Raw genomic sequence first — 48262 nt, 5'->3', positions numbered from 1 at the left:
TGTTTAGCTACGACATCAACGACCCGGATAACCCGGAGGGGCGCAACCAGGAGGATTCCGCCCCGCACGCGATGCGCTCGGTCGTGATCAACCCCTACTTCGACTGGCACCACGACCGTCGTCCGAACATTGAGATGCACAAGACCGTCATCTACGAGACCCACGTTAAGGGTCTGACGATGACTCACCCGGACGTCCCGGAGCACCTGCGCGGCACCTACGCCGGACTGGGCCACCACTCCATCGTGGAGTACTTCAAGGACCTGGGCGTCACGGCCGTGGAGCTGATGCCGGTGCACCAGTTCGTCCACGACGACCGCCTGCGCGAGATGGGTCTGCGCAACTACTGGGGCTACAACACCCTGGGCTTCTTCGCTCCGCACCGGGACTACGCCGCATCCCCCAGCGCCGAGGGTGCGATCGCGGAGTTCAAACAGATGGTCCGCAGCTACCACGAAGCGGGCATCGAGGTGATCTTGGACGTGGTCTACAACCACACCAGCGAGGGCAACCACATGGGCCCCACCCAGAACTTCCGCGGCATCGACAATGCCGCCTACTACCGCCTGGTCGACGGCGACGAGGCGCACTACATGGACTACACGGGCACGGGTAACTCCCTGAACGTCCGCCACCCACACACCCTGCAGCTGATCATGGATTCCCTGCGCTACTGGGTGACGGAAATGCACATCGACGGCTTCCGCTTCGACCTGGCCTCCACCCTGGCTCGCGAGTTCCACGACGTGGACCGCCTCTCCGCATTCTTCGACCTGGTGCAGCAGGATCCGGTGGTCAGCCAGGTAAAGCTCATCGCCGAGCCGTGGGATGTCGGCGAGGGCGGCTACCAGGTGGGTAACTTCCCGGCCCTGTGGAACGAGTGGAACGGTAAGTACCGCGACACTGTGCGCGACTTCTGGCGTGGCGAGCCCTCCACTCTGGGCGAGTTCGCCTCCCGCCTCACCGGCTCCTCGGACCTGTACACCGGCCGACGCCCGACTGCCTCCATCAACTTCATCACCGCCCACGACGGCTTCACCCTCAACGACCTGGTCAGCTACAACGAGAAGCAAAACGAGGCCAACGGCGAAGACAACCGCGACGGCGAGAGCCACAACCGCTCCTGGAACTGTGGCGTGGAAGGCCCGACGGATGACGAAGAGGTTTTGCAGCTGCGCGATAAGCAGCGCCGCAACTTCCTGACCACCCTCATGCTCTCCCAGGGCACGCCGATGCTCTCCCACGGCGACGAGATCGGCCGCACCCAGGGCGGAAACAACAACGTCTACTGCCAGGACAACGAGATCGCCTGGATGGACTGGGAAAACATGGATAAGGATCTGCACGCCTTCACGCGCTACCTCATCCACCTGCGCCAGGCGCACCCGGTGTTCCGCCGCCGCCGTTTCCTGGCGGGCGGCCCGCTGGGCCAGGACGTGGCCAAGCGCGACATCGCGTGGCTCACCCCGGACGGCGACCTGATGTCCGATTCCGATTGGAACGCGGACTTCGGTAAGTCCCTGATGGTCCACCTCAACGGCATGGCCATCGAGGAGCCGGATCCGCAAGGCCGCCCGGTGGAGGACGATTCCTTCATCTTCTGCTTCAACGCCCACCACGAGCCAATCACGTTCACGCTGCCGCGCCGCCACAAGGTGATGCACGTAGAGCCGAGCGAAGAGGAAAGCTGGACCGTCGTCGTGGATACCGCAGAGCCGACGGGCGTACCGGAAGAAACCCGCCGCTTCGCCGGTGGCGACACACTGGAAATCGACGCGCGCAGCACTGTGGTTCTGCAGCGCCCGATCACCACGGAGGTCAAGCTCTAGGCATGGCTGCCACTGCGTCCCCCTCCCCCGCCACCTTTCCCGCCCGTGGCGCGGAAGTCACCCTCTCTACCGAAGAGATCCGGGTGACCCGCTCGCCGCTGGCTTCCTCGCTGTACCCGGATGTCGCTCGCCCAGCCGACGAGCTCATCGGCTGGTACAAACAGGCGCCGGAAGGCTATTCGCCGGGGTACATCCAATTGCTTTTTGACGCCGAACGTCCCCGCGTGAATTTTTCTCCCTCACAGACCGAGGAGTTCGCCGCGCTGGATCTTCAGCTCACCAACCTGCAGGCGGGCTACCCCCTGGAAGCCGGGGCTGGATCTGCTGGGGCGGACACTGCAGGCGCTGTTGGCTCTGCGGGCACTGAGAACACAGAGATCTCCACCGCGGATTGGGTCAGCTCCGCTGAGTCAGCTGGCGACGGAGACGAAGGGGCGTCACCAAAGAAGACATCAAAGAAGACATCAAAGAAGACACAGCAGCGCGCACCGGCGCCGTGGGCGAAGGTAGCCACCCCTGACGAAGTCCCCGAGACCAACGATGAGGCGGACATCGACGGGCCCATCTACGGGCAGACGGTGTGCGTGACCGGCGACGTGGAGCCCTACGACAAGGGCGAAGTGTGGGACATGATCGCCTCCCGTGGCGGTGTGGTGGCCAAGAACGTGACGAAGAAGACGACGATGCTTATCGTCGGTGAATGGCACTCCATGACCTCGAAGGAAAAGCGCGCCCGCGAGCTACAGGATAAGGGGCAGGATCTGCAGATCATTGGGTTCCAGGAGTTCCTGCAGCTAATCAAGTAGGCAAGTAGCCTAGAAGGCATGTCAGCGACCTATCGCCTTCAGCTCCGCGGACCTGGATCCGACCCCACCCAAGCCTTCACTTTCGCAGATGCGGAAGAGCACCTGCCATACTTTTCCCGCCTCGGCATTTCGCACCTCTACCTCTCCCCGGTGATGCAAGCGCCGAAGGAATCCACCCACGGCTACGACGTCACCGACCCGTCCGTCATTAACCCCGAGCTCGGGGGCATCGACGGGCTACGATCCCTGGCCGAAAAGGCCCACGACGCAGGCATCAAGTTGCTGCTGGACATCGTGCCGAACCACGTTGGCGTGGACGATCCGCAGCTAAACCCCTGGTGGTGGGACCTGCTGAAGAACGGCAAGGAGTCCGAGTACGCGGAGTACTTCGACGTGGACTGGTCCGAGGACAACGGCGCGGGCGGACGGCTGGGCCTGCCGGTGCTGGGCAGCGAGGACGATGTCGCAGAACTGCGGATCGAAGAGGGCCCTTCTGGCTCAGAGGGCGCAGAGACAGAGACAGAACCGGTGTTGTGCTACTACGACAACCGCTTCCCCATCGCCGAGGGCACGCTCGGCGGCACACCGCAGGAGGTGCACGACCGCCAGCACTACCGCCTGATGTACTGGCGCGACGGGGTGATTAATTACCGCCGCTTCTTCAGCATCAACGGGCTGGCGGGCCTGCGGCAGGAAGACCCGGTGGTGTTCGAGCACTCCCACCGCATCCTGAACCAACTGATCGCGGCGAACATCATCGACGGCGTGCGCGTGGATCATCCGGATGGCCTGGCGGATCCCTTCAACTACCTAAAGCAGCTGCGCAAGCTGATCGGCGACGAGCGCTGGCTGCTGGTGGAGAAAATCCTAGGGGTCACCGAGCCGCTGGATCCCCGCCTGACGGTCGACGGCACCACTGGCTACGACGCGCTACGCGAGCTGGACGGCGTGTTCGTTCACCGCCCGGCCGTGGGCACCATGGCCAACTTGGCGCTGGACATGACCGGCTCGGAGTGGGACGCAGAGGCCTTCGAGAAGGCCGAATACGAGTTGAAGTCCGAGGTCGCCGGGCAGGAGCTCGCGGCCGAGGTACGCCGTCTGGCCCGCGCCGTGCGCAGCGACAACTGGTCCACCTCCGGCGAGGCCGTGTCCGACGAGGAGCTGCGCGAAACCCTGATCGAGCTGATCGCCTCCATGCCGGTCTACCGCGCGGACTACGAGTCCCTATCCCGCGTAACCAGCACCGCGATCGCCCAAATGATCATCCGCTACCCGGAGCGCGCCGACGCGCTGGATCTGATCGCCACCGCCTTGATCTCCCGCGGCGAGGCGAACGTGCGCTTCGCGCAGGTCTGCGGCGCGGTGATGGCCAAGGGCGTGGAGGATACTGCCTTCTACCGCGGTTCCCGCCTGGTGAGCCTGCAGGAGGTCGGCGGCGCACCCGGCCGCTTCGGCGTTTCCCCCGCCGAGTTCCACCTGCTGCAGGCCGAGCGCGCCCGCCTGTGGCCGAAGGCGATGACCGCGCTCACGACCCACGACACGAAGCGCGGGGAGGACGTGCGCAGCCGCATCAGCTGCATCACGGAATCCGCCGAGCGCTTCGCGGAGCTCTGCGACGGCATCGAGTACGTCGACGGCGGCACCTGCCACTTCCTGCTGCAGAACATGATCGGCGTGTGGCCGGTGGACGGCCAAGTCACCGACGAACTGCGGGAGCGCCTGCACGCCTACGCGGAAAAGGCCATGCGCGAGGCGGGCGTGCACACCACCTGGTTCGACGTGAACGAGGAATTCGAAGCCTCCATCCACCAGTGGGTCGATTCCACCATCGACGATCAGGGTGAGGAAATCACCGCGTTCGTCGCGGAGATCGCCCCGGCGGCGGAGGTAGTCTCCATCTCCAAGAAACTGCTGCAGATCATGGGGCCGGGCATTCCGGACATCTACCAGGGCACGGAGTTCTTCACCGACTCCCTGGTGGACCCGGATAACCGCCGGAAGGTGGACTTCGCCGAGCGCATGGAGGCCCTGGATCGCGTCTCCCGCGGCGACGTGCGCAGCATCGACGACGAGCGCCTGTATGTCATCGCCACCGCCCTGCAGATCCGCAACCAGTTCGAGCTGGACGAAGCCAGCTACCTGCCTGTCATGGCCACCGGCACCATGGAACGCCACGTGCTGGGCACGCTGCGCGGCGAGGACGTAATCACGCTCGTCACCCGCCGCCCGCTGGACATCCTGCGCGACGGCTGGGCCGACACGACAGTCGCCCTGCCCGAGGGCGTGTGGGAGGATCGCCTCTCCGGCAGCATGTGGGAGGGCAAGGTCCCGCTGGACAGCCTGTTTAGCGAGCGCGGCCAGGCGATCCTCACGCGCATGGGGGCCTAAGCCTTGGCCAAGAAAGCCCGTCGGGCGCTGCAGGACTACGACGCCTGGATCCACGCACACCCCACCGTCGCCGCCGACCTGGAGGCGCACATTATTGATGTTCTTGATGACGCCGGCCTGACGTTTGACCGCGTGAGCGTCCGCATCAAGGACCGGACGAGCTTCGCCCGCAAACTCTCCAACGAGGATTACCCGGACTACGACTCGTTTACGGACGCCCACGATGTGATCGGCGTGCGCGTGATCACCTTCCACTCCTCGGAGATCCCGCAGCTCAAGGACGCGCTATCCGGCCTGTTCACGGTAGTGCGAGTGATCGACAAGGCCGCCGAAACCGCCCGCGAGGGGCGCTTCGGGTACGCCAGCCAACACCTGATTGTCTCCGCTAAGGATGAGCCGTGGGTGGCTGAGGACGGGGCGTCACCAAAGTACATAGAGATACAACTGCGCACCGTGTTGCAGCACGCATGGGCCGAGTTCGAACACGACGTGCGCTACAAGAACCAGCAGCATCCAGAGACCAGCTCCCCCGAGGTGCAGCGCGCATTTACCCTGGCCGCGGGGCTGATCGAGCTGGCGGATGAGCAGTTCGACAAGATCGCGGGCATCATCGGCACCTCCGGCGAGGAGGTCGAGGGGGCGCTCGACGAGGAGTCGTTGCCGCGTGTGCTGAGCCGCATAGTGGGTTCGGAGTACCCAACTTCGCGCGTGGACTACTACCACTACGCCATCGAGATGCTGGCCGCCCACGACATCACGACGGTCGCGCAGCTCCGCGAGCTGCTGGCTCCGAAGCGGCTGAAGGCGCTGCGCAAGGCGATGAACTACCCGTACTACCCCGGCCAGGTGCGTCTGGTGGACGACATGCTGCTATTCGCCTACGGGCGCGAGCACATCCGCAAGACGGTGCACATCGGCGACAATGCGCAATCCCGCCCCGGCAGGCTGGGCAACAGGTGGCAGCAGCTGGGGCAGAAAACCGGCTAGAGCTCGCCGCGCTTGAAGCGCTCCAGCTGGCGGCGCTCCCGCTTCGTCGGGCGGCCCGCTCCCCGATCCCGGCGCGGCATAGCGGGGATCACCGGCGGGGGTGGCGAATGGTCAATATAGGCCTTGCGGGCCAGCTCCGCGCCCACCCGCTTGGAGAGCAGCTGCGTGACCTCCACGATGTGCTCGCGGTGGTGGATCCACACGCGCACCGTATCGCCCACCACGACCGGCTGGGCGGGCTTCACCGAAACGTCGTTGATCTTCACGTGCCCGGCGCGGCAGGCCTCCGCGGCTTGGGCGCGGGTTTTGCACAGGCGAACGGCCCACACCCAGGCATCGATGCGGACCTTGCTGGAAGCGCTGGAAGGGCTGGAAGGGCTAGAAGTTGCAGGCTTGGCCAACGGGGTGCGTCACCACTGATCTTTATGCTCGACGATGCCCTTGATCTGAAAACCGCTGTAGGCGATGAACGCCACCGCCAGGATCGGCACGATGATGGCGAAGAAGGTGGTGGGCAGGATCGTCACGCCACCGATCAGGCTGACCACGCCGATGCCACCGGCGATCTGGATGTTCCGGGTGTGCTTGCGAACCTCCGCCTTGCGCTGGGCGATGGGATCGTTGCCCGGGCGGTTGGCGGGCAGGTTGCCATAGTTGCTCATGCTTAGCCAGTGTAGTTAATCGTCCAGCGGGTGCTCGATAACCTACAGCAAACTACAGCGCGTCCTCGATCCAGCGCTGCCCCTCCAGGTGAGCCTCCACTGCCCCGCTGGTGATGCTTGCCAGGAAATCCGGTAGCGGCGCGCCGGGTTCGCAGGCGATCGCCAGCTCCGCCGCGGCCTTGTATTCCACTCCCACCACGGTGTATCCGGCGGCACGGACCTCGGCTTCCACGCGCCCGGCGTCTGCGTGCGGCACCTCGCAGGTGTACAGGTCCAGCTGGCGGCGTAGCGCCAGCGGCACCTGCTGCAGTGCCTCGCGGGTGGCCTCCTGGTAGGCGCGCACCAGCCCGCCGGTGCCCAGCTTCACCCCACCGAAGTAGCGCACGACCACGACCGCCACGTCCTGCAGCGGCTCCGGCTCGTGCCAGCCCTTCAGCACCTCCAGCATGGGCTGGCCCGCGGTGCCGGCGGGTTCGCCGTCGTCGCTGGAGCGTTCGATGGGCTGCGCGGCATCCACCTGCACCACGAACGCGCTGCAGTGGTGGCGCGCGTCCGGGTATTCGCGGCGGATGGCGCCTATGAAGTGGCGCGCCTCGTCCTCGGTGGCGCAGCGTGCGGCTAGGGCGATAAAGCGGGAGCGTTTGATCTCCACCTCCGCGGTATACCTGCCCGGCTGCGGGCGGACGTACGAGGGTTCGGGGTGGGAGGCGCTCTGCGGCGCTGTATCGTCAGGCATTCTCCCATTATCGCAGCTAGGGTTGAACACATGTATTCCGTGTGGGCTCCCCTGGCCGAAAACGTAGAACTAGTCCTGCAACCTGCGCAAACAAGCACAGGTACCGACTCCGGCGCCGCCACAGGCACCGAACAGCGCATCCCCATGACCCGCGAGGCGGATAACTGGTTCCTCGCCGACGTACCCGCCAACCCCGGCGACCGCTACGGCTTCTCCGTCGACGGCTCCCCCGTCTTCCCCGATCCGCGCTCCAAGCGCCAGCCCGACGGGATCCACGGCCTGTCCGAGGTGTGGCAAATCGACAAGCCCCGCAAGCAGCTGGGCCGCCCGCTACGCGGCGAGGTTCTCTACGAGCTGCACATCGGCACATTCACCCCGGAAGGCACCTTCGACGCCGCAATTGAGAAGCTCGACGAGCTCAAAGCTGTGGGCGTCACCGCCATCGAGCTCATGCCCGTGCAACCCTTCGGCGGCGAGCGTAACTGGGGCTACGACGGCGTGATGTGGCACGCGGTCACGGACGTTTACGGTGGCCCGGACGGACTGTTGAGGCTTATTGACGCCGCCCACGACCGCGACCTGGCCGTGGTGTTGGACGTGGTGTACAACCACTTCGGCCCCGACGGCAATTACACCGGGGTGTTCGGCCCCTACACCGCCGGTGGCTCCACCGGCTGGGGTGACGTGGTGAACCTGCAGGGCCGGGATTCCGACGAGGTACGCACTTACATCCTGGAGGCAGTGCACCAGTGGACCCAAGAGTTCGGCGTGGACGGCCTACGCCTGGACGCGGTGCACGCGCTGGACGATACGGGCGCGGTGAGCCTGATCGAGCAGATCCGCGACGCGGCCGAGCCCGCCTGGATCATGGCCGAATCGGATCAGAACGATCCTGTGTACACCGAGGGCTACAAGGTCGCGCAGTGGAACGACGACATCCACCACGCGATCCATACCGTGGTCTCCGGCGAAGACCACGCCTACTACTCCGACTTCGGCACGGTGGAGGTGCTGGCCACCACGTTCCAGCGGGTGTTCTGGCACGACGGGCGCTATAGCTCCTTCCGCGGGCGCACACACGGCAGGCCGGTGACGGATCCGGAGCTGTGGCGCTTCGTGACGTACACGACCACCCACGACCAGACCGGCAACCGCGCGGCGGGCGACCGGCCGAGCATGAACCTGTCGGTGGACCAGCAACTGGCGAAAGCCACGCTGGTGCTGACCAGCCCGTTCACCCCGATGCTGTTCATGGGCGAGGAGTGGGGAGCCTCTACCCCGTTTGCCTTCTTCGTCAACCACGAGAACGAGGAGCTCAACCAGGCCACCCGCGAGGGTCGTATGCGCGAGTTCGCGCGCGCCGGGTGGGACCCGAAGGAAGTGCCGAACCCGGCGGCGGAGGAAACCTTCCGAAACAGCGTGCTGCAGTGGGCGGAACGCACGGAAGCCCCGCACGCGGAGGTACTGCGCGGGTACACGGAGCTGCTGGAGTTTCGCCGCACCCACCGCCTGGCCGAGGCGGAGCTGCTGGACGTCCGCTGGTGGGCCGACGGCGAGAAGCCGGTCAGCGAGGCCCTGGCGGGAGTGAACCCGACGGTGCCGCCGATCGACTCAGCCGACGAGCTGGCGCACGGCCGCTGGATCGAGCTGACCTACCAGGCTCCGGAATCGCTGGTGACAGTCACCGTGAACTTGGCCGACGCACCCCACGACCGCCTGGGGCTCGGCCCGTGGGAGGCGCGCTACAGCGTCCAGTAGCCGGTAGCAGTTGGCCACGCAGCTGGCCGGTTATTGCCAGCTGCGCACGTGGTGCAGCAGCATGCGGTTCTTGCGCTGCGAGCGGTCCATCTTCACGCCGATCTCCCGCAGGATCGCGATGGCCTCCGGAATGTGTGGCCCCTTGTTCAGCATGATGCATTCGGCGCGTAGTGCCCACGCCACGTCGGTGATCTCCGCGCGGGTCGGCAGCCCTGACTTAGCCATCGATTCCAGCACCTGCGTGCCGATGATCAACGGCACGTGCGCGGCCTCCACCATCGCCATCACCTGTCCGGGCACCTCCGCCATGCGGGCGAAGCCCATCTCCACGGCTAGGTCGCCGCGAGCCAGCATCACGCCAAACTTCGCGTGCCGCATGCCCTCCAGCAGGATGGTGGTCAGGTTTTCGAACGCCGGAATCGTCTCAATCTTCAGCACCAGGCCGAGGTCGTCAGCACCCAGCTCGCGGAACTTCTCCAAGACGTAGGCCACGTCCTCGCGGGTACGGATGAAGCTCACCGCGGCCATGTCCGCGTGCTCGGCTACGAACGCCAACGCGGCCTCGTCTTCCTCTGTCAGGCTCGGCAGCGGCAGCTCCGTGTCAGGGAGGTTGATGCCCTTGTATTCCGCGAGCTTCGCCCCACCGCGGGTGACCAGCAGCTCCGCCTCGACTGTCCCCGCTGTGGCCTCTGTGTCCTTAACTTCCCGGATCTCCACCACCTTCGCTGCGATCGCCCCGTCGTCGAACAACACCTGCTGGCCCACCTCGAGCGCTCGCACCGCCTCCGGCAGCGTACAGCTGATTTTCGGGATGCCGCCGACCTGCGGGTCGCACACCACATCAGCGCTGGTCAGCACAATCTTGTCCCCGGTCTGCGGCCGCAGCTTCTGCAGCACCTGCGGCACCGAGCCCACCGCCGTCCTAGCCTTCTCCGTCCGTAGCTCCGCGCCGAGCTGCAGGTAGATGTTCTGCTCCCCCTCCGCCAGGGCGCCCTCGCTGTCTTTCTTAATGACGCCTAACTTCCGTTTCTTGCCGCGTGCGTCCTCCACACGGGTCGTCTCTCCAACCTCCAGGGCATCGAAGAACTCTCGGGATACGTGCACGCTCACGATTGGGCGACCCAGCGTGTTCTCCGCCATAGGAGCCTCGGCCAACTCGCGATCCTCCGGGATCATCCACAGGCGGCAGGGCTGAATGACCGTGCCCGCGTCGTCCCGCTGCACGCGCACACGCACCACCGCCGGACCCGGCGCGATGCGGCCAGTGCGGATCTTCGGTCCGGCCAGGTCCATACTGATGGGGATGTAACGCCCCGCGGCCTCGCCTGCCGCGCGGACGTTGTCGATCATCCGCTTCCACACCTCCGGCCCGTCGTGGGCGCAGTTGATGCGCGCCAGCTCCATGCCGGAATCCACCAGCCGGGCTACGAGCTCCTGGTCGTAGGCGGCCTCGATCGGCAGGGTGACCATGATGTACGAGGAGTCCCCTGGCAAAGCCTCCGCCCCGAAGAGAGCCTCCGTGTGCTGTTCAAGCAGCTCATCGGCCCCCACGATGGCGTCAGAAACGTCCTCCTCAGCGAACTGCGGCGAGCGACCATCCAGAGCCGAGACCACGTTGTGCGCGGCTTGCAAGCGCGCCTTAACCGCCGGTTCCGCGGTAGACAGGCGTGTTGCCCCTAGGCTCTCCAGGTTCCCCTGCAGGCCACGGCGGTCGCTGGTGCGCAACGTGGTGTAGTGCACCAGGTTCCGAGCACCGACGAAGTGGGTCGGCGCGGTGGCGCTGATCTCCGGGTACCAGTGCAGGGTTTGGCTATCGAGTTCGTCGAGGAGTTCCTCGATCGCTTCTAGAACGGCTTGCTTGTTGACCTGCATGGTGAAGGGACGTCTCCTTGGGAAGTGCGCGGCTGCTGCTGCGCAAGCGTTGTGTCCCTTCTATCGTGTCAGGTTGGCCGGGGTTGCGCTCGGCAACTGCACTAGGAGAAGATGCCCTCCCACGTGGAAGCCTTCAGCGCCCCCATGAGCGACGGCGACTTGTTCACGCGCATCTCCGGGGCCAGTAGGAACTGGACCTCCTCCTCGCCATCGATGAGGGTGAGGTAGACATCCGAATCGCCCTTGTTCTGGCTGAGCACGCGGCGCAGGTTGGCCATATTGCCGGGAGTTGCCTGGTCCACGCGGATGTTCAGGCGCAGCGGTACGCCGGAGCCCGCGCCGACGGTGAGCTCTGCGGACTTGATGTCCTGGCAGAACAGGCGCATGTCGTCTTCGCGGTAGTTGATCTTCGCCTTGGCCAGAACGATAGCGTCCTCAACGATCTGCGGAGCGACAATCTGGTAGGTCTTCGGGAACACCAGTAGCTCCACCTGCGCGCCATGCTGGTCCTCCAGCGTGGCGATTGCCCAGGGGTTGCCGTTGCGGTCGATGCGGCGCTCAACGGCCGAGATGATGCCGCCGATCTTCAGATCCTTGTTGTTCGGCAGTTCGCCGGACAACACAGTAGTCAGAGGAGTGTCGACCTGTGCATCCAGCGCGTCCTCGAAGCCGTCCAGCGGGTGGCCGGAGACGTACAGGCCCAGCATGTCTCGCTCGAGAGCCAGCTGGTGCTTGCGCTCCCACTCCTGGTCGGGCACCTCCACGCGGAAGACATCGCCCGCGCCATCGTCGCCGCCCAGGCCTGCAAAGAGGTCGAACTGGCCCTTCGCAGCGGCCTTCTTAGTGGCGGTGACGGCATCCACCGCATCCTCGTGGACCAGCACCATGCCCTTGCGCGGGTGCCCCAGCGAGTCGAAGGCGCCGGCCTTAATCAGAGATTCGGTAACGCGCTTGTTCGCCGCTGCCAGGTCGATCTTGTCCAGGTAGTCGGAGAAATCGGTGAACGCACCCTTTTCCTCGCGGGAGGCGATAATGGAATTCACCACATCCTCGCCCACGTTGCGCACTGCGCCCAGGCCGAAGCGGATGTCCTCGCCGACGGACTGGAAGGTGTAACGCGAATCGTTAACATCCGGCGACAACACACGAATGCCCAGGTGGCGGCAGTCTGCCAGGTAGATCGCGGACTTGTCCTTCTTATCCGCCACGGAGGTCAGCAGCGCAGCCATGTACTCCGGCGCGTAGTTGGCCTTCAGGTATGCGGTCCAGAAGGAAACCAGGCCGTAACCCGCGGCGTGGGACTTGTTAAAGGCGTAGCCGGCGAACGGAAGGATCGTATCCCACAACGTCTTGATGGCATCGGCGGAATAGCCGTTGGCCTTCATACCGGATTCGAAGGTGACGAACTCCTTTTCCAGCACCTCCGGCTTCTTCTTACCCATTGCCTTACGGAAGCCATCGGCCTGACCGGCGGTGTAGTTCGCGACCTTCTGGGAGATCTTCATGATCTGCTCCTGGTACACGATCAGGCCGTAGGTCTCTTCGAGGATCTCGTGCAGAGCCTCTTCCAACTCCGGGTGGATCGGCACAATCGGCTTGCGGCCGTTCTTGCGGTCGGCGTACTCCCAGTGCGCGTCCACACCCATCGGGCCCGGTCGGTACAGCGCCAACGCGGCCACGATGTCGTTGAAGCCCGTGGGCTTCATACGCTTCAGCAGCTTCTGCATGCCCGCGGAGTCCAGCTGGAACACGCCGAGCGTCTCGCCGCGCGCCAGCAGTTCGTAGGTGGGGTCATCCACCGTGTCGAGGTTTTCCAGGTCCAGCTCGAAGCCGCGGTTGGTCTTGATGTTTTCGAGGGCGTCACCAATAACCGTAAGGTTTCGCAGCCCCAGGAAGTCCATCTTCAGCAACCCGATGGCCTCACAGGCGGGGTACGGCCAGCCGGTGATCAGCGCGCCATCCTGCTTGCGCTTCCACATGGGGATGCAGTCCAGCAACGGCACGCTGGACATAATCACAGCACAGGCGTGCACACCGGCTTGGCGGATCACGCCTTCCAAGCCGAGTGCGTCCTTGTAGATCTTCGCCACGTCCGGGTCGGTTTCGATCAGCTGGCGAACCTCGGCGGCCTCGGGGTAGCGCTCGTGCTCGGGGTCGGTGATGCCGTGCAACGGAATGTCCTTAGCCATGATCGCCGGCGGCAGCGCCTTAGTGATCCGGTCGGCCATCTGGAAGCCCGCCTGGCCATAGTGGGCACGTGCGGAGTCCTTAATGGCCTGCTTCGTCTTCACCGTGCCGAAGGTGATCACCTGGGCGATCTTGTCCTCGCCCCACCTGTCGGCAGCGTAGCGGATCATTTCGCCGCGGCGGCGATCGTCGAAGTCGATATCGATATCGGGTGCGGACGGGCGCTCGGGGTTCAGGAAGCGCTCGAACAGCAGGCCGTGTTCCATCGGGTCGATGTTCGTGATCGTCAGGGCGTAGGCGACTAACGCGCCGGCGGCCGAACCACGGCCGGGGCCCACGCGGATGCCGACGGAGCGGGCGTGCTTAATCAGCTCGGCGACGATCAGGAAGTAGGACGGGTAGCCCTTCATGTCGATCACGCTGATCTCGTACTTCGCGCGGTCGATGTACTCGGCGGGCACCTCCTTGCCCGGGAAGCGCTCCTCCAGGCCCTTCATCACCTCATGGGTCAGCCAGGTCGTCGGCGTGTGGCCTTCCGGCACGTCGGCGATGGGCATGCGATCGTGCGGGTGCTCCTCCCAGACCTCGGAGTAGTCCTGCACACGCTCGGCCACCCACAGGGTGTTGTCGCAGCCCTTCGGCACTTCCTTATCCCACTGCGCGCGGATGTCCTCAGCGCTGCGCACGTAGTAGCCGCTGCCGGAGAACGCGAAGCGCTTACCGCCCTGGTCCAGGGTCGGCTCGTCCAGCGTGGAGCCAGTCTGCACGCACAGCATCACCTCGTGCGCCGGGGCCTGCTGCTCCAGCACGTAGTGGCAGTCGTTGGTCACCAGCGGCGGCAGCTCGAGCCGGCGGCCGATCTCCAGCAGGTCGTCGCGCACCCGCTTTTCGATCTCCAGGCCGTGGTCCATCAACTCCAGGAAGAAGTTGTCCTTGCCGTAGATGTCCTGCCACATTCCGGCGGCTTCCAGGGCCTTGTCGAACTGCCCCAGGCGCAGGCGGGTCTGCACGTCGCCGGAGGGGCAGCCGGTGGTGGCGATGATGCCCTCGGAGTGCTGGGCGATTAGATCGGCATCCATGCGGGGCCACTTGCCCAGCTGGCCTTCGTAGCTGGCCATGGAAGACAGGTAGAACAGGTTGCGCAGGCCGGTCGCGTTCTCCGCGATCATCGTCTGGTGCAGGTAGGCACCGGAGGCCGACACGTCGTCGGACTTCTGCTCTGGCTTGCCCCAGCGCACGCGCTGCTGGTTAAAGCGGGATTCCGGGGCGATGTAGGCCTCGATGCCGATGATGGGCTTCACGCCAGCGTCGGTCATCGCCCGATAGAAGGCGTCCGCGCCGTACATGTTTCCGTGGTCGGTCATTCCGACGGCGGGCATCCCCTGCCGCACCACCTCTTTGGCCAGGAGGTCGACCTTGGCCATGCCGTCGAGCATGGAGTACTCGGTGTGGTTATGCAGGTGGACAAAGGAGGAACCGCTCATGATTGGCCATCATAGCGCGTCGCAAAAATCGCATTTTTCGGCACATGCGATTCCTTATCGCTATACAGTTATTTTTCATGAAAAAAGATATTCGCCTCGCAGTAGCGCACCTGGACGCACCCTTTGCGGTGTTGGATCTGGATGCCGCCAGAGCCAACGCCTTGGACATGGCGCACCGTTCCCGCGGCACCCCGATCCGGGTGGCCAGCAAGTCGCTCCGCATCCGCTCGCTGATCTCGGAGGTCCTCACCCTCCCCGGCTATCGCGGCATCTTGGCCTATAACCTCAACGAAGCCCTGTGGCTGTGCCAGGAGCAGGTCAGCGACGATATCCTCGTCGCCTACCCCTCCGCCCACCGCGAGGGCCTGCACCGCCTGATCCACGATGCGCGCGCCATGGAGTGCGTGACCCTCATGGTGGATTCGGTCGCCCACCTGGATCTTATTGACGCCGTGGTGCCGCCCCACGAGCGTGGAGAGATTCGGGTTTGTATTGATATTGACGCCGCACTTCGCGCCGGCCCCGTTCACATCGGAGCTCTGCGCTCCCCTCTGCACACGGCTGAGGAAGTACGCAACATCGCCCGGCAGGTCCGTCAGCGCGAGGGCTTCCGCCTGGTCGGCCTGATGGCATATGAGGGCCAGGTGGCGGGCACTACCGATACATCCCCGGCGATCGCGGCGATGAAGGCGTTGTCCGTCCGTGAGTTGGCCGGCCGCCGCGCGAAGATCGTCGCCGCCGTCGCCGAAGAGCTGCGGGTGGCGGGCCTGCCTCCGCTGGAGTTCGTCAACGGCGGTGGCACCGGGTCCATCGAAACCACCAGTGCAGAGGCCGCGGTCACCGAGATCGGCGCGGGCTCCGGCATCATCGGCCCGGCCCTGTTTGACCACTATCGGCAGTTCCAGCCCACCCCGGCGGAGTGGTTCGTGGTGCCGGTCGTGCGCCGTCCTGCCGAGGACACGGTGACAGTGGCCGGTGGCGGCCGCATCGCCTCCGGTCCGGCCGGCAAAGACCGTCTGCCAGTCGTCGACTGGCCCCGCGACCTGAAGATGGCACCCCTGGAAGGCCCGGGTGAGGTGCAGACTCCCCTGACTGGCCCCGCCGCCCGCAACCTCCGCCTCGGCGACCACGTCTGGATGCGCCACGCGAAGGCCGGCGAAGCAACTGAATACATCGATACCGTGCTGGTCGTCTCGGCCGGCGAAATCATCGCGGAGTGGCCCACCTACCGCGGCGAAGGAAAGAGTTTTGTCTGATGAGCACCCCCACTACAACCCGCAAGCCCGCTTATAACTCTCGTTGGGTCAACTGGTCCGGAGTCTCCGCCGCCCAACCGCGCAAGCAGGTCGCCCCGCGCGACGAGGCCGAGCTGATCCAGATCATTCAGCGGGCCGCCGCCTCCGGCGAGAAGGTCAAGCCCATCGGCGCTGGCCATTCCTTCACCTCCGTGGCCGCCACGGAGGGCATCCAGGTGAGCCTGGACAACTTGGCCGGGCTGATCCGCTTCGACCCGGAGAAGATGACCGCCCGCCTGCGCGCGGGCACCCGGCTGCGGGATGTGCCGGGCATCCTGGCTCCCCTGGGCGTGGCGCTGGCCAACCAGGGCGACGTAGACCCGCAGTCGCTGGCAGGCGCGATCGGCACGAGTACCCACGGCACGGGGCTGGGCTTTACTGGCTTCGCCGGCATGCTGCGCGCCTTCCGCATCATCACGCCGGACGGCCAGGCGCACGAGTGCTACCCGGGCGCAGACGGCATCGCCGGCGAGCTGTACGACATCGCGCGCGTTTCCCTGGGTGCCTACGGCATCATCACCGAGGTGGAGTTGGACGTGGTGGATACCTTCGTCCTCCACGCGGTCGAGCGCGCAGAGCCGAACGACGACGTGGTGGAGAACTTCGCCGAGCGGGTACGTGGCAAGGATCACCTGGAGTTCTACTGGTTCCCCGGCACCGACGTGGCCCATGTGAAGACGAACACCCGCCTGCCGGGCAACACCCCCACCAACCCCATCCCGCGGTGGAAGGAAGTGCTGGACGACGAGCTGCTAAACAACGGCGCCTATCGGGTGATGAACGATCTGGCGCACCACTTCCCCTCCTTAAGCCGGCCCTTCGCCAAGCTGAGCGCGAAGACGCTGGCGCAGCGGGAGTACTCCAACGTGGCCCACGACGTGTTCGTCAGCGCCCGCCGGGTGCGTTTCAACGAGATGGAGTATTCGGTGCCGCTGGCCGATGCCCGCGAGATCCTGCGGGACGTCCAGCACACCATGAACACCTGCGGCGAGCAGGTGCTCTTCCCCATCGAGGTCCGCGCCACGGCGGCGGACGACGTGCCGCTATCCACGGCTAAGGGCCGCGAGTCCTGCTACATCGCCATCCACCGCTACAACAAGGACAGCCACCAGGCGCTGTTCCGCCACATCGAGCCGATCTTCAAGGCCGCTTCCGGTGGCCGCCCGCACTGGGGCAAGCTGCACACCCTCACCCACGAGGATCTGCTGGAGCGGCACGAGGATCTGGCGCGCGCCTGCGAGATCCGCGCGAAGGTGGATCCGCAGGGCATGATGCGCAACGCGATGATCGATCGCGTTTTCGGGCTGGCCTAACTCAGCTTCTTCACCCGCCGCACGCGCGGCGGACGGTGGCGCACCAGGTCGACAATGAAGACGATCACCGCGATCCAGATCAGCACGAAGCCGACCCAGCGGGCGGGCTCGATGTGTTCGTTGTTCACGAACACCGCCCACAGCATCTGGATCACGGGCGTGATGTACTGCACCATTCCCAGGCTAGTCAGCGACATTTCCTGCGCGGCACGGGCAAAGCACAGCAGCGGCAGCGCGGTCACCACGCCCGCCAGCATCAGCAGTGCTGCGTGGCCCGCGCCCAGCTGCACAAAAGTGTTGGTGCCCTGGGATTGCAGGAACCCCAGGTAGATCAGCCCTACCGGCGCCAGTACAAGAGTTTCGGCGGTGAGGGACTGAATGGGCGTCAAACGAACCTGCTTTTTCACTAGCCCGTAGAACCCGAAGCTAAAGGCCAGCCCCAAAGAAATGATCGGCGGCGAACCGAGCGCGACCGTCAGAACAACCACGGCGATGGTGGCGATGCCGACGGAAACCAGCTGCAGGCGGCGCAGCTTCTCCCCCAGCACGATCACACCCAGAAGCACGCTGACCAGTGGGTTTACAAAGTATCCGAGGGCGGCGTCCGCGACGTGGTTGTTGTTCACAGCGTAGATGTACAGCCCCCAGTTCACGCTGATCAACACCGCGGCTGCCGAGACGATCCACCATTGACGCGCCGTGATCGCCCGCAGCTGCTTGTACCCGCGCAGTGCCGCGAGCAGCAACAGCATGAACACCAGAGTCCACACGAAGCGGTGCGCCAGGATCTCCATCGGCGTCGCCGGCTGCAGGAGTGGGAAGAATGCGGGGAAAAGCCCCCACATCAGGTAGGACAGCAGGCCCCAGATCACTTATCTAGCTCCCATCGGTCGAATTCCAATACGCCCATAGACCGCCTCGGGGTCGGCGGGTTCCACGGCGTATGCGCGCTGTGCGAGCTCGCGGAGCTGCTCGGGCGTGGCATGGACCAACACACCGTCGATAAGCAGTTTGTCCGGTTCAGTTTGTGCGCTGCGAGCCATCCGGTCTACTACCTGATTGATCACGTCGGCGCGGGTGCGGCCCACCGCCGGCTCGGGCAGTACAGCCTGCGCGGTCGCTCCGAAGTAGAGGGTACTCACACGCATATCGAGCCCCTGCACCAGGTCGATCACCGCCTTAGAGTCCCAAGGGTGCTCCGGGTCGGGGGAAACTAGTGCCCAGCGGGGTTCGTCTCCGGTCATCTGGTCTAGCTGCTCGCGCGCGTGTTCCCGGTACTGCGCCGGGGTGCCGTCGAAGGGGCCGAGCTGGTCGCCGTTGATGTTCGGCGGCTTCAAGGTGAGGTCCGAGGTGCTCATGGCGATGACGCCCAGTCCCATCGCAATGAGGCATAGTCCGGAAAGCCAGGCCACCCAGGCGGGCCGACGCGTATCCTCCCAGTCCAGCTGGCGCTGCCGCTTCTTGTTCGCCTTCAACTGCTGGGGGCTGCGCCCCCGATAGTGCTGCTCCTGGCTCACGAGCGGACCCCTTCGCCGGAACCCGGCGCGGCGATGCCGTTGGCATCCCGCAGCCTGTCAAGGGCCAGCTGCAGATCCTCCGGGTACGGCGAACGGACGGTCTTCCACGAGCCATCCGGGTGCGGAAAGCCCAGCTCCACGGCGTGCAGCCACTGGCGGGTAAGCTCCAACTTCTCCGCCAGCTTCGGATCGCTGCCGTACATCGGGTCGCCGCACAGCGGGTGGTGCAGTGCAGAGAAGTGCACACGGATCTGGTGGGTGCGTCCCGTCTCCAACTTCACCTCTAGCAGGCTGGCCTGGCGGTGCGCCTCCAGGGTGTCGTAGTGGGTGATGGCGTGCTTGCCGTCTTCGCGCACGCTGAAGCGCCAGCCCGCGGACGGGTGGCGGCCGATCGGCGCGTCGATCGTGCCGGAAGTCGGATCCGGATGGCCCTGAACCAGTGCGTGATAGGTCTTGGAGACCTCCCGGTCGCGGAAGGCATTCTTCAGCACGGTGTAGGCGCGCTCACTGGCGGCGACGATCATCACCCCGGAGGTGCCGACGTCCAGGCGCTGCACGATCCCCTTGCGCTCCGGTGGGCCGGAGGTGGAGATGCGGAAGCCTGCGGCGGCCAGGCCGGAGGTTACGGTGGGCCCCTCCCAGCCGACGGTGGGGTGCGCTGCCACGCCGACGGGCTTGTCCACCACGATCACGTCCTCGTCGGAGTAGAGGATGTCCATGCCCTCCACGTGGCGGGCGGGCTCGGCGGCCAGATCCCGCGGCGGGGCGGGCAGAGTCACGTCCAGCCACGCGCCCGCAACCAAACGGTCGGACTTCCCCACCGGCGCCTGATCCTGCAGGATGTCGCCATCGGCCGCCAGCTCCGCCACGGCGGTGCGGCTGAGCCCCAGCAGCTTGGATAAGCCGGAATCCACGCGCATGCCGGCCAGTCCGTCCGGCACGGGCATCACTCGGTTCTCGCGGGTCATCGGTTCACCTCCTCGCTGGCGTCCTCCTGTTCCTCACTGGATTTCTCCGGTGCTTCCCGTTCTTCTCGCTCCTCCCGCACGTGATTCGCCGGCTCGATGAAGAACGCATAGATCAGGTAGCAGACAACACCGACTGTGATGGCGGCGTCCGCAACATTAAAGATCGCGAAGCTACCGAAAGAAAGAAAGTCCACAACATGCCCGTGCATGCCCCCCGGCTCGCGAAAGATACGATCCACCAGGTTGCCTGCCGCACCGCCGCCGATCAGGCCGATCGGTAGCGCCCCGGCCATGTAGCGCGTGCGCAGGGCCAGCACAATGCAGGCCAGGAAGGCGACTAGCTGGAATATGGAGAAGATGATGGTGGCGTTCGTCCCCATGGAAAAAGCCGCGCCGGGGTTGCGCACCAGATAGAGCCGGAAGAACTCGCCGATGACGGGGTAGGCCCGTTGCTCCTCTAGATTTTCGACGACCGCCCATTTAGTGATCTGGTCGACGACGATGATCCCGAACATCAGGGTCAAGGCGGCGAAAGATGCACGTTTTGAAGTCACGCTTATTCAGTCTAATGTCCGCCTGTTACGCTGTGAACTTGTGGGTATTTCTAGCAAGTCCGCGCTGGCTGTTTGCAGCGCCATAGGCCTGGCCTTCACGGCCGTCGCATGCTCTGACTCCGAGCAGCCGCAAGCTAAGCCGGCAGACGTTGCCGTGCCGGGCGTCAAGGTGGAGCTTCTAAGCCGCGGGGCTTCTCCCCAGGAGCCGATCGCCTGGTTCTCGCAGGAGGGCAGCCAGGAGGTCACGTACCACGCCACCCAAGGGTTCGCGCAGCACACGGTTGGTGCGTCTGGTGGTTCTGGCGATTCCGATGATGCTGATGATGACGCCACCGCATCGGCCACCGACGCCTCAGAGACGGCGAAGGAAGATGAGCAGCCGGATGTTGACGAGCTGGACTATGACGAGGTCACCATGAACCTGCCCTTGTCCGCCGAGGTCACTACCGACGGTGAGGGGCGCCAGACCAATGTGACCGTGGGCGAACCGACCGGCACCAACGACGAGCGGAACGAGGACATCGCCACGGCCAAGGGCTTCAAGATGACCACCGAGCAGGAGGTGGACGGGCGCGCAACCTCCCGAAGCTACACAGCTCCCGATGAAGCCAGCGCCACCGCCCGCGCCAGCGTGGAATCCGCGCTGAACCAGATGAACGACTTCCCCCTGATCTTCCCCACCGAGCCCGTGGGTATCGGCGCAAAGTGGACGGTTTCCAACCGTGTGGACGGCGACGTTTCGATGACCCAGAAGGTCACCTATACGCTGCTGGAGCGCGAGGGGCAGACGGTCTCGCTGAAGGTGGAGGTATCTCGCAGCCCGGCAGTGGCTACGTTGGCGCAAACCGATCTGAAGGTGCTGGACGTCAAGACCGAGTCCAGCGGGCAGATCGCGCTGGATCTAAACAAGGTGCTGCCCACTCGGGGCCACATCAACGTGGAGACGAAGGTCACCTACGGGCAGGATGATTCCCCGGTCCGCGTGGTGCAAACCTCCACGTCGAAGTCGAAGTGGACCCCTGAAAAGTAATTCCCCCCAAAGAACAGTGTCCTTAGTACTCTAAGCGGCCTAAGTGATCTAGAGGTCCTTGCACATCGGCGGCACCTGATCCGGCAGGACGTTTTCCACCAGGGTGCAGGCCCAGCCCTGATCCAGCTTCCACTTGCCGTCCTCGCTGACGAACTCCACGTCGCTGACCACGTGCGGCTCCTGGTCGGGCACGGTCAGGTTCACGGTTGCGTTGACGTTGCCGGGGGTCAGGCTTGGCAGTACGGGGTCGACGACTTCGAGGGTCGCGCCGGACTCGGTGCGGGACTTCGTCAGGGCGTCAAAGAGCTCCGGGGCCTGGTCGCCGTTCACGACCGTGTCCACCTTTTCTTCGGTCGGAACTTCCGGGTCTACGGCGCGGTTCAGCACGCCCGACAGCTCCTCCGCCGTCGGGGTCTGGTCTTCGGCTGCCTCGGAAGATTCAGCGGCGGTGGTGGCAGAGGAAGAGGAGGAATTGTCGGAAGAATCGTCGTCGTTGCCGCAGGCGGAAAGGGTCAGCCCGGCAGCCAGGACGGCGGAGACAGCCGTTGCGCGAGTAAAGATCTTGGTGCTGCGAGAGTAGCGCTGGGTGGAACGCACGAGAATGCTCCTTCGATGGTTGGACAATGTAATGCTAATGATCGTGTGCAATTAGCCGAGTAAGAAAACAGTGCTCGGTGACACACTGCCGTAGACAGCTGTGCACATGGAGTACACATCCCAAAATTTTTGGGGAACCAGTTTCCGACTATACAAGCCATGCTGTTGCAGATGTTATTCGTGTGACTTGCGCCCGTGCGCGCGTGGTCCTGTCCGGGCCGTCACGTACATTGGTCACATGACTTCCACCCCCTCGCGGAATTGCCAGCAAGTCCCCGTCCTCGGCACCGGCGGCACCATCAGCTGCGCCCACTCTCCCGAAGGCGACCTTGTACCGTCACTGACCTGCGCGGACATCGTCGATCAGGCTCGCATTCCACAGGAGCTCGAACTCCTTCCGCACGACATCATGAGCATCGATTCCAGCTCCATCACGCTTACCCAAATCGACGAGCTCGTCGCCCACATTGCTAGCTTCTGCTCCACCACCCCAGCCGGCGTCGTGGTGCTGCATGGCACGGACACGATGGAGGAATCAGCCCTCGCCGCCGCGTGCGCCCTGGGTCTACCCTGCCCTGTAGTGTTTACGGGCGCCCAGCGCCCGGGTGATGACGCCGCACCGGACGGCCCGGCCAACCTTTCCCGCGCGCTCGCCGCGCTTGCATCGGGGGAACTTTCTGCGGGGGTTCACATAGTCTTCGGGGATGCCATCGTTCCCGCCCGCGGGGCTTACAAGGCCCACACCACTGCCGAAACAGCCTTCCGCAATGCACTGATTGACTCCGGGAACCATGATGACGAGTCCCCCAGCGCGGATGGCACTGCTCTGCCTCCACTACAGGTAGCGGGGCTGTACGTGCCCATCGTCAGCGCCTTTGCGGGCGATGACGGTCAGCTCATTCGGGCGCTGCGAGAGCAGGACAAGCGGGAGCCGGACACAAAAATGGGTGCCAAGGTAGGTGCCGTGGACGGCCTGGTGCTGGCTGCCATGGGATCCGGCAACATTCCCACAGCTGTCGCCGAGGAGCTAGAGGCGTGGCGCGCGGAGCGTACTACCGAGCTGCCGGTCGTGGTGTGCAGCCGGGTACCAACCGGCGGGGTTTCCTTCGTCTACGGAGGTACGGGCGGCGGCGCCCAGTTGGCCCGCGCCGGCTTCCGTAGCGGCGGGGCACTGCGCCCCAGCCAGGCGCGCATCGAGTTGCTCTACGAACTCGCCCGCGCTCGCTAGTCCCCTCTCAGTTTCTAGTCCTCCGCCAGCCCGTCGAGGTCCCAGGCCAGGCTGTCCAGCGGGTCGGCGGGGCTTAGGTCTTCATCGTCAATGCGGAAGGTGCGGGTCTTCCCCGGGCCGGTCGCGGCGGTTTCGAAGCGCACGCTGACCACCCCGTTGCCGGCTCCCTGCACCCACCCGTGCCCGAACTCCACGTGCGATACATCCTGGGTGGCATGCCACACGGGGCGGGCCGTAGTGGCGTCATCAACCAAAGAACTAAACCCCGCATCGGTTTCGGGGACGGCGGCGATGGGCACCGGCGGGCCATCGAGCTCGGGGAACAGCAGCTCCTGGCGATCGGCCACCAGCCCGGACACGCTCACCCCGACCAGGCGAAAGGCACCGGCCTGCTCGGGGCGTGGCATCAGGCGCTGAGCGAGGGCGAAGATCTTGTCGAAGTCCTCCGTCGGCGCTGGCAACCCGGCGGACTTCGTGTGCAGCTGAAAGTCAGTGGTGCGCGTCTTGACGGTCACAGTGCGGGCGGCGCGGCCATCCTTCAGCAAGCGGCGGTGCATGGCCAGCGCGGTCTCGTGCAGCACGCGCATGGCCTCGGCGGTGGTGCGCGCATCCACCTGCAAAGTCCGTTCCGCACTGACCTGTTTGGCGGGCGCGCGGGGAGCGACGGGCCGCGGATCGTCGCCGGCGGCCATGCGCTGCACCTCCACCCCAACCGAGCCCAGCGCGCCGCGCACATCCGTGGTGTCGGCGGCAACGAACTGTCCGATTGTGTCGATCCCCATGGTGTGGAGCTTGCCCTGAGCGACCTTGCCTATCCCCCACACGTCGCCTACGGGCCGGTCGGCGAAGACCTCCATGCGCGCCTCGGGCGGCACGACGAACACCCCGTGGGGCTTCGCCAGGTCGCTGGCCATCTTCGCGTCCAGCTTGGTGGCGGCCATGCCGACGGAAGCGGGCAGGCCGGTCTCCTCTTCTACCCTGGCCTGCAGGTTCTCGGCCCAGGCGCGGGCCTCCTCGGCGTTGTCCAGCCCCTGCGGTTCGGCGAAGCCCTCGTCCACGGATAGCTGCTCCACCACGCCAGCGTGGGCACGGATGACCTGGAAGATGCGGCGGGAGGCGGCCGCGTACACCTCCTTGCGCGGTTTAACCACCACGGCGCGGTTGTTGCACAGGCGCACTGCCTGCCCCATCGGCATCGCCGAGCGCGCACCGAAAGCCCGGGCCTCGTAGGAAGCTCCGGCGACCACCCCACGGCCGCCCAGCCCGCCAACCAGCACCGGCCTATCGCGCAAGGTCGGCCGAGTGAGCTGCTCGACGGAGGCGAAGAACGCATCCATGTCGATGTGAGCCACCCAGCGCATGTGAGTACCCTGCGGGTCTTTGTTAGGACGCCACCGACGCGACCGCGATGTCAGCCGAGCAGCCGTCGGCGACGTCGTGGCTGAGCTGCTCACCGACGACCACCTTCACGTCCGTGGCCAGCACTTCCTTGGCAATCGCATCCGCGTGGGTGCGCGCCCACTCTTCCTTGTCCGCAGGCACGGATAGGGTCAGGTGGATCCGGTCGGTGATCTGCAGGTCGGCGGCCTTGCGGGCCTCCTGCAGGCCGCGCACGCGGTCGGCGGCCCAGCCCTCGGCCTCCAGTTCCGGGGTGGTCTGGGTGTCCAGCACCACCAGGCCGTCCTGGCCGGAGACCTCTGCGGTGTGCTCGGGCTCAGCAGCGACGAGCTTGCGGGTGAACTCGCCGTCCTGCAGCTCGATACCGTCGGCGGTGACCACGCCCGCGTCGTCGACCGTGTAGTTGCCGGACTTCACGGCCTTGATGACGCGCTGGACGTCCTTGCCCAGGCGCGGCCCGGCCACGCGGGCGTTCACCACGACCTCGAATCCGCCGACCTGGGCGACATCCTCGGTCAGTTCGACCTGCTTGACGTTCACCTCGTCGGCGATGATCTTCGTGAACTCCTCCAGCGCGCTGGCGTTCGGCAGCGCGACGGTCAGCTTCGGCAACGGCAGACGGTTGCGCAGCTTGTGTGCCTTGCGCAGGGAACTCGTAGCGGAGCTGACGGCGCGCACGGCATCCATGGCGGCGACCAGCTCTGCGTCGGCGGGCAGGTTCTCGGCCTTCGGGAAGTCCGCCAGGTGCACGGAGCGCTCGCCGGTCAGGCCGCGCCAGATCACCTCGGTGGTCATCGGCAGCAGTGGAGCTGCCGCGCGGCACAGGGTCTCCAGCACGGTGTACAGGGTGTTGAAGGCCTCGGGGTGGACGGCGTCGCCCGCCCAGAAACGGTCGCGGGAACGGCGGACGTACCAATTGGTCAGTGCGTCGCAGAACCAGCGGATCTCGTCGCAAGCGGTGGCGATGTCCGTGTTATTCAGCGCATCGGTCACGCCCTGCACAGTGTCGCGCAGCTTCGCCAGGATGTAGCGGTCCAGCACGTTGGTAGAGGACGTATCGTACTGCGCGGGCTGGGAGGCGTAGAGGCGCAGGAAGGAGTACGCATTCCACATGGGCAGCATTGCCTGGCGCACGCCCTCGCGGATACCCTGCTCGGTGACGATCAGGTTGCCGCCGCGCAGGATCGGCGAGCTCATCAGGAACCAGCGCATGGCGTCGGAGCCGTCGCGGTCGAAGACCTCGTTGACGTTCGGGTAGTTGCCCTTGGACTTACTCATCTTCAGCCCGTCATCGCCCAGCACGATGCCGTGGGCAACGACCTTCTTGAAGGCCGGGCGGTCGAACAGTGCGGTGGACAGAACGTGCATGGTGTAGAACCAGCCACGGGTCTGGCCGGAGTACTCCACGATGAAGTCCGCCGGGGAGTGGGTATCGAACCACTCCTTGTTCTCGAACGGGTAGTGCTTCTGCGCAAACGGCATGGAGCCCGACTCGAACCAGCAGTCCAGCACCTCCGGCACACGGCGCATGGTGGACTTGCCCGTCGGGTCGTCCGGGTTCGGGCGGGTCAGCTCATCAATGTCCGGGCGGTGCAGAGAGGCCGGCTTGCGGCCGAAGTCGCGCTCCAACTCCTCCAGGGAGCCGTAGACATCCATGCGCGGGTACTCCTCAGAGTCGGAGACCCACACCGGAATCGGCGCGCCCCAGTAGCGGTTGCGCGAAATGTTCCAGTCGCGTGCGCCCTCCAGCCACTTGCCGAACTGCCCATCGCGGATATGGGAGGGCATCCACTCGATCTGCTCGTGGTTCAGCTCCACCATACGGTCGCGGAACTTCGTCACGGCCACGAACCAGGACGGCAGAGCCATGTAGATCAGCGGCTCGCCGGAGCGCCAGGAGTGCGGGTATGAGTGCTCGATCGTCTGGTGGCGCAGCACGCGCCCTGCGGCCTTCAGGTCCTTGATGATTGCCTTGTTCGCGTCGAAGACCAGCTGACCCTGGTAGTCGGGTGCCAGGGAGGTGAACTTGCCGTCCATGTCCACCGGGATCTCCAGGTCGATGCCCGCAGCCTCGCAGGTGAACATATCGTCCTCACCGAAGGCCGGAGCCTGGTGGACCACACCGGTACCGTCGGCGGTGGTGACGTAGTCGGCGCACAGCACGCGGAAGGCACCCGCCTTGAACTGGCTGCCTTCGCCGCCCTCGCTACCCTCGCCGGCTGAGCCGGCCACAGCCTTCTCGCCCGCACGCTCGGCGAAGTAGCCGAACAGCGGCTCGTAGGTCATGCCCTCCAACTCCGCGCCGGTGAACGTGCTCAGAACCTCGGCCTTCTCCCCCAGCTCCTTGGCATACGCACCGCGCAGGTCGTCGGCCAGCACCACGGTCTTGCCGTGCATGCCCTCGGCGCCGTCGGCACCGATGGCGTCATCCCCAATCCGCACCGCGGCGTAGGTCACCTCGGGGTGGACCGCCAGGGCGAGGTTCGCCGGCGTGGTCCACGGGGTGGTCGTCCAGCCGATAAACGCGGCATCGGCGAGCTCCGGGTGCTCGGCCAGGGTCTTCACAGAGGCAGTGTCCTCGGTCGCGCCGGTGATCGGGAAGGTCACCGTGATGGTCGGGTCCTGGCGCATCTTGTAGGAATCATCCAGGCGGGTCTCCTGGTTGGACAGCGGCGTGTGCTCCGCCCAGGAGTACGGCAGAACGCGGAAGCCCTGGTAGATCAGGCCCTTGTCGTAGAGGGTCTTGAAGGCCCACATGACGGACTCCATGAACCCCGGGTCCATCGTCTTGTAGCCGTTGTCGAAATCCACCCAGCGCGCCTGGCGGGTGACGTATTCCTTCCACTCGTCCGTGTAGCGCAGCACGGAGGTGGCACAGTACTCGTTGAAGGAGCGCATGCCCATCTCTTCGATGCCGGCGCGATCCTTGATGCCCAGCTGCTTCTCCGCCTCCAGCTCGGCGGGCAGGCCGTGGCAGTCCCAGCCGAAGACGCGGGCGACCTTCTTGCCCTGCATGGTCTGGTAGCGCGGGACGATGTCCTTGACGTAGCCGGTCAGCAGGTGGCCATAGTGCGGCAGGCCGTTGGCGAAGGGCGGGCCGTCGTAGAAGACGTATTCCTCGTTGCCCTCGCGGGAGTTAACGGATTCGTTAAAGGTGCCGTCCTTCTCCCAGTACTTCAGCACGTTCTCTTCGAGTGCGGGGAAGGCGGTCGAGCCGCCATTGGACATATCGACGCGCGGGTAGGCGCCGCCTGCTGGGGTTGCTTCGCTCATGGTGTGGTACCTGCTTCTTCGCTCTTTTTATTGACGCCCACAGTTTTGCTGTCGGCGACGTTCTCGCTAGAAAAACAGGGACGCATTGGCTAGGAAACCCTGCGCGGTACCACCCTGATTGGCGTAATTCGTGATACGCCCTCTTCATCTCTTACGGCGATGACGTGCCGCGACTCCGCCTGGGTCTAATAAATGTCCGCCCCCAGCTCTTGGCGAGCAGGTGCGGACACCGTTCTTCCAGGAACGCTCCCCGGTGATGGCCGGATCTATGCGTGGTTTTGAAGGATATTCAGTTACGGCTCCTACCCTACACTTCCGTGTGCGGGATAGGAGCCTTAGCCCTTAGCGAGTCCTTAGCGCTTGCGGTGGCGGATCAGGTCGTAGACGAACAGTGCCACGCCGATCAGAGCCACGGTCACGCAGATCCAGGCCCACGTGGTGGACCCGATCGTGAGGCTAACTACGAGAGCCGCAAAGCCGAGAACCGCCAGGAGGATCGCTGCAACGAGCATCGTTACTTCCTAAGGCGCTGGGGCTACTAGTTGTCTTCGCCCTCGACCTCGATGGAGCCAGCCGGTGCGGCGGTGCCGCGGCTGTTCAGCTCCTCCAGCTGGGACTCCAGGAAGGTCTTCAGGCGGGTGCGGTACTCGCGCTCGTAGGTGCGCAGCTCCTCGATGCGTGCCTCGAGGGTGGTCTGCTGCTTCTTCACCGTGTTCATGATCTCGGTGTGCTTGCGCTCTGCGTCCTCCTGCAGGGCGTTTGCCTTCTCCTGTGCGGAGCGGATCTGCGCCTGGGACTGAGCAGTAGCGTCGGAGATCATGACCTCGGACTTCTGCTTTGCGTCTGCCAGCTGTGCGTTGGACTTCTCCTCCGCGTCTGCCAGCATCTTCTCGGAGCGGGTCTTCGCATCTGCCAGCTGAGCCTCGGAGCGCTTCTGTGCGTCCGCCAGGGTGTTCTTGGAGCTGCTGTCCGCGTCGTCGATGGTCTTCTTCGCGGTGGCGCGAGCCTCTTCCAGCATGGTGTTGGACTCCGCCTTCGCATCGCCGGTCAGGCGGTCGGCCATCTCCTGTGCCAGGGACAGCACGCGGGCTGCCTGCATGTGGGTCTCGGCGGTTGCGACGCCGGACTTGCCGTCGCCGGAGGCGGCCGGAGCGGCAGCAGCTGCGGAAGCCTGGGCCGGAGCCTGCTTCTTGGCATCCTCAGCGGCCTTCTCGGCCTTAGCAGCGCGATCTTCGGCTGCCTTCAGCTTGGCCTCGTAGTCAGCCTTGACCTTCTTCTCGATCTCGGCGACATTCGCCTGGGAAGCGGCCTGCGGCTGTGCCTTGCCCTGCTGTGCCTGAACCTCAGCGCGGGCGTCCTTGCGAGCCTGCTCCAGCTTCGCGGAGTACTCGGACTCGAACTTGCCACGCAGGTCGGACTCGATCTGACGACGCAGTGCGGCCTCGTCAACCTGGGAAGCGCCAGCAGCGCCTGCCACACCGGCGCCAGCAGTACCAGCGCCATTCGCAGAGCCGGACTCCAGCTGCTCGACCTTCAGCTTGAGGTCGGAGTTCTCGTCCTGCAGTTCCGCAAGAGTGTCCTCCACGAGATCCAGGAACTGGTCGACCTCGTCCTCGTTGTAACCACGCTTGCCGATCGGCGGCTTGCTAAAAGCTACGTTGTGCACATCAGCCGGAGTGAGTGGCATAGGTTGTCCCTTTCCCTTTCGGATTGCCTCAAAGTGCTCGAAGGCGTTCGCAACAGTAATGAACTATTGATGGTTTATGAAACAGCTACCAAGCATACCAGCATAAGCTGGTTCAGTCTCAACTTTAGATCGAGATTAGCCGCGTAGCACGGCATAACACCGTATAGCTCAGCCTCAACAATAATTTACTGCAGCCACATAAACACCACAGGCTGAGCCCCACCCCCTGGTTCCACCCCCATACGAAAGTTTTCCGACTTTCTAACTTGAACACGTAACGTCAGAAACGCGCCAACGATGTAACAGGTGAAGGGAATGAGAAAACCGCCACCGGCCAAGACCCACATTCTCGACCGGCAGCGGCTTTCGTCACTACACACGACATCTCCGCAGCCTCACTCACTTACCGCAAAGATGTCTCCAATTCTAGCCCCGTGAACGGATATTCACAACAGCTTGTGAATATCCGTTTCCTTCGTCTCCCCCCGACATCCACCCCCTTAGTTTTATAACTTTAAGGATGTGCTGATATCAGCCTCGCTAGTGAACTTCTAGCGAACTTTGTAGCCGATAATCCCCCCCCTACAAAAGTTTTCCACTGCACTGTCACCGTACCGTCACTGCACCGGCACTGTACCGTCACCGTACGGTCGCTGCGCTCTCCCCGTATCAGCGAATGAATGCCCCCAAGAGCATGCTCAGCAACTGCAGTCCGAAGAACAATACCAGTACGGAGACATCCAGCCCTACGCCACCGAGCTGCACCGGCGGAATCAACTTCCTTAGCGCCTTCACCGGGGGATCTGTAACCACAAACAGCGGCTCGGCCACAATGCTGAACCATCGCTGCGGGCGCCAATTGCGGGAAAAGGACTGAATCATTTCGATAATGATGCGCAAGATCAGAATCAGAATGTAGAAGCGAATCAGCCACATCAACAGAAGCAGGATTTCGTTCACTTATGAGCTCTCTATTGGTTAACGACCTTTATGAGTTAAAAGACTTCTAAAACGGCTGGCGCGCAGACTAGATGGTCTCCGCGATGGCATCCAACTGATCCTGCGCCAGGGTCACGCCCTTCGGCAGCAGAATGAAGTTACGCACACCCTTGAGCTTCTTTAGCTGTGCATCCAGGCCGCGGCTCAGGCCAGCGGCGAAGTCCAGTACTCGCTTTGCCTCGCCCTTTTCCATTCCGCTGAGGGAGAACACGACAACCTCGCGAGCTTTGAGGTTTTCCACCAGCTCGCCGGCCTGGGTGTAGGAGCTCAAGGTAAAGGACACGAAGGCCGAAGGATCCTTCTCCTCCGCCGGAGCTTCCGTGTAGGAGGCGGAATAGTGGCTTCCGCCACGGGAAGAGTAGCGATCCTCGCGGTCGCCCCGCTCTGCGCGGTCAGCATACTCGGAACGGCCATAACGGCCGCCGCGCTCGGCGCGGTCGCCAAAGTCACGCTCAGAACGGGAACGGTAGGAAGGCTCGTGGGCATCACGCTCAACGCGGTCTGCGCGATCAGCACGGTCGCGCTCGCGGGAGCCGTAGCCGTCGCTGTAGTAATCCGTGTTGTAGGTTTCCACGGAATCAAAACCGAAGAACCGCTTGGTCTTGTCCATGAAGTTTTCTGACATTGCTCTGTAGGAACCTTCCGTTGGTTGAATCTCTTAGCTTGTTAAGGACTGTATGCAGCTATGTGGTTTAAAGTACTGGTCGCGCGCCCATTATATCCGTACCGACACGCACCAGCGTGGAGCCTTCCGCGATGGCAATCTCCAGGTCGCCGCTCATTCCAGCGGAGTACACGGGAGCGCCCGTCACGCGGTCTGTGATGCGCTCGACGAGCTGCCGACCCCGGGCAAAAACGGCTGCCGGATCGGCGTCCAGAGGCGGTACCGTCATCAGCCCGCGCAGCTCCAGGTTCTCGGCCGCGGCCACAGCATCGGCCAGTTCGTCGATGTCCGTCTCCACTGCCCCGCCGCGCTGCGGATCACCGTCGGCGCTGAATTGTAGGAGCACCGGCAGGCGTTCGCTTCGATCGCCGCGCTCCAACGCCAGGCCCGCGCCGCGATCCAGCGCATTCAGCAGCTTCAGCGAATCCACGGTGTGCACGGCGGCTGCCCACCGCGCAACGGAGTTCGCCTTCTTCGTCTGCACCTGCCCCACCATGTGGAACTGCAGACCTGTATCTGCCAACTGTGCGTGCTTATCGCGCGCTTCCTGTTCGCGGTTCTCGCCGACGGCGGTGACGCCCAGCTGTGTCAACAGCTTCACGTCCTCAGCAGGGTGGAACTTGGTGATGGGCAGCAGATCCGCTCCCCCGGCCACCGCAATGCGGCGCCTGACGCGCGCCAGGTTCTCAGCAATTTCCTGCGCCCGGGGGCTAAGGTTCGCCGAACCACCGGGAAGGTCATCGGCCACCTGGTTTTCGCGGTTCACGCTCTTCTGCTCCGTCATGGCATCCACACTACGCCCGCCTGACGGCCAGTCGTCCCCTCCCGGCGGTAGGAGAAGAAGCGATCGGCGTGCTCCGAGTCGATTGTGCAGCGCGGGTCCGCATCAATGCTGCGCACTCCGAGGGAGAGCAGTTGGCGAGTCAGACCAGCACGAATGTCCAACCCATGGGTGCCCTGGGCGGTGGTGGTTGCCGAGCCGGGAAGCTTGGACTCCACATCCGCGGCCATAGCCTGCGGCACTTCGTAGTTCTCCCCGCTGGCGGCGGCGCCGAGCAGCGCGTGAATGTTGCTGGGCACAGCTCCCAGGTCTTCCATGCGGGCAATAGTACGGCGCAGGATTCCGTTGCGGGCTCCCATTCGCCCAGCGTGAACCGCAGCGATCACGCCCGCGTCCTCATCGGACAGCAAAACCGGAACGCAGTCAGCGGTGAGGACGATCAGCGCAGTACCTCGCAGGGTGGTAATGAGGGCGTCAGTAGCCTCGATGACGGGCGACGCAGGAGCCTCAGCGGGCGCAGAAGACACAAGGTGGTCGGCGGTGACCTCCGTGACGTTCGGCGAGTGGATCTGCTCCATGAACACCAGGCGCCCCACGTCCAGACCCAGCACATCCGCCAGGCGCTGGCGGTTGTGAGCCACAGCCGCCGGGTCATCGCCCACGTGATCGCCCAGGTTGAACGAGGCGTAGGCGCCCGTAGAGATCCCACCGTTGCGGTCGGTGAAAACCTTCCGCACCTTCGGGCTCTGGTCGTGGCTCAAAGCAAGCTCCTTAGTTTGGCATCTGGCTGCATCTGGCGAGGTTATATCTGGCGGACTAGTTGAAGTCCGGCAGATCCAGGTCGTCCTCTTCCTCAGTCAGATCCACGCCAGAGTTGGAGGAGTTCTGCGGCTGCTGCGGTGCAGAGGTGAACAGGCCGCCACCCTGGTTAGTCTGCGGCTCCGGCTGCGCGTGCTGCGGCACGGTGCCACGGCGCTGCGCAAAGCTGGACTGGGTGCCAGCCTGCGGTGCGGCCGGATCGGCCTGCGCGGAGCCTGCCTGCGGGGCCTCCTGCCCCTGCACTGCGTACTGGGAGTTCTGGCCAGCCTGCGGAGCCTCCTGGCCGCCGAACAGGTTGGTCGACTGTGCAGCGCCGGCGCCTGCAGCCGCATCCGCGCTCTCCTGCGCGTGGTGCGCACCGGAACGCTGGTTGTTGGATGTCGCGGACGGCGAATCGTCGAAGCCGGTGGCGATGACGGTCACGCGGACCTCGTCGCCCAGCTGGTCGTCGATGATGGTACCGAAGATCAGGTTGACGTCCTCGTCGGCCTTCTCCTCCACCAGGTCCGCGGCCTGGGAAACCTCCAGCAGGCCCAAGTCGGAGCCGCCAGCGAAGGAAAGCAGTACACCCTTGGCGCCCTCCATGGTGCTCTCCAGCAGTGGGGAGTTAATAGCCGCCTGGGTGGCCTTTACCGCACGCTGGTCGCCGCGGGCGGTGCCGATGCCCATGAGGGCGGAGCCCGCGTCGGTCATGACGGAACGCACGTCGGCGAAGTCCACGTTGATCACACCCGGGGTAGTGATCAGCTTGGTGATGCCCTCAACACCGCTGAGCAGCACTTCATCGGCCTTGCGGAAGGCCTCCATCATGGACAGCTGTTCCTCGGACATCTTCAGCAGCGAGTCGTTGGGGATAACGATCAGCGTGTCGCAGACCTCGCGCAGGGCCTCGATGCCTTCCATGGCCTGCTTGCTGCGGCGACGGCCCTCGAAGCCGAAGGGGCGGGTAACCACGCCGACGGTCAGGGCGTTCTGCTTCTTCGCGATGTTCGCCACGACCGGGGCTGCACCCGTGCCGGTGCCGCCACCTTCGCCTGCGGTGACGAACACCATGTCGGCACCGGCCAGGATCTCTTCGATCTGATCCTTGTGGTCCTCGGCGGACTTGCGGCCAACGTCCGGGTTAGCACCAGCGCCCAGGCCGCGGGTCTCCTCGCGGCCGATGTCCAGCTTGATGTCCGCATCGGTCAGCATCAGGGCCTGTGCATCGGTGTTGATGGCGATGAACTCCACGCCCTGCAGCTGCTCGTCGATCATGCGGTTGACGGCGTTTACGCCGCCGCCGCCGACACCGACCACCTTGATCTCGGCGAGGTGGTTTCCAGGATTCGTCATGTGCGCTTTTCCGCCTTCCTAAAGAATTTTTCGTGCTTTGCGGTTTACCGGTTTGCTGTTGCGTCCATCTTCCTAGCCGTCAAGCATTTAGCGGTGCACATTTTTGGTGGCGTGTCGTATCCTTAAAGTTCAACTTAAAGCTTAAGCTGGGGTTTCATTCCCACTTCAGCCCTGCCTGACGGTAGGCATGGCGGGGTTCGAAACGTTCCAATTTCCCTCGCGTCCCAGCACAATGCGGGTCGCCTCGGCCTTCTCGTCCGCCCTATCTGCCGATCCCCAATACACAGCCTGATTAGGGAAAAAGAGGCGAATGCTATCCGCCGACTCAGCCTCGATCCCCTCCAGCTTCCCGCGCAGATCATCCGAAAGCGCAGTCAACGCCTTCGTCGCCGCGTCGATAGCTCGGGAATCGTCGGCCTTGGTCTTCTTAAACTCGAAAGCCCCTTCAGGCTTCACACCCGTCAAGAACACCTGCCCATTGTCATCCACTACGTGTGGCGTGTCGCCATCCATGACGTAGCCGATGGCCTGATGCTCGGTCACATCGACCGTCACCGTGGTGGGCCAGGAGCGCTTAACGGTCACCTTCTCCACCCACGGCACGGCAGAGACGCCCTGGGCGGCTTCTGCCATGTCCAGGCGCAGCATATTATCGCCCGCATTAATGGCGCTGGCCTCCCGGATCGCCTGCGGATCCGCGTTCGTCGTGCCCTGCACATCAATCTGCGACACCTTTACGATGGGCGCCGCATACACAAGCACACCCAGCAGCACAACCAGTGCGACGAGCCCCGCGACCAGCCACTGCAGGCGCTTACGCGGCGGGTTCTGGTTCTTTTTGTTTTTTGTTCTTGACGCCCTACTCACCCGCGATCACCACGGTCCAGCTCCAGCAAAATCTCGTCCGCCAGCATCGTCACGGTGCCCGCGCCAATCGTCAGTACCATGTCGCCAGGCTGCACCAGCCCGGCGACCACGCCAGCAACGCGCGAGAAATCGGGCTCAAACACGCACTCGGTGGAGGAATCGATCTTGTCCCCAATGATGCGCGAATCCACGCCTTCCACTGGCTCCTCGCGGGCGCCGAAGATGTCCAACAGCACCACCTGATCCGCCAGGGACAGGGCCTCGGCGAACTCGTCAGCGAAGTTGATCGTGCGGGAGTAAAGGTGCGGCTGGAAGACGGCCACGATGCGCCCACCGCGGGCTTCCACGCGCTGACGTGCGGCCGACAGGACGGCCGCGACTTCAGTCGGGTGATGTGCGTAGTCGTCGTAGACCTCCACGTCCTGGCGAGTGCCGTGATATTCGAAGCGGCGGCGCACGCCGTCGAAACCACCGATGCCCGCGATAACTTTCTCCACGTCCGCGCCCAGCAGCACGCTGCCCAGCACGGCCGCGGTGGCGTTCAGCACCATGTGGATGCCCGGAATGGCCACGCGCAGCGAATAGATGCCAGCGCCCTGCTGTGCGGCTCCGTTCACGGCCTCAGTTAGTCGCAGGACGGAGACGGTGCCCTCGGCGGTAACCTCCGAGCTTTCGATGATCGCTGCTGGGGGCACGGAAGAGTGGGCGTCACAAGCCTCGGCAGTGCCATAACCGACAACGCTAAACGGCAAGGGCTCGCCGGCCTCAGCGCCGGCGATAAGCTTCTCGGCAAGCGCGGCCGAACCCGGATCGTCCAGGCAGGCGACCAGGAAGCCACCCGGCACGATGCGGTGAGCGAACTTCTCGAAGACCTCCCGGTAGGCCGCTTCCGTCTTGAAGTAATCCAGGTGGTCGGGCTCGATGTTCGTGACCACCGCGATCTCGGGCGAGTAGGACAGGAAGGAGCCATCGGACTCGTCGGCCTCGGCCACGAAAATCTCACCGGTGCCGTTATGGGCGTTCGTGCCCGCGCGGTTCAGCTGGCCGCCGATGGCGAAAGAGGGATCCTGCCCCGCGGCCTGCAACGCCGCCACGGCCATCGATGTCGTAGAGGTCTTGCCGTGTGTACCCGCCAGCAGGAAAGCACGGCGATCCTGCAGCAACAGCGCCAGAATGTCGGAGCGGCGGAGCACCGGAATGCCTGCCTCGCGGGCGCCGACGAGCTCCGGGTTATCCTGCGGAATCGCGGCGAAGGACGTGACGACTACCGTGGGCATCTCCCCCAGCAAGCGTAGGTTTTCTGCCGCGTGCCCCACCTGAATCTGTGCACCGGCCGCGCGCAGCGCCATGATGCTGCGCGACTCCTTCATGTCCGACCCGCTGACCTGGTAGCCGCGGTCCAGCAGGATGCGGGCGATACCGGACATGCCGGCACCGCCAATGCCCACCATGTGAACGCGGGAAAGGTCCGTGGTCTGAGGCTGCTCGCTCATCGTGGAAGAAGATGCCTTTCTGGAAAGAGGGGGGGAATGGTCTTTGTACTGGGGTTAGGCTTCGGCGGCTGCGATGATCTTCTCGGCGATCTTCTCTGCAGCGTCCCTGTGGCCCGCGGCGAGCGTCGCCAGGCTGGCGGCGTGCCAGCGGGTTTCGTCGCGCAGCAACGGGATGACTTCCTGGGAAACGCGGTGGCCGGTGAGCTCGGCATCCTTGATGATCACCCCGCCGCCGGCATGAGTGATCGGGCGGACGTTGAGCTCCTGCTCGCCGTTGCCGTGCGGCAGCGGCACGTAGATTCCCGGCAGGCCGACGGCGGAGACCTCAGCAACCGTCATTGCGCCCGAACGGCAGAGGATCGCGTCCGCGGCGGCCAGCGCCAGGTCCATACGCTCGATGTACGGAACGGCCACGTAGGGAGGCGTGCCCTCCTTGACTTCCGCCGGCAGTTCAATTTCGTTCTTCTTGCCATAGGCGTGCAGCACCCCGATGCCCGCGTCCTGCAGGGTCTTCGCCGCATCCACCACCGCGTTGTTGATGCTGCGCGCGCCCTGCGATCCGCCGGTGACCAGCAGCAGCGGAGCTTCCGGATCCACGCCGAAGAACTCGCGAGCCTCCGCGCGCAGGGCTTTGCGGTCCATCTTCAGCACGGATTCGCGCACGGGGATGCCTACAATCTCGGCGTCCAGGCCGGAATCCTCCACCGCGGCCAGACCAGTTCCGCCCAACTTCACGCCCAGCTTGTTGGCCACGCCCGCGCGGGCATTGGCCTCATGGACGAAGAAGGGAATCTTGAGGGAACGCGCCGCCAGGTAGGCCGGAGCGGAAACATAGCCGCCGAAGCCGATCACCACGTCGGCCTCCACCTCGCGCAGCACCCGCTTCGTCTCCTTCAGAGCCTTGCGCAGGCGCAGCGGCAGCGTAGCCAGATCCTTGTTCACCTTGCGCGGCACCGGCACCGGCGGGATCAGCTCCAGGTCGAAGCCGCGTGCCGGCACCAGGGTGGTCTCCAGGCCACGGGTGGTGCCCAGCGCGGTGATACGCGCGTCGGGGCGCTGCGCGCGAACTGCCTCTGCCACGGCCATGGCGGGTTCAATGTGCCCGGCCGTTCCGCCGCCGGCAACGACGACTGATAGCTTCCGGTCGGCTTCTGGCTTCGGGTTCACTTTGGCTAGCGCCTCCTGTGTCGGTTATCGATAGTTCTGCGAGTCTTGCGAGCCCTCGGCGGACCCGCCTCGTCCGCGCTGTAGCGGCTACGCGGGATCGGCTTCGGTATCGCGGTGGGCGGCAAGTCCTGCCTTCGCACTCCATCGTAGCCACGTAGGCGCGACTCGCCGCCGACGCGGCGGATGGACTGTTCCACCCGGTCGCGTTCGCGGCGGACATCCTGGCTCCCCCGGCCAGCGCTCGCCCGCTGCCGGGTAACCGGCTCGCCGTAGCTATAGGCCGTCTCGCGGCGCTCATTTCGGCGCTGCTCGCCCGCCTTGTAGCCCTGCGGCTCCGGCAGCAGAAGGATGCGGTCGATGAGTGGGCGGCCTTCGTGCTGCATGGAAGAGATCGTCTCCGGCTCGTTACGGGCACAGTTGCACAGCAGCCCCATGGAAAGGAGGGTGATGATCGCCGACGAACCGCCGGCGGAGATCAGTGGCAGCTGGATGCCGGTCACCGGCAGCAGGCCCACAACGTAGCCCATGTTGAAGAAAGCCTGCACGGAAATACCGATGGTCAGCGTTGCCGCCAGCAGCCGCAGGAAAGGATCCTTTTGCGCCAGGGCTGTGCGAATCCCGAACCAGGCCAGCATTCCAAACAGGAACACAACGAAGAGTGCACCAAGAAGCCCCAGTTCCTCGCCCACAATGGCAAAAATAAAATCATTCTTTGCTTCTGGCAGGTAGAACCACTTTGCTCGGGATTGTCCCAAACCGACGCCGAACATCCCACCGTCAGACAGAGACAAAATGCCCTGGTGGGAATGGTAGGCCGCATCTTGGGTCGTGGACTCGCTGAAGTTCAGCGTCAGGGCGTCCTTCCACGTCTTAATGCGATCACCGCGGAAGGCCTGGCTGGTAATCGCGAACACGCCGAGCACCGCGGCTAGCCCCAGCGCCCAGGTAATAACCCGGCGAGCAACGCCAGCAAAGAAGATAAGCGCGGCGGCCACGATGCCCACGGAGAACATCATGCCGAGGTCCTTCTGCAACAGCACCAGTATCACAATCGCAGCGCTTACGGCCAAGAAGGCACCGAGGCCAGTATTAAGGCGCTGCGAAGCGCGTGCTCGGTAAGAAACGGTCGCTGCGCCCCACACCGCCAGCGCTAACTTCGCCACCTCAGAGGGCTGCACGCCAACGGGGCCAATACGGATCCACGAGTTAGAACCGACCTCTTCGCCGCCGATGCCAACTCCAGGGATGAGCACCGCGATCAACATCACGATCGCAACTACCAGCAGCCACGGGGAATACCTGCGAATCGTCTCCGGGCGCATCCGTAGCGCCCCCCACATAGCCACCAATCCGAGGAATACGACCACGGCCTGCTTAATAAACTCACCAAAGACGCTCGCGCCGCTGGCGTAGGAAGTCACCATCGACGACGACAGCACCATGACGAGCCCCAGGATAGTCAGGCACGCCGTGACGACCATCAGCACCTTGTAGTTCAGCTGCGGGGTGGCCAGCTGTGCGGTGAACTTGCGGTGCAGGGATGCCAGGCCGCGCTCGGCGCCAGATTCCTGGTTCGCGGTCTTGCGCTCCGGCTCGGGTCGCTCACCGTGCGGGCTGTTCTCCCCTGCGCCAGGGATGCGCCGGCGCTTCGAATTGGACGTCGGAGTGGACATCGCGCGCCTATCCCCTTTCCTGTACTTCTTGAGTCTCTTGAGCCTCTTGTGACTTTTGTTCGGCCGTATCGGCCCCAGCATATGCCACCGCATACTGGGCGAACAGGTCGCCACGCTGGCTCATGCCGGTATACATATCCAGCGACGCTGCCGCCGGGGCCAGCACCACGCTGTCGCCGGGTTGCGCCAACCCGTGGGCGGCGCGGGCGACGGCACGCATCGCTTCTTCTGGATCGGTGGCGTCAATAACAGTGACCGGCAGGTCGGGCAGCTGCCGCGACACCTCCGCGACAAGCTCCGCGCGATCCACGCCAAGGGCCACCACTGCCTTGAGGGCGCCGCCGATCGCCCGGATTAGCCCGTCGACCGCGGCCCCCTTCAGCTGCCCGCCGGCAACCCAGATCACGTTGCGCTGGCCCCGCAGCGCGGCCTCGGCGGCGTGCGGGTTGGTGGCCTTCGAGTTATCGATCCAGGTAACGCCTCCGTGCTCCAGCACAACCTGCCCGCGGTGAGCCTGCACCTTGAATCCGGACAGCGCGGTTTCGATGGCCGCCGGTGCCACGCCCAGGGCGCGCGCCATCGCCGCACTCGCCGCGGCATCGGCAAGCCCTGCGGGCCCGGGAGGGCTAATGCCCTGTGCCGGAGCGAGGTCCGTCGTCTGACTCGGGTCGCCGATGATGACCTCGACCAGGCGCCCGTCGCGCACCCCGACTACTCGTTCCGTATTTTGTGACGCCACCTCTTCAGGATCGTGAATCGTGTACCCAAGCCGCGCCACTACCTCGCGGGCGCGTGCGGTGGCCACAACGTCTGAGTCGTCCAGAGCCAGGACGGAATCCTCGGCGGTCAAGACTTGAGCCTTGTCCGCACAATAGTTTTCGTAGCTTCCGTGCCAATCCAGGTGGTCTTCGGCGAGGTTCAGAATGCAGCCAACGGCGGGCTCGAACATGGGCGCCCAGTGCAGCTGAAAGCTGGACACCTCGGCGACGAAGACGTCGGAGCGGGGTTCGCCGCGGTGCTGGCCAGCCAGGGCAGCGGAAGGGGCGATGCCAATGTTGCCCACGGCCAGGGCAGCGCGCCCATCGGCGATCAGCATGGAGGTCAGCATCGCCGTGGTGGTGGTCTTACCGTTCGTTCCCGTCACCGCCAGCCATGTGCGGGGCTCACCGAAGGCCCCGGCCTGGTCCGCCAGCCAGGCTGCGGCAATATCCCCAATCACGGGGATTCCCAGCTCGGCGGCACGGGCCAGCAACGGGGATTCGGGTTTCCACCCCGGGGAGGTCACGACGAGTCTCGGCGCCAGGTCTTCTAGGGAGTCGATGGCCTCGGAGACATTCAGGAGCCGCAGTTCCGTCTCCCCATCGTCGGCGATGTGGCCAAGTGCCTGCGCGTTATCGTCTGCAACCAGAACCAGCCGGGCGCCGAGGGCACAGAGCATGGAGATCACGCCCCGCCCGGCCACGCCCGCGCCCGCGACCAGAACGGTCTGGGTGCGCATGGTTTCTAGGGCGTCTGCGGGTTGAAGTGCGGGTGTCGATTCCACGGCTGGATTGTCCTTACATTGCTAGCGAATTGTGGGTTTGTGGGCCCGCCACCGGCAGGCTTAGAAGCTGGCGCCGTTGAGCCACTCCGCGTAGAAGATAGCGAAGCCGGACATCGCCGCCAGCGCGGCCAGCAGCCAGAAGCGGATAACGACGGTGGTCTCCGCCCACCCTTTGTTCTCGAAGTGGTGGTGGATCGGCGCCATGCGGAACACGCGCTTGCCGGTGGCCTTGAAGGAGATCACCTGGATCACCACGGAAGCGGCCTCGATGACGAAGATGATGCCGACCAGGATCATCAGCAGCTCAGTCTGGGTCGTGATGGAAAGTCCAGCCACCAGGCCGCCCAGAGCCAGCGAGCCGGTATCGCCCATGAAGATCTTCGCCGGAGCCGCGTTCCACCACAGGAAGCCCAGGCATGCGCCCAGGCCGGCGGAGGCGAGCATCGACAGATCCAACGGGTCGCGCACCGCGTAGCAGGCGGTCTCTGCGCTGGCAGCGCAGGAGTTACGGAACTGCCAGAAGGTGATCAGCACGTAGGTGCCCATGACCATCGCGGTCACGCCACTGGCCAGACCATCCAGGCCGTCGGTCAGGTTCACTGCGTTGGACCAAGCGGAAATCACCACGTAGATGAAGATCAGGAACAGAACCATGCCCACGACGGTCGGCCCGATGGCGATGTCGAACGTCGCAATATCGCGGACGAACGACAGGTGCGTGGAGCCCGGGGTGAGCCCGTGCGCGTTCGGGAACTGCAGGATCAGCAGGCCAAAGACAATCGCGGTAACCAGCTGCCCCACGAGCTTCGCCTTCGCGTTCAGGCCCAGGTTCCGGCCCTTGACCAGCTTGATGTAGTCATCGGCAAAGCCCAGCCCGCCCAGGGCAAGCGTCAACCCCAGCACCAGCCAGCCGCTGACGCCCGGCCCGGCGCCGGTGGTTATGAGACCCACCAGCACGGCCACCAGGTAGCCGAACACGATGCCCGCCAGCACGGCGATGCCGCCCATGGTGGGGGTGCCGCGCTTCTTGAAGTGCGACTTCGGGCCTTCCTCGCGGATCTCCTGGCCCAGTCCTTCGGCAGAGAACCAACGGATCAGCACCGGAGTCAGCAGTACGGACACAAGGAAAGCAACCGCACCTGCGATAAAGATTTGCAACATGGGATTTTTAAGCTCCTTGGTCCTCGCCGATGAGCAGTCCTTCTGCTACCGCCCAAAGTCCGTCTGAATACGATGCCTTGATCAGCACCACATCCTGCGGGTTCAAACTCATATCTAGGTAGTTCACCGCACCGTCGATGTTCTCGACGGCCTGCGTTTCTACTCCACTCTCCCGGGCAGCCTCGGCCAGTGCACGCTGGTTCACCCCGTTGCCCACGATCACTGCGTGGTCGATGCGCCGTTGCGCCAGAACGTGGCCGAGTTCGGCGTGCTCGTCGCTCGCGTCCTCGCCCAGCTCGCCCATCTGCCCCAGCACGGCCCAGCTTTCCGCCTCGCGGCGCCCCTTGGCCGTGTAGGCCAGCGCGTCGATTCCCGCGCGCATGGATTCGGGGTTGGCGTTGTAGGAGTCGTTGATGATGGTCACACCGTCGGATTCGCGGGTGCGCACGTCCATGCGGTTCACGCTGGCGGCGACGTGAGAGCTCAGCAGGGACGCAACCGTGGCGGCGTCAATACCCAACTCGATACCAACCGCCGCGGCGGCGAGCGCGTTCGAGACCTGGTGGGCGCCGAACACCGAAAGCTCCACGCGCACTGGCTGACCTGCCGGGTGGTGCAGCATAAAGCTGGCGCGGGCCACGGCATCGAGCTCGATGTCGGTGGCGTAGTAATCCGCTGGAACACCCGCGGCACCCGTCGCGCCCTCCGTGGAGAAGCGCACAACGCGTGCCGCGGTGCGCTTATCCATCGCGGCGACCTTGTCGTCGTCGGCGTTCAGTACGGCCAGGCCACCCTCGGCGGCGGCTGGCAGTGCCTCCACGAGCTCGCCCTTCGCTTGCGCGATGGCCTGACGGGAACCGAACTCGCCCAGGTGGGCGCTGCCGACGTTCAGCACCACGCCCACGCGCGGTGGGGTGACGGTCGTCAGGTGCTGGATGTGGCCCACACCGCGGGCGGACATCTCACTGACGAGGAAGCGCGTGTCGCGGCCGGCTCGCAGGGCGGTGTACGGCAGGCCGATCTCATTGTTGAAGCTGCCGGGCGGGGCGACGGTCTCCCCCGCCTCTCGCAGCACCGCGCCAATCAGGTCCTTAGTGGAGGTCTTGCCCGCGGAACCAGTAACGCCGACGACGACCATGCCCTCTTCGGCGGCCAGCACGTCGGTGTTGTAGCGCGCGAGCTTGTCCACGGCGGCCAGCACTGCGGCGCCGTGGCCTTCCACGTCGAATTCGAAGGCAGTGGCGTTGGAGGTCTGCTCGTTGACCTCCACCGGAGCGGCCAGCAGCGCGGGCTGCTCCACTTGACGACCGACGATCAGTAGCGCGGCGCCGTTCTGCAGTGCAGCGTCGGCGAAGTCGTGCCCGTCGGCGCGGGCTCCGGGCAGGGCCATGAAGATCGCGCCCGGGGTGATCCTGCGCGAATCGAACTCCGCCGGGCCGGTCACTACGGCCTGCGGATCCACGTCGTTAATCAGCGTGCTGCCCGTTACCTCGGCGATTTTCTGGGTTGTTAGTTCTATCATCGCTTCTGCCTACCTTCACCATTATTTGCCTCGCGCTCTTGCCGCACCCGGTTTTGCAGAGCTGCCGCCAGCTCCTCCACATCGTCGAAGGGGTGCATCGTGCCGGCCACCAGCTGCCCCTTTTCGTGCCCCTTGCCGGCCACGACCACCGCGTCTCCGGGGCGTGCCCACGCCACAGCCGCGGCGATTGCCTCTGCACGGTCGGGCACAATCTCGCACACGGTCTCGCCGTTTGTTGGTTGTTCTTGTTCCTTCTTCTGGACGCCCTCTCGCGCCCCCGCGTAAATAGCCTCCCTAATCGCGGAAGGTTCCTCATCCCGGGGATTGTCATCCGTGACGAACACCGCATCCGCCCGCTCCGCGGCGATGCGGCCCATGATCGCGCGCTTGTCGTGGTCGCGGTTTCCGCCGGCCCCGAGGACGATGCCAATGCGGGCTTCCGGATCCGGCAGGTAGTCGTGCAGGCTACCCAGCACGGCCTGAACAGCGCCCGGCTTGTGCGCATAGTCAACCATCGCCAGGAAGTCCTGGCCTTCCTCGACCAGCTGCATGCGGCCGGGCACCTGCACGTCTTGCAGGGCCTGTACGGCGGCGCTGTCGCTGGTCAGCGCGTCTCCCGTAGCTGCCTCGATGCAGGCCAGCGCCACCAAGCTGTTGGCCTGGTTGAAGGCACCGGCCATGCCAATGCTGTAATCCAGCTCGCGGGTTGCGGCACCGCCTGCGATGGCCAGGCGAATATGCTGGCGGCCGCTAGGGGCCACTTCGGCGGAGGCAATGGACCATACCGGGCCGCCTGTTTCGGCCTCGTGGTGGCCTCCCTGGGGATACAGCGCCACGGTCGGCGAGTGCTTCGCGGCGATGGCGCGCATGCGCTCGCCCCACTCGTCCTCGCAGCAGATCACAGCAGTGCCCGGCACGGCCCCGTCCTCAACGCGCTCGAATAGCAGCGCCTTCGCCTGGAAGTAGTCCTCCATCGTCGGGTGGAAATCCAGGTGGTCCTGGCTCAGGTTCGTAAACGCCACCACGTCGAAGTGCACTCCGCGCACACGGCCTAGCTGCAGGGCGTGGCTGGATACCTCCATCACCAGGTGCGTGGCGCCTTCGGCGACCATGCGCGCCAGCAGGGCCTGCAGGGTGGGAGCCTCCGGAGTGGTCAGCGAGGTCGGAATCGGCTGGCCGTTGATGCGGGTACCGGTGGTGCCGATCAGTCCCACCTGCAGCCCCGAATCCAGCAGAGCCTTTTCCACCAGGTAGCTGGTGGTGGTCTTGCCAGACGTGCCGGTGATGCCAATGGTCTTCAGCTGGCGTGCCGGGTGGCCATAAACCTCCGCAGACACCGCGCCCATCCACTCGCGAACGTCGTCGACGACAATGCACGGCAGCGGTGTAGGGGCGTCATCAATAATGCGCTGGCCTGCGGCGTCGGTAAGAACGGCGGCGGCCTTGCTATCCGCGGCGAAGGTCGCGCCGTGGACCTTCGAACCAGGAACAGCACAGAATAGGCCGCCCGGCTGCACATCATTAGAACCGATCGCGGCAGAGTTCACCTCCACACCCTCCCAGGGGCCGGTGAGGGTTCCTCCGCAGATTTCGGCGAGCTGCTTCAACGATGTCATTGATTTGCCTCCAGCATCAGCTTTGGTCCTGCTTCCTTGGACAGCGGCACGTTGTAGTGGTCGAGCATCCACGCCATGATGTCGTGGAACAGAGGCGCCGCGCTGCCACCCGCGCCCCCGTCAGTACCGCGCTCGGGGTCATCCAGCATGATGCCCACCACGAAGCGCGGCTTGTCCGCGGGTGCGATACCCGCGAAGTTGATCCAGTACTTGGAGTTCGAATAGGCACCCGTGTCCGGGTCGACTTGCTGGGCCGTGCCCGTCTTGCCGGAAACCTGGTAGCCGTCGATGGCTGCCGGCGCACCAGAGCCCTGCTGAACTCCGGTTTCGTCCTTCTGCGTCACCGCGCGGAACATGTCCACGGTCGTGCGGGCGGTCTCCGGGGAGACCACGCGGGTCTCCTTCGCCGGGTCGGAATCCAGCTCCGCGCCGTCGGACGTGGTGATCTTGTTGATCAACCTGGGCTCCACGCGCACGCCGTCGTTGGCCAGCGCCTGGTAGATGCTGGTCATTTGCAGCAGGCTCATGGACATGCCCTGGCCGATCGGCAGGTTGGCGAAAGTGCCGCCGGACCACTGGTTCAGCTCCGGCATGTAGCCGGCAACCTCGTACGGCAACCCCACGCCCGATGTCTGGCCCACACCGAACTTGCGGAAGTATTCGTACATCTTCTCCTCGCCCACTCGCTCGGCGAGCATCAGGGTGCCGACGTTCGAGGACTTACCGAAGATGCCGGTGGTGGTGTACGGAACCTCGCCGTGGTCCCATGCATCCTTCACTGTCACGCCGGACATCTCGATGCTGCCGGGAACCTTTAGCACCTCATCCGGGGTGGTCTTGCCCTCCTGGATGGCTGCCGCGGCGGTCATGATCTTGGCCACGGAGCCAGGCTCGAAGGAATCAGCCGTGGCGCGGTCACCGAAGACCTTCTTGCGCTTCAGCTGCTTTTCGATGTCCCCGTTCGGGTCGATGGAGTCGCTAGAGCCCATGGCGATAATCTCGCCGGTCTTGGAATCCAGCACGACGGCCGAGGCCGACTTTGCGCCCGACTTCTCCCGCGCCTGTTGCAAAGCCTGCTGCACGTAGGTCTGCGCGTCCAGGTCGATGGTCAACTCGTAGGAATCGCCGTTGACGGCCGGGTGCACATCGCGGGTGGAGCCCGGAATCAGGTAGCCATCGCCTCCAATGTCCACGGTGCGCGAACCGTTGATGCCCTGCAGGCGCGCATCCTGGGAAAGCTCCAGGCCGAACTGCCCCTGGTTATCGGTACTGATCTTGCCGATCATGTTCTGCGCCACCGCGCCGTTGGGATATTGACGCAGATCCTGGCGTTCGACGGTGATCTCGGGGAATTCCTTGCCGACCTTCTCGGCAACGTCCGGGTCGACGTTGCGCACCAGCACCTCGTAATTCCTATCGCTGGTCAGTTTGTCGCGGATATCGTCTTCGTCGATATCGTCGCCTTCTTTATTGATCATCTCGGGCAGACGCTTGGCGATGTCTTCAATGCGCTGCTTGGGCTCGGGGTTCTTCTCGGGATCTTCTTCATGACTTTCCTGCATGTGTTCCCCGGCCTGCTTCGGGAGTACAGAGAGGCTGCGTGCGTCCATGGTGTAGGCCAGCACCTGGCCATTGCGATCCGTAATGCCTCCGCGCAGAGCTGGTTCGGTAATCACCGAGGTACGCTGCATCTGTGCTTGATTCGACAGCGATGGGCCGGCGACCAGTTGTACCCAGACGAGGCGCAGCATCAGGGCGAGAACCGTCAGGAAGATGACTAGGAATACGAGGCGGACGCGCTTGTTAAAACGCGCGAAGGAGGTATCCAGGATCAACCACGAGTTAGAGTCAACCGTCCGCGGGGAGCGGCGGTTGTTGGGTGTGGACACGTGGTTGCCCTCCTTTCTATTCACTCTTGGTTATTGTCCCCGTAAATACGAAAACAGGCCGGGGTTGGCCCCGGCGTGTCTGAAGTTTTCGGTTCGCTTTCCGCGGTGATCTAGCGCGGTGCCGGGGCCGGCGCCTCCGCCGCGGGCGCTGGAGCGGGAGCAGGAGCAGGTGCCGGCGCTGCCGGAGCCGGCGCGGGCGCCGGTGCAGGCGCCTGACCCGCCGGGCCGCCGGAGTACGGCAGACCACCGTTGCCCTGCGAGTTGTTACGTGGACCGCTGACGTTTACATCCGGGGCGCGGTCACCCGCGAGGACCGGGTGGTCCGGGTGCAGGCCCTCGACGCGTTCGGTCTTATTCGGATCACTGGTTGCGCCACGACGCTTGGCTTCGCCGTTCACATCGACGACTTCCTTGCCATCTTCAGCGTTGGCCGGGCGGCTTTCCTCGATCTTGCCGCCGCGATCCTCCAGAATGCCGGACTGCTTCGGGGTAACCATGCCCATCTCGCTGGCTTCCTTGGCGATGTTGGCGGAGGACTTCGCGTTGGCGACGTCCCGGTTCAGACTCTCGATCTCGTTTTCCAACGTGGTGCTGCGAGACTGCGCATCGGCGATCTGGAACGACTGCTTAGTCGTGGCGGCGGACAGCGCCATCACGGAAACCACACCGAGGATGAATACAGTCACCGCCAACACGATGCGGCGGGTGAGCTTCGGGTTCCCACGCTCCAGGGCAATAATGCGCCGTCCGCGGACCGAGACCTGCTGGCGCGAGCCCACCCGGCTACCGCCGAAGCGGCGAGTGCTGCGCCCCGGGGCGCTGGTGCGGTTGGCATCCCAGGCACTTCCGCGGCGGGTCGGCTCGGCGGTGCGCTGGCTAGAGCGCGCCGGGCGAGCCTTGGCGCGTGAGCGGTCGGCAACGCCGCGACCGGCTACGGTGGTGCGATCGCGATCGGTGTGCTGGCCTCGGGTGCGGATGGTGCCTGGTGCTGTCATGTGATTCCTTCCGAAGTTTCGGAGGTTCGGGTCTGTTTCTATCAGTGGTATTCGGGGGTTTTGCTTAGCTAACTGGGCGTGTCCAGCGGAAATGTTGTTTTTCCTCTGTCACTGACCCTGCTGTAGGCCCTCACCCTCACGGGGGCGGCCCGGGAGTTCTGCTCTATCT

At 64.7% G+C, this 48262-nt stretch carries 38 protein-coding genes; 9 read left to right on the top strand and 29 right to left on the bottom strand.

Going from position 1 to position 48262, the window contains the following annotated elements; all coding sequences use genetic code 11:
- The 4 genes from glgX to Q0331_RS05440 form a co-directional block, all read left to right on the top strand.
- The coding region (gene glgX / locus Q0331_RS05455) for a glycogen debranching protein GlgX (protein ID WP_298075455.1) at positions 1-1829 on the top strand (1829 nt) is incomplete at its 5' end.
- A gap of 2 nt (positions 1830-1831) precedes the next feature.
- Positions 1832-2635, top strand: coding sequence for a BRCT domain-containing protein (locus Q0331_RS05450; RefSeq protein WP_298075454.1), 804 nt, complete (start codon positions 1832-1834; stop codon positions 2633-2635).
- 18 nt (positions 2636-2653) lie between these two features.
- Entirely contained in the window at positions 2654-5023 is a 2370-nt protein-coding gene (gene treY, locus Q0331_RS05445) for a malto-oligosyltrehalose synthase (protein ID WP_298075453.1), read from the top strand.
- A gap of 3 nt (positions 5024-5026) precedes the next feature.
- Positions 5027-6010 carry a GTP pyrophosphokinase family protein gene (locus tag Q0331_RS05440; protein ID WP_298075452.1) on the top strand — a complete coding sequence of 328 codons (984 nt, stop codon included), beginning with the start codon at positions 5027-5029 and terminating at the stop codon, positions 6008-6010.
- On the opposite strand, the gene Q0331_RS05435 is transcribed toward Q0331_RS05440, so the two are convergent.
- From Q0331_RS05435 to Q0331_RS05425, 3 genes are read right to left on the bottom strand one after another with little or no spacing between them, the layout of a single operon-like run.
- The gene (locus Q0331_RS05435) at positions 6007-6411 is read right to left on the bottom strand and encodes an RNA-binding S4 domain-containing protein (RefSeq protein ID WP_298075451.1); all 405 of its coding nucleotides are present in this window, start codon (positions 6409-6411) and stop codon (positions 6007-6009) included. The genes Q0331_RS05440 and Q0331_RS05435 overlap by 4 nt on opposite strands.
- A gap of 9 nt (positions 6412-6420) precedes the next feature.
- Positions 6421-6672 carry a hypothetical protein gene (locus Q0331_RS05430; RefSeq protein ID WP_239387751.1) on the bottom strand — a complete coding sequence of 84 codons (252 nt, stop codon included), beginning with the start codon at positions 6670-6672 and terminating at the stop codon, positions 6421-6423.
- Positions 6673-6724: 52 nt separating this feature from the next.
- Positions 6725-7408 (bottom strand): YigZ family protein, encoded by a 684-nt coding sequence (locus Q0331_RS05425; protein WP_298075450.1) that lies wholly within the window; start codon positions 7406-7408, stop codon positions 6725-6727.
- Positions 7409-7438: 30 nt separating this feature from the next.
- On the opposite strand from Q0331_RS05425, the gene treZ reads away from it, so the two are divergent.
- Positions 7439-9166, top strand: a complete 1728-nt coding sequence (gene treZ / locus Q0331_RS05420) for a malto-oligosyltrehalose trehalohydrolase (RefSeq protein ID WP_298075449.1) — start codon at positions 7439-7441, stop codon at positions 9164-9166.
- A gap of 30 nt (positions 9167-9196) precedes the next feature.
- Here the strand turns inward: treZ and Q0331_RS05415 are convergent, their stop codons facing one another.
- Together Q0331_RS05415 and dnaE are read right to left on the bottom strand one after the other, a co-directional pair.
- On the bottom strand, positions 9197-11038 hold the full coding sequence (locus tag Q0331_RS05415; protein ID WP_298075448.1) for a pyruvate kinase: 1842 nt from the start codon (positions 11036-11038) through the stop codon (positions 9197-9199).
- Between the two features lie 101 nt (positions 11039-11139).
- A complete protein-coding gene (gene dnaE, locus Q0331_RS05410) occupies positions 11140-14712 on the bottom strand; it encodes a DNA polymerase III subunit alpha (RefSeq protein ID WP_298075456.1) in 3573 nt (1190 codons plus the stop codon).
- A 74-nt stretch (positions 14713-14786) separates the two neighbouring features.
- Between dnaE and Q0331_RS05405 the strand changes: the two genes are divergently transcribed.
- Positions 14787-15965, top strand: a complete 1179-nt coding sequence (locus Q0331_RS05405; RefSeq protein ID WP_298075447.1) for an amino acid deaminase/aldolase — start codon at positions 14787-14789, stop codon at positions 15963-15965.
- Entirely contained in the window at positions 15965-17317 is a 1353-nt protein-coding gene (locus Q0331_RS05400; RefSeq protein WP_298075446.1) for a D-arabinono-1,4-lactone oxidase, read from the top strand. Before Q0331_RS05405 ends, Q0331_RS05400 begins: the two co-directional genes overlap by 1 nt.
- On the opposite strand, the gene rarD is transcribed toward Q0331_RS05400, so the two are convergent.
- The 4 genes from rarD to lspA are packed head-to-tail and all read right to left on the bottom strand — an operon-like array spanning position 17314 to position 20356.
- Complete coding sequence (gene rarD / locus Q0331_RS05395; protein WP_298075445.1) at positions 17314-18189, bottom strand: EamA family transporter RarD; 876 nt, start codon at positions 18187-18189, stop codon at positions 17314-17316. The two genes, Q0331_RS05400 and rarD, sit on opposite strands and share 4 nt — an antisense overlap.
- Complete coding sequence (locus Q0331_RS05390; RefSeq protein ID WP_298075444.1) at positions 18190-18834, bottom strand: hypothetical protein; 645 nt, start codon at positions 18832-18834, stop codon at positions 18190-18192. It lies immediately after the preceding gene.
- Positions 18831-19802 carry an RluA family pseudouridine synthase gene (locus tag Q0331_RS05385; RefSeq protein ID WP_298075443.1) on the bottom strand — a complete coding sequence of 324 codons (972 nt, stop codon included), beginning with the start codon at positions 19800-19802 and terminating at the stop codon, positions 18831-18833. The genes Q0331_RS05390 and Q0331_RS05385 overlap by 4 nt, the downstream gene beginning before the upstream one ends.
- A complete protein-coding gene (lspA, locus tag Q0331_RS05380; protein WP_298075442.1) occupies positions 19799-20356 on the bottom strand; it encodes a signal peptidase II in 558 nt (185 codons plus the stop codon). The genes Q0331_RS05385 and lspA overlap by 4 nt, the downstream gene beginning before the upstream one ends.
- A gap of 40 nt (positions 20357-20396) precedes the next feature.
- Here lspA and Q0331_RS05375 point away from each other — a divergent pair, with 40 nt between their 5' ends.
- The gene (locus Q0331_RS05375; protein WP_298075441.1) at positions 20397-21386 is read left to right on the top strand and encodes a DUF6263 family protein; all 990 of its coding nucleotides are present in this window, start codon (positions 20397-20399) and stop codon (positions 21384-21386) included.
- Between the two features lie 48 nt (positions 21387-21434).
- On the opposite strand, the gene Q0331_RS05370 is transcribed toward Q0331_RS05375, so the two are convergent.
- Positions 21435-21983 (bottom strand): hypothetical protein, encoded by a 549-nt coding sequence (locus tag Q0331_RS05370; RefSeq protein ID WP_298075440.1) that lies wholly within the window; start codon positions 21981-21983, stop codon positions 21435-21437.
- A gap of 238 nt (positions 21984-22221) precedes the next feature.
- On the opposite strand from Q0331_RS05370, the gene Q0331_RS05365 reads away from it, so the two are divergent.
- Entirely contained in the window at positions 22222-23211 is a 990-nt protein-coding gene (locus Q0331_RS05365; protein WP_298075439.1) for an asparaginase, read from the top strand.
- A gap of 14 nt (positions 23212-23225) precedes the next feature.
- On the opposite strand, the gene Q0331_RS05360 is transcribed toward Q0331_RS05365, so the two are convergent.
- The 19 genes from Q0331_RS05360 to Q0331_RS05270 form a co-directional block, all read right to left on the bottom strand.
- Complete coding sequence (locus Q0331_RS05360; RefSeq protein WP_298075438.1) at positions 23226-24572, bottom strand: DNA polymerase IV; 1347 nt, start codon at positions 24570-24572, stop codon at positions 23226-23228.
- A gap of 22 nt (positions 24573-24594) precedes the next feature.
- Positions 24595-27882, bottom strand: coding sequence for an isoleucine--tRNA ligase (ileS, locus tag Q0331_RS05355; protein ID WP_298075437.1), 3288 nt, complete (start codon positions 27880-27882; stop codon positions 24595-24597).
- 353 nt (positions 27883-28235) lie between these two features.
- Positions 28236-28394 (bottom strand): hypothetical protein, encoded by a 159-nt coding sequence (locus Q0331_RS05350; RefSeq protein WP_298075436.1) that lies wholly within the window; start codon positions 28392-28394, stop codon positions 28236-28238.
- Between the two features lie 26 nt (positions 28395-28420).
- Entirely contained in the window at positions 28421-29569 is a 1149-nt protein-coding gene (locus tag Q0331_RS05345; protein ID WP_298075435.1) for a DivIVA domain-containing protein, read from the bottom strand.
- A gap of 669 nt (positions 29570-30238) precedes the next feature.
- Positions 30239-30529 carry a YggT family protein gene (locus tag Q0331_RS05340; protein ID WP_035005451.1) on the bottom strand — a complete coding sequence of 97 codons (291 nt, stop codon included), beginning with the start codon at positions 30527-30529 and terminating at the stop codon, positions 30239-30241.
- A 67-nt stretch (positions 30530-30596) separates the two neighbouring features.
- Positions 30597-31193, bottom strand: coding sequence for a cell division protein SepF (gene sepF / locus Q0331_RS05335; RefSeq protein WP_298075434.1), 597 nt, complete (start codon positions 31191-31193; stop codon positions 30597-30599).
- Positions 31194-31260: 67 nt separating this feature from the next.
- Positions 31261-32016: a YggS family pyridoxal phosphate-dependent enzyme gene (locus tag Q0331_RS05330; RefSeq protein WP_298075433.1), complete on the bottom strand. Its 756-nt coding sequence runs from the start codon at positions 32014-32016 to the stop codon at positions 31261-31263.
- Positions 32013-32774 carry a peptidoglycan editing factor PgeF gene (gene pgeF / locus Q0331_RS05325; RefSeq protein WP_298075432.1) on the bottom strand — a complete coding sequence of 254 codons (762 nt, stop codon included), beginning with the start codon at positions 32772-32774 and terminating at the stop codon, positions 32013-32015. Before pgeF ends, Q0331_RS05330 begins: the two co-directional genes overlap by 4 nt.
- A gap of 55 nt (positions 32775-32829) precedes the next feature.
- On the bottom strand, positions 32830-34167 hold the full coding sequence (gene ftsZ / locus Q0331_RS05320; RefSeq protein ID WP_298075431.1) for a cell division protein FtsZ: 1338 nt from the start codon (positions 34165-34167) through the stop codon (positions 32830-32832).
- Positions 34168-34332: 165 nt separating this feature from the next.
- The gene (locus Q0331_RS05315) at positions 34333-35034 is read right to left on the bottom strand and encodes a cell division protein FtsQ/DivIB (RefSeq protein WP_298075430.1); all 702 of its coding nucleotides are present in this window, start codon (positions 35032-35034) and stop codon (positions 34333-34335) included.
- Positions 35031-36527, bottom strand: a complete 1497-nt coding sequence (gene murC, locus Q0331_RS05310) for a UDP-N-acetylmuramate--L-alanine ligase (RefSeq protein ID WP_298075429.1) — start codon at positions 36525-36527, stop codon at positions 35031-35033. The genes Q0331_RS05315 and murC overlap by 4 nt, the downstream gene beginning before the upstream one ends.
- A 54-nt stretch (positions 36528-36581) precedes the next feature.
- Complete coding sequence (gene murG, locus Q0331_RS05305; protein ID WP_049049518.1) at positions 36582-37694, bottom strand: undecaprenyldiphospho-muramoylpentapeptide beta-N-acetylglucosaminyltransferase; 1113 nt, start codon at positions 37692-37694, stop codon at positions 36582-36584.
- 5 nt (positions 37695-37699) lie between these two features.
- Positions 37700-39367 carry a putative lipid II flippase FtsW gene (gene ftsW / locus Q0331_RS05300; RefSeq protein ID WP_298075428.1) on the bottom strand — a complete coding sequence of 556 codons (1668 nt, stop codon included), beginning with the start codon at positions 39365-39367 and terminating at the stop codon, positions 37700-37702.
- 7 nt (positions 39368-39374) lie between these two features.
- Positions 39375-40865, bottom strand: a complete 1491-nt coding sequence (gene murD, locus Q0331_RS05295) for a UDP-N-acetylmuramoyl-L-alanine--D-glutamate ligase (protein WP_298075427.1) — start codon at positions 40863-40865, stop codon at positions 39375-39377.
- 105 nt (positions 40866-40970) lie between these two features.
- A complete protein-coding gene (gene mraY / locus Q0331_RS05290; protein WP_298075426.1) occupies positions 40971-42071 on the bottom strand; it encodes a phospho-N-acetylmuramoyl-pentapeptide-transferase in 1101 nt (366 codons plus the stop codon).
- Positions 42072-42078: 7 nt separating this feature from the next.
- Positions 42079-43593: a UDP-N-acetylmuramoyl-tripeptide--D-alanyl-D-alanine ligase gene (gene murF / locus Q0331_RS05285; RefSeq protein ID WP_298075425.1), complete on the bottom strand. Its 1515-nt coding sequence runs from the start codon at positions 43591-43593 to the stop codon at positions 42079-42081.
- Positions 43590-45209, bottom strand: coding sequence for a UDP-N-acetylmuramoyl-L-alanyl-D-glutamate--2,6-diaminopimelate ligase (locus tag Q0331_RS05280; protein WP_298075424.1), 1620 nt, complete (start codon positions 45207-45209; stop codon positions 43590-43592). Before Q0331_RS05280 ends, murF begins: the two co-directional genes overlap by 4 nt.
- Entirely contained in the window at positions 45206-47122 is a 1917-nt protein-coding gene (locus Q0331_RS05275; RefSeq protein ID WP_298075423.1) for a penicillin-binding protein 2, read from the bottom strand. Before Q0331_RS05275 ends, Q0331_RS05280 begins: the two co-directional genes overlap by 4 nt.
- A gap of 86 nt (positions 47123-47208) precedes the next feature.
- Entirely contained in the window at positions 47209-48093 is an 885-nt protein-coding gene (locus Q0331_RS05270; protein ID WP_298075422.1) for a hypothetical protein, read from the bottom strand.
- Positions 48094-48262 lie beyond the last annotated feature (169 nt).

Origin of the sequence: uncultured Corynebacterium sp. (genome assembly GCF_937999985.1) — a bacterium.
Lineage (GTDB): Bacteria > Actinomycetota > Actinomycetes > Mycobacteriales > Mycobacteriaceae > Corynebacterium.
The sequence above is the reverse complement of the archived record's forward strand: the minus strand, read 5'-3'. Positions and strand labels throughout refer to the sequence as shown.

Bases quoted from the DNA above. Each gene is read 5' to 3' on its own strand.
- ileS (WP_298075437.1), bottom strand. From the start codon at position 27,882: ATGAGCGAAGCAACCCCAGCAGGCGGCGCCTACCCGCGCGTCGATATG.
- Q0331_RS05400 (WP_298075446.1), top strand. From the start codon at position 15,965: ATGAGCACCCCCACTACAACCCGCAAGCCCGCTTATAACTCTCGTTGG.
- Q0331_RS05270 (WP_298075422.1), bottom strand. From the start codon at position 48,093: ATGACAGCACCAGGCACCATCCGCACCCGAGGCCAGCACACCGATCGC.
- Q0331_RS05430 (WP_239387751.1), bottom strand. From the start codon at position 6,672: ATGAGCAACTATGGCAACCTGCCCGCCAACCGCCCGGGCAACGATCCC.
- Q0331_RS05350 (WP_298075436.1), bottom strand. From the start codon at position 28,394: ATGCTCGTTGCAGCGATCCTCCTGGCGGTTCTCGGCTTTGCGGCTCTC.
- Q0331_RS05365 (WP_298075439.1), top strand. From the start codon at position 22,222: ATGACTTCCACCCCCTCGCGGAATTGCCAGCAAGTCCCCGTCCTCGGC.
- Q0331_RS05425 (WP_298075450.1), bottom strand. From the start codon at position 7,408: ATGCCTGACGATACAGCGCCGCAGAGCGCCTCCCACCCCGAACCCTCG.
- Q0331_RS05405 (WP_298075447.1), top strand. From the start codon at position 14,787: ATGAAAAAAGATATTCGCCTCGCAGTAGCGCACCTGGACGCACCCTTT.
- ftsW (WP_298075428.1), bottom strand. From the start codon at position 39,367: ATGTCCACTCCGACGTCCAATTCGAAGCGCCGGCGCATCCCTGGCGCA.
- treZ (WP_298075449.1), top strand. From the start codon at position 7,439: ATGTATTCCGTGTGGGCTCCCCTGGCCGAAAACGTAGAACTAGTCCTG.
- Q0331_RS05345 (WP_298075435.1), bottom strand. From the start codon at position 29,569: ATGCCACTCACTCCGGCTGATGTGCACAACGTAGCTTTTAGCAAGCCG.
- Q0331_RS05280 (WP_298075424.1), bottom strand. From the start codon at position 45,209: ATGACATCGTTGAAGCAGCTCGCCGAAATCTGCGGAGGAACCCTCACC.
- murC (WP_298075429.1), bottom strand. From the start codon at position 36,527: ATGAGCGAGCAGCCTCAGACCACGGACCTTTCCCGCGTTCACATGGTG.
- Q0331_RS05330 (WP_298075433.1), bottom strand. From the start codon at position 32,016: ATGACGGAGCAGAAGAGCGTGAACCGCGAAAACCAGGTGGCCGATGAC.
- mraY (WP_298075426.1), bottom strand. From the start codon at position 42,071: ATGTTGCAAATCTTTATCGCAGGTGCGGTTGCTTTCCTTGTGTCCGTA.
- sepF (WP_298075434.1), bottom strand. From the start codon at position 31,193: ATGTCAGAAAACTTCATGGACAAGACCAAGCGGTTCTTCGGTTTTGAT.
- treY (WP_298075453.1), top strand. From the start codon at position 2,654: ATGTCAGCGACCTATCGCCTTCAGCTCCGCGGACCTGGATCCGACCCC.
- Q0331_RS05450 (WP_298075454.1), top strand. From the start codon at position 1,832: ATGGCTGCCACTGCGTCCCCCTCCCCCGCCACCTTTCCCGCCCGTGGC.
- Q0331_RS05385 (WP_298075443.1), bottom strand. From the start codon at position 19,802: ATGACCCGCGAGAACCGAGTGATGCCCGTGCCGGACGGACTGGCCGGC.
- Q0331_RS05360 (WP_298075438.1), bottom strand. From the start codon at position 24,572: ATGCGCTGGGTGGCTCACATCGACATGGATGCGTTCTTCGCCTCCGTC.
- ftsZ (WP_298075431.1), bottom strand. From the start codon at position 34,167: ATGACGAATCCTGGAAACCACCTCGCCGAGATCAAGGTGGTCGGTGTC.
- Q0331_RS05415 (WP_298075448.1), bottom strand. From the start codon at position 11,038: ATGCAGGTCAACAAGCAAGCCGTTCTAGAAGCGATCGAGGAACTCCTC.
- murF (WP_298075425.1), bottom strand. From the start codon at position 43,593: ATGATAGAACTAACAACCCAGAAAATCGCCGAGGTAACGGGCAGCACG.
- murD (WP_298075427.1), bottom strand. From the start codon at position 40,865: ATGCGCACCCAGACCGTTCTGGTCGCGGGCGCGGGCGTGGCCGGGCGG.